This window comes from uncultured Roseovarius sp. (genome assembly GCF_947489715.1).
GTDB lineage: Bacteria > Pseudomonadota > Alphaproteobacteria > Rhodobacterales > Rhodobacteraceae > Roseovarius.
On the sequence record NZ_CANLER010000011.1, the window covers coordinates 56,890 to 113,498 of the forward strand.

Genomic DNA, 56,609 nt, shown 5'->3' on the forward strand with positions numbered 1-56,609 from the left:
GCCAAGTTCCGACATGAACTTTTCCGGGCCAATTGATTTGACCAGCCGGATCATGTTTTCAACCGAGACGAACGGTACGTATGCATGTTCAGAAAATTTGAGTTCCATCGTTGTGATCCATTATGAAGATTGAGGCTTGTCTTGATTTGCCGATTGCCATGTTCGTTGTGCTCTGTGATCCAGAACAAACATCGACACACCGGCCGCGAGAATGGTGATGATGCCGAGCTGCGCGATCAGGTCGGTCCATTGACCCCACAGCACAAACATCCAAATCGCCGCAAACACCAGGAAGGAGTATTCGCAGACTGAGACGAAGTCGGGCTCCCCCAGGCGGTAAGCTTGGGCAATGACCGAAACGGCCACGGTCGCTCCGACTGCCTGGCCAAAGGTCAGGAGTAAAAACCGACCGGTTAGGCACTCCCAGCCGCGATTGTAGAACTGTTGATTTTCCACGGGCACAGGGAAGGCCGAAAAGTAGATGAGCAGCACCAGACTGGTGACGCCCATGAAACCGAAAACGCCAAATGCTAGTGCAGGCGCGCTTTCTTCTTGGCAGTAGTAGTTGGTAACCAGCGCACCTAAGCCATAGAGCGCACCCGCAACGAGAGGAAGCAGCGACAAAGCGGTAAGATTGCTGAAGTCCGGCTGAAGCAGCATCAGAACTCCGACGAAACCCGCAAACATCGCCAATATACGGCGTTTCCCTATGCGTTTCCCTAAAAGCAAAACTGAAAAGAGCATTACCCAAATCGGTGCGCTAAAAAGGCCTGCCCCAGCCTGTGCGACGGGTAAGAATCCTAGTGTAGCAAAGTAAACTAGCAGTCCGCCAGAAACCGTTGCGCTACGCAGCAGTAGTTTTCCGGGATGTTTCGGTTTGATTGAAACCCCGAGAAACAGCGCCAATGTCGCAACCATCGGCAAGGCAAATGCTGCGCGTACAACTTGAAACTGCCAAAGTCCGGCCTCTTCGGAAACAGGTGCCACGAAGTTGTCCGAAAAGCTCAGAACGGCCGAGGCGAAAAGCGCAAGACCTGCAGCGAATAGGTTTTTGTTTCTTGGCATATTGCTACCTTGGGCTCATGCAGCAATCGCGGAGCGAAAGTTTAACACTGCGAATTTCACAGTCATTCTCCAGGAACGGCATCCGCTTGCGACGCCTCATCGTCCCTCTGCAGAGGCTTAATCGTCCATCCCATATAACCAAAAATTACGGTCACAATTGGAGACAGCCAGCAGAAAAAGTTGAATGGCAGATAGAGGATTGTCGGCACGCCCAGAGTGGCAAACTGATAGGCGCCACCCGCATTCCAGGGCACCAGATTGGCGGTAACTGTTGCGGAATCCTCAACCGCTCGACTGAGGTTTTCAGGGGCCAAACCGCGTTCGCGATATGCCGGGGCAAAGCTGCGGGCACCCATGACGATGGCCATGTATTGGTCGCACAGTACAATGTTAGCCATGATTGACGTCAGAACCGTAGAGAGGATCAGTGAACCTGTAGATTTGGCGTAGGACAGGATCTTTTCGGCTACAACTTTTAGTTGGTTGGTTCGCTCCATAACGCCGCCAAACATCATCCCGGCAAAGATCAGCGCAATGGTGTACATCATCGAATTGAGTCCACCACGAGAAAGTAACTTGTCCACGTCTTCCACGCCGGTGCTTGATTCGAAACCCCACATTGCAACCGACGCGATGCTTTCATAGTTGGCACCTTGCATGCCGACGGCACATATCACACCAGCAATTGCCCCCAGCGTGATGCCCGGGATCGCAGGGATTTTTTTGTAGGACACAAACATTACGACGAAGATTGGCAATAGCAAAACAGCGTTCAGCGTGAACTCGGTTTCCAGGGTGTTCAAGATCAGATCGATTCGCTCAAGATTGCCTTCGTTGGCGCTGTACTTCAGACCCAGAAAGATTTCGATGATCATGGTCAAACCGAATGAAACACTGGTGGTGTAGGACATATGTCTGATGTGGGTGAAGACATCAGTGCCGGCCATTGCTGGCGCCATGTTTGTCGTGTCTGAAAGCGGCGACATTTTATCGCCGAAATATGCTCCGGAGAGGACCGCGCCAGCAACGATAGGCAATGGAAACCCCAGCCCGGCGCCGATTCCCATGAGTGCTACGCCAACCGTGCCAGTTGTGCCCCAGCTTGTGCCTGTGGCCAATGAAGTGAGCGCACAAATGATAAGCGTCGACGGCAGGAAGACAGCTGGCGAGATGGTCTTGAGACCATAGTAGATTAGCGTCGGAACGACACCCCCCAAGATCCAGACACCGATGAGAATCCCTACAACAATCAGAATGATTGTTGCTGGAATCGCGGCAGTAATACCACGCACCATTCCATTTTGAATATTGGTCCAGGTAAAACCACAACGCAGCGCTACCAGACTGGCGACCACAACACCCAGCAGCATCGGAATGTGTGCGTCTAGGCCGTAAATAACGATTGACAAGCAAACACCCGTCACCAGCGAAAACAGAGAAATTATTGCTTCCCACAAATGAGGTTTGCGGGCGTGAGCCGGGATTGTTGTCTTCATTTTGTCTCTCGTCTTTTGCGCTGCGCGGAGTAAGAAATCGAACCCTCTCCGATGGTTTCATTTGGGTATCGGTTTTGACCGACAAATTCGGCTCAAACTTTGTCAGCCGAGGAGTTAGGCCGCTTTTTGGTCTTTGAACTCATCCATTGCCTGAAGAGATTCCTCGAGAGTTCGCACTCCTCCTGCCTGGAGGTATTCCATCTGCTTCAAAGCGGCCTCGTGAGCTTCGGTACTAGATGCTGCCACGCAGTCTTCAATCGTGCGGCAGAAATAGTCGCCCTGGTGCCCGTCTGCGAATGTATAATGAACACAAACGTTCGTCAGACCACCGACCAGCAGCAGTGTGTTGACGTTGAGTCCTTTCAGTAGAATTTCGAGATCTGTACCGTAGAAAGCTGAATAGCGGCGCTTTTGAATCAGGTAATCATCATTCCGAAAACCCATCTGGTCCTTGGCAATATCGGTGTTGGGATTGCTGTCTAGGCAATGCACATCTTCGTCGCCGTCCAACTCCCGCCCAAAATCAATCAGATTGGCACGGTGAATTTCCTGGATGAAAATAACGGGGATGTCGCATTCGCGTGCTTTATCAATTGCAATCCGCGCCTTCAGCAACCGATCCGCATGGCCAGGCATGTGATCGATACTGCGCGCATCGTCATCTCTGCCAATGAAGATGCCTGCTTGAATATCGATCACGATAAGCGCTGCGTTGCCTTCGATGAGCTTACGTTTATTTTGGTTTGGGTTGGCCACGGCTATTCTCCATTTGACGGGCTGATTTGATGTGTTTGAACTGCGGCGAGCGATTGAGTCAGGTTTCTTATCTAGGCGAGCAGCGGAAATGTGATCGCTGAATACGCATGGATGCAATGGCGCCTACTGCAATGGTCGACGCACACTCTTTCTTCCCTCAAATCCCCTCTATTCCACACGTGTTCTTTTGATAGGCCTTTTTAAAGAAGCTTAAATTGCGAGGTGGAATAGCGATATTAGATTAAACTTTCTCTCACCGAAGCTAAAACCTACGGTGGTCAGAGGCTCAGTTGCTGAGGTGTTTGAAGGCATTTCAACCTGGTCGAGGCGTGAATCATCGTCAATAACGCATGGAGTATCAGTTACTGTATCGGCACATCCATGGAACGACCAGCCTTCGTGATTTCTAACAGCGCGTTCGCAACATCAGTTTTCGAATCATGGCAATGCAAGAACGAAACGAACTTTAAACGCTGTTCCTCTTGCATAAGGTTGTGCAGGATGACACCAAAGGCCTCTTGTTGTTCAGATATTCACCGCTGCAACACTTTCCAACAGCCAACTTAAGAATGTGTCGGCTGACGGTTTCCTGGAATTTTTCTGAGGGGTTGCAACTGAATACCAAACGCAGCGTATCTGGCGTTCATCCAACTGCACCAGGGCACCCGATCCAATTTCCTTTGCGCACAGAATATCATCGGCGAGAATGACACCTTCCCCGTCCACAGCAGCATCTATCGCCAATGACAGGTCCGAATAGACCCGTCCCTGATCCCATTGCTTACTTTCAGGTTCGTGCGCCGTGTACCATTGATGCCAGATTTCCTTCCCATTGTCGTGGACTAGTGGTGCTTCTTCCCAGTTCACGTCGCCCTCTGGCGTGTAAAGCAAATCTCGGACCGACTGAGTGCAGGCAGGATACCCATCTATTGGAAACAATTTGCTGCGCTTAACCCCGGCAGAAGGTAATCGTGTTTCGAAATGAATAATCATGTCCGCGTGGCCTGTGCCCAGTTGCGGCGGCTGCCATGCCGGTCGCAATTCGATATCGATTTTCGGGAATTCCTCGCAGAATTCCGTGATCCGCTTTCTGAGCCAAAGTGAAGCCAGTGCCGGTTCTGCGCTGACAACTAATGTGCCCTTCTGAGTAGTACGCAGCAGGTCGCTACAAGCGTCTTTAATTGTCTGAAATCCGCCTGAAACTCGAGGTAACAATGCGCGGCCATCTTCACTGAGCTCAATCCGGTTACCGGAGCGGACAAACAGGTCGGTCCCAAACCAGGCTTCGAGGTTCTTTACATGCTGACTGACTACGGAATGGCTGACGTTCAATTCCGCGGCGGCCTTGGAAATGCTTTGGTGGCGTGCGGCGACTTCGAAGGCACGAAGGGCGTTCAAGTGGCGAAGAGAGGTCGTCATTTGGCCAGCGTAGCGAAAACCGTTACTGAGAGCCAGTTTTTCCTGTTTTCCTAAATTTCATTGCCTCGCTACCGTTTTGGCTACCTTGGAATACCAACAGGATCGACTGGAAGCCGCATGGCCGCAACAAACACAGACACCGACGCCGATCTTTCCCTCGAAGTGCGCGATCTCCATAAGTCCTACGGGGCTCTGGAAGTATTGAAAGGTGTTTCGCTGCGGGCCCGTGAAGGTGATGTCATCTCGATGGTGGGGTCTTCTGGTTCTGGGAAAAGTACCTTCTTGAGGTGCATAAACTTGCTCGAGACACCGAACTCGGGAAAAATTACGGTGCACGGCGAAGATATCAAGATGGCGACGGATCGCCATGGATCCTTCAGGCCGACTGACGCCAAACAAGTCGAGCGTATACGCGCCCGCCTGGCCATGGTTTTCCAGTCGTTCAACCTGTGGTCCCACATGACCGTTCTGGAGAACGTCATTGCTGGGCCCATCCATGTGCTGAAGCAGTCGCGTGCTGAAGCCATCGAGAAAGCCAAGGACGTACTGCACCATGTCGGTATGTATGAGCGCCGTGAATACTACCCGTCCCATATCTCAGGTGGTCAGCAACAACGCGCTGCGATTGCCCGCGCCTTGGCGATGGAACCTGAAGTCATGCTATTTGATGAGCCTACCTCAGCTCTTGACCCGGAATTGGTCGGCGAAGTTCTGAAGGTCATCCGCTCGCTTGCTGAAGAGGGACGGACCATGGTTGTCGTAACTCACGAAATGGCCTTTGCCCGCGACGTTTCTTCAAACGTGATCTTCCTGCACCAAGGGCTCATCGAAGAGCAGGGCGATCCCAAACAGATATTCAACAATCCAGAATCGGCACGGTTCAGAGAATTCCTATCAAACACCCGAGACTGATAGCTGCCGATACCTGACCAGCATACTTACTAGATCCAAATCAACCAACTAGGGAGAAGTTGACATGAACCTCAAGAAATCAATCCTCGTATCCGTCGTAGGGGCAATGGCGCTTTTAGGCGGACAAGCCGCAGTCGCAGAAGAACTTCGCATCGGTGTGGAAGGGGCTTACCCTCCGTTCTCAAAAAAGGAAGCTGACGGAACGCTTTCAGGGTTTGACATCGACATCGCGCTTGCGCTGTGCGCTCAGCTGGAACGCGAATGTGAGTTGGTCGAACAGGAATGGGATGGCATGATCCCTGCCCTGATTGGCAAGAAATACGACGCCATCGTTGCGTCTATGTCGATCACCGAAGACCGCAAGAAACAGGTGGATTTCTCTGAGAAATATTACCAGACACCGTCCCGCTTCGTTGCCAAGGAAGGTGCCGAGTTTGAACTGACGGCGGAAGGCACCAAGGACGTCAAGATTGGCGTTTTGCGCGGCACCACACTGCAATGCCACGTCGAGAAAGTGTATCCTGACGCCGATTTGCGGCTCTACAACACGCAAGAGGACGTGTTTGCCGATCTCGTGGCCGGACGGCTGGACATGCAGCTGAACAACACGCTTCAAGCAATCGACGGCTTTCTCAACACCCCCCAAGGCGAGGGTTTCGCATTCCTTGGTCAAAACGTGGATGATCCCGAATGCCTGGGTGAAGGCACAGGCATCGCGGTGCGCAAGGGCGATCCGCTGGCAGGCGAACTGAGTGCCGCCATTGAAGCGATCCGCGCCGATGGCACCTACCAGGCGATCAACGACAAGTATTTCGACGTCGACATCTACGGGGAATGAACTCGTGAGCGGCAGGGAGATCAATTGTTTCCCTGTCGACTCCCATTGAGTATGACGGACGAAAGACATGGACATTATTTTCGAATACAGGCAGATCCTGATCGAAGGCACGATTGTCACGATCAGCTTGGCCATTCTTTCTTTGCTCTTGTCGGTGACCCTGGGGCTGTTTGGCGCATTCGCTAAGCTTTCACCGTCGAGAGGCATCCGACGGATGGGCAATGTCTATACAACCTTTGTACGCAGCGTGCCCGACCTTGTGCTGATGATGCTGATCTTTTTCGGCGGTCAGGCGCTGATCACTCAGCTAGGCGGTGTGACCGGCCTGTGGGGCTATGTCGAGATAAACCAGTTTCTCGCGGGTGTCCTAACGCTGGGTTTCATCTTCGGCGCTTACATGTCGGAAACATTTCGTGGCGCGATACTGGCGATCCCGCGCGGTCAGATCGAGGCGGCGATGGCGGTCGGCATGAAACCCGGACAGATATTCCGGATCGTGACCTGGCCTCAGATGGTGCGCTTTGCGCTGCCGAGCTTCACAAACAACTGGCTGGTTCTGGTGAAATCCACCGCGCTGGTATCGGTGATCGGATTGCATGACCTGGTCTGGAACGCATTCTCGGCCGGCCGCTCTACCCACAAGGTTTTCACGTTTATGCTTGCTGTGCTGGTGATCTACCTGATCATCACAGGCGTCTCTGACCTTATCCTGCGGTGGATCGACCGCAAGTATTCTGCCGGTGTGAGGAGGGCCTGACGTCATGGAAAACGAACGCAGCTTCCTCGAATACCTTCAACATGTCAGCGAGAATGTCTCGCCGATAAACTTCGTCCTGATCTATGACAATATCGGACGCTTCTTCGAAGGTGCCCTGGTAACGCTGCAACTGACTTTCCTCGCGCTTCTGGTGGGTGGCCTGATCGCCGTGCCACTGGCCATCGCGCGGGCGTATCGCAAACCTTATCTCAGTCCGGCCATTCGGCTTTACACCTACGTCTTCTGCGGCACGCCCCTATTGGTGCAAGTCTATCTTTTCTACTTCGGCCTTGGCCAGTTCGAGGCGGTGCGGGAGAGCTTTCTCTGGGACCCGATCCTCAGCAGCCCCTGGTGGTGTGTGATGATCGCTTTCACATTGAACACCGCAGCCTATACGACCGAATTCCTGCGCGGGGCTATCGAGACCACACCACACGGCGAAGTCGAAGCAGCCAAGGCTTGTGGCATGTCACCGACTACCCGGATGCGACTGGTTGTGCTGCCCAATGCGTTTCGCCGCGCCCTGCCGGCCTATTCGAACGAAGTGATCTTCACATTGCACGGCTCTGTCATCGCCAGCACGGTCACCCTACAGGACTTGTTGGGTGTGGGGCGCTGGCTGAATGGCCGCTATTACCTCGCTTATGAAGGTTTCCTGACTGCCATGGTGTTCTACATGGCCATCGTCTTCCTGATCTCGATCGCCTTCAAGATGGCAGAAAAACGCTTCCTGCGGCATTTGCGGCCGAGGGAAGGGTCCAATCTGGCTAAGGCGCAGGCGGCATTGTGACCAACACTTTGCTCACCATGATTGTCCATCGTATCTTTCACCAGTTCTTTCTGCCGAAACGCAATACACCGGCCAACGCCACCTCAAGGCACCTGACACTCCCGATAGCAATGTTGCATCGGCGGTACTTTATTGTCGGAAAACAGTCCTTGCATCAGCGTTGGCCGCCCGCGCCGAACCTGGTGGTTTCCGCAGATCAGAGGCCGACGATGATGAGACAACCGGCTCGGGATATGCAGCGGTGAACCATCGGCGAAACCAACGCGCGCAACGGACGATGGTTCGTGATAAATTACCTTGGGTGGAGTATTTTCCGATATGTTGGTGTGCCGATTGGACCAATTGGATGCGTCGACCATTACAAAAGAATTGAAGCAGGTCAGGAATTCGAAAGTTCGTGCTAACGCTTTAGAAGTGCCTTGGTCCGAACTTCAAAGATACACTAAGTACCCATTTAACCATGGTATGGTTTTTATCGCGACTTCGACCATCGGATGAACCTTCTTGGCCAGGCTGAAACCTAAACTTACGGTGAACGATAATGTTTAGTTCGTTGAGACATCTGAACGCACTTCGAGCCTTTGAAGCCGCGGCCCGCAATCGCAGTATCGCAAAGGCCGCAGACGAATTGCACGTCAGCCATAGCGTTGTCAGCCAGCATGTCAGAAATCTCGAAGAGTGGTTGAATGTAGAGCTTTTCGAACGGCACAGCAATCGAATCGAATTGAGCGAAGAGGGCAAACACTTTGAACCGCAGGTTGCTTACGGGCTGCAGATACTCAGCGATGCCTGCGACAATTTGCTGAATCTGACCCAGACAGGCACAATCAACATCAGCGCAGAGCCTGCGATCTCATCCCGCTGGCTGCGCAAGAAAGTCACAGAATTTTGTGGTCAACACCCCAATATCGAGTGCAACCTCAGATCAGAATGGCGCCCGCCTGACATAGATGAAGAGCTTGTCGACGTCATTATTCATTTTGAAGAACGGTTGTTGCGCACGCGAACTGACCACGCTCGCTTGTTCCCGATCGATGGGTTTCCCGCCTGTTCTCCTGAGCTTCAAACTGAATCAGGGTTTCTCCCGGAATGCGGAAGCATCAGTGATTTACCGTTGCTCCATGACAATGGCCGGCACATTTGGCAACACTGGTTTTCCGAACATGTCGATGGCAACGAACAGTGGAAACACGGAAAAGTGTATTCAGACCTTTCGCTGGCAATCGATGCTGCTGTCGATGGTGAAGGTGTATTCCTAGCGGATGAAATAATCTGCGCAAAAGAACTGTCCCTGGGCCAGCTTAGGAAAATTGATGATCGAACAACACGTTGCACTTGGTATCTTATTGCGATCAATGAGAATTCTCATGCTAACTCTGCTGTCACAGTTTTCAAAAACTGGATCGTTGCCGAAGCAAAAAAAGAGTATCGCGATTAGTTGTGACCTCACCCTATAGATTTGCAGTCAATGTGGCGGCTGCCTGTACGGCATACAGGGTGTATTTGAGGGGGCGGCTTAGTTCCCGATTGCTTGGAAATTTTTCTCGCTACAGCTATCTGAAAATCAGAAACGCAAAAAACTCCGCTGAGCGAAAGATATTCCCGTTCTCACATTTTTGCCGCCTGTGAAACAATTCCCTCCAACCAAACAACACTAGTAGATTGGTGCTCAAAACCTAAAGAATGTGAAGTCACCTCGATGGTTTCATGAAAAAAAGCAAGATTGGCGAATAAAATCGGGGCAATACGCACCAGCTATGCGCGTATGAATTTACGCGTGATCCGTCACTCATTGCAGGAATCGTAAGTTGGGAAAAGTGCAATGGAAGCAGATAAAACATTGGAACAAACTGATGGGCGGAGTTTCTCCGTCTGGCTGAAAATGATTTTGGGGTCAGGGATAGGGTTTTGCTTTTTCATGTTGCCGTTTAATTGGGATGGTGAGCTGACAATTCCAATTGCATTGCTCCAAAAGACGATCAGCACACCAGTCGAAGGATGGCTGCCGTTGATCGTCGTTCTACTGATGATTCTGTCCGCTATTGTATCGGTGGTTGCGACAGCTTCGAAAGGCGCGGGGCTAAATACCTACTTCAAAGAAATCTTCGTTACGTCAACTATTTCGGTGCTGATGCGTGTCGCAGCTGCGGTTTTGGCCGTTTGTGCCTATTGGAAATTCGGGCATGAGTGGATCTGGAACGAGTACACCGGCGAAATTATCATTATCTACCTGATGCCTTCGCTGCTGGTGATCTTCTTGCTCGCAACGACATTACTGCCGCTGCTACTGGATTTTGGTGGCGTTGAGTTCATTGGCGTCTACCTTCAGCCCCTGTTCAAGAGACTCTTCCGCTTGCCTGGGCGTGCATCGGTCCTAACCGCCACATCGTGGATTGGATCCGGCACCAACGGGATTATTGCGGCTGATATGGACTATAAAAAAGGCCTATACACCGCCCGTGAAGTTAGCATTCTGTGCCTTGGTTTTGGCACCATTTCCATGCCAGCCGTCTTCATCTATTCAACAACTATTGGCGGTGTCGAAGTGGGTACTTTCCTGTATTTCTTCTTCACGCTTTTCATTGTCGGTGTCGCCTCGACGATGGTAATCGCCCGGGTTCCTCCGCTTTCGTTGAAATCCGATGAATTCTACCAAGGCAAGAGAGACCCAATTCTTGATGAACCCGTAGATGAAGGTAAAACCAAGTTCCAAAGAGCTGCTGATATTGCTTACAGAAAAGCGGAAAATGCGCCGGGACTCGGTACCATCATCAAAAATGGTGCTCTTACCACGTTCGAACTTTACATGACGGTATTTCCGCTCATCGTTCTGATTGGTATTCTGGCCCTCATCGCCACCGAATTCACGCCAATCTTCAAACTAATTGCAGTGCCGATAGCACCTCTGCTATCTGCAATCGGCCTTCCAGAAGCTCAAGCCGCAGCACCTGCATTTCTTGTCGGGTTTGCGGATCTTCTTCTGCCATTCCTGGCGGCGGAGGGCATCGAATCTCAACTGACAAAGTTTGTCATCTGTATTACAGGAACCGTCACCGTAATCTGCATGAGCGAAACCGGTGCGATTCTCTTGAAATCCGCAGTTCCGGTCAACTTCGTAGATCTCCTTGCGGTCTTTCTTCTCAAAACAATTGTGTCTGTGCCAATCGCGCTCACCATGGGTCGATTGTATGGATTGACGTAACCTCCCTGACCGCCTGATTGGCTTACATCAGTCGCCAAATTTGGCGGACCCTGCACCTACCGTGTTTGACACACACGGTAGGTTTTTTTTAAACGGAGAAACCAACCATGACCGGGCAATTTAAGCACTTTGGCCATGAGGTCTGCCTGACGCATTAGATTACAATCAGGGCATCTTCGTTTGTCTGGTTCGAAATCGACTTTCCTGCGAGCCGGTTCCAGCTTTCTCAAAGCAACGCGGCCATTGGTGATTGGGGGACGATAGTACGCATGGTTCCGTCCCCTGCCCTTCTGGATCATGTGCAACAAATGTACAGAAACTTAGAACCGGACATTCGTTTCTTAAATAAACAAATCGCGCTTTGAGCCCCAACTTTACCAATCTACACTGCGGATGAATAGCAGCATTCTTTATCACTTCGGAAGGAGTGTCCGGCGACGATCAAGCCGTCTTCCTAGCTTAAGGGCAGAGGTCGCGTTCAGTTTGACTTTGAAGCAGCGCTATTCAAACGGGAAGCTGACCAGACGCTCGGCCTCTGTTTCGGTCACCAAGACCTGGGTTTCCAGCTTGATGCATTCCGAGCTGTCACTTGGCAGTTAAATGCAAGAATGCGGGTGTTTCGACCCAAATTAGCAGTTAAACGTGAGACTCGTGGATCAGAAAGACATACTAATACCATACCTTAAGTCTTCTCAGGGAGAGTGGGTATTCTCAAATTAAATGCCAAAACCCAAAGCTCATTCTCAAATTAACTGCCAATTCTCATATTTAAGTGTCCGGCTATCTATTTGAAAACATTTTTCTTTGAGTCTCAAGATTAAGTGCCAAGTCACAATGGCGTCCGCTCGGGCAAGCCCACTTACTTGCATGGGGGCTTCAATAGCGTTTTCAAGCAGGTCATATGCGGCCAAAGATTGAAGCCCTGGAACACCATGCAAATTTTGGACCGAATGAAACCGGATTTCCCAAACTCTGCCCCCTTGTTGATCAGCCAATAGCAACAGCTGGCTGCTGCACTTCGATTGTCTGAAGTCGAGTTTGGTGAATTCTAATTTAGCGGCTTCAAAGCCGGGATATTGCCCCCAAGGAGGCCCTAGACGCAATAACCTCATGGCATGGTCGTCTTTAGGCTAAGTGATACTGTCCAGGATCATCAGGAAAGCGTCATTTTGCTCCACCGTGCCGATAGAGACACGGACCCATCCCAGATACGGTTCCTCAAACCAGCCTTTGGTCAGGACGCCTTTCCTTCTGAGCCGCTCTGCGAATGCGTCACCGTTTTCTCCACAGTCAAAGAACAGGAAATTGGTTTGCGACGGGGCAACGGTATAGCCGCGAGTGGAAAGCGCATGTCGCAAACGGGCGCGCTCTGAGACAATCTTGGCCACGGCCATCTCAAGATGTTCCGTATCAGCAAGGGCGGCCTCAGCGGCAGCGATGGCCGCCCCATTCACCGCAAATGGCGAACGGGCCTTCATCAACGACCCGCTGATGGAGCAATAGGAGCATATGGCGTACCCGATACGCGCCCCTGCCAGCCCATAAGCCTTGGAGAATGTCCGCAACGAAATCCAAGGTAGCTCCGTCTTACCCAGTTTCGCTACCGCATCGAAGCGGTGCGAGGGGTCAATGAAATCAACATAAGCCTCGTCAAAAACGAACAGCGTCTCGGGCGTCAAAGCCGAAACAATCCTGTCAAAGTCTTGCTCTGAAATCGCAGGCCCCGCCGGATTATTGGGGGAGGCGAACATCAGCACTTTCGGCCTTTTTGAAAGCGCCTCGAGGACACCATCAATCGGGAAAGACCAGTCGTTCTTGTACTGGATTTTCTGCGCATCCGCGCCGCACGACTGGGCGCCGGTTTCATGCGGACCAAAGCTTGGGCAGGTGGTGACAACCTGCTCGCCGCGGCTCAGCACTGTTGTGTAGATAAGCGCAATTAGGTCTTCGGATCCATTGCCCGTGACAATCTGATCGGCCTCCATCTTGAATTTACCGGCTATTGCTGCACGAAGCGTGCTGGTACCTGCGTCAGGGTAAGACGCCAAATTTGACGTGCTGCCTCGCGCCGCTTCAATGGCGCGGGGGCTGGGCCCATACGGGTTCTCATTGCTGTCAAGTTTCGCAAGGCAAGGGACTCCGTAGACCTCTTGGAACCGGTCAATGGCGATCCCAGCATTATAGGCCGGCTGCTCAACAATCTCCTTTCGAAACATTCTTTCAAAGTTCGTCATAAATTTTGTGTCTCCAAACTGGCCGCAACAGGTAACCGGCGCTCGCCATCCGTTATAGGTGTCATATCTTGTAAGCGAAGCTTGGTGCGGCGTCCGCCTTAGGATTGAACACTAGTTGGTACGCGGTAAAAGTGTCTTTCCAAATTTGGCAAAGTTCACATTGCACGATCGAAATTTACTGCCCACCTTTTGGCATCTGATGATGGCGCAACGCTTCGTATCGCGGATGAATATGTGACCTCTGATCGAACACTTTATTGCGTCATTCCGTGAGGCTATGCAAATGTATCGGGCCAAATCCTATGACGTCACTGCTGGCCATCCAAAGCTGCTACGCAAGGATTGGCGAAGCGCATCGGGCTTAGAGCAAGCCCTTTCTAGCGAGTCGCGTTCTGGTTTTTTGAAAACGGTGGACCTGAAGGTCAGGCCATGGCGGACAAAACTAAACGCCGGCAACCTCTTTTTCGTACCTGATATGAGTACCAGCGTGTTTTCACACTATTTTCAGTAGGACACTGGGCATTGAGAGTTAGCCTCTGAGTAAGCGTCTCTACAAACAATGCGGTGAAATTCCAAGTAGATGCTTTGGATTCAGAAAAAATCATATACATTTCGGTATGTTAGAGACACCCAACTTCAACAGAGACCCATTCCAAAAACGCATGGCGGCCTTGTCAAATCTGCGCTTCTCATACCAACAAAGGTCTCATACATGCGGATCAAGAAAACAACTTAACCCTTGGGAACAACAACATGTCCAACAACTTGAAAATCGTCGCTGAAGCTTCCGTCCTGATCGCCCTGACAGTCGCCGTTGTCGCAATTAACATCACCATGATGGTAGCCTAAACTCAAAACCAACCCGCACAGCTCCTGACCAGTTGTGTTAAGTTGGCTGCAAACCTAGATACTAAAAACCGCGCGGAGAGTTTCCGTGCGGTTTTTCTTTGTCCGGGTTTGGAGAAAGCTGCTGCGAAATCGCGATCAATAGTTTGCCTTCTCTCCCGGTGTAGGAGTTGCTCCAAACCTATCTTTCAGCTAAAACTCCTCGCGCGTAATCACCGCTACGGTGGGCTAACATCCTCCTGACAGGCGAATACAAGTAGCCTAAGAGTTGACGAGTGGAACAGCAGACATTCGCTGCACCATCAATAGACTGGTTTAAAGCGGACCTTTTGGACTTTCGCTACGCACACACCATTGTCCGGTGCAACGACCCGTTCAAAAAAAGACGTTTTCAATAAGATGTATCAGCGCGGGAAGCAGAGGCGGAGACAGAGACACAAAGCTGTTTTGCCGACTGGTTGACATAGTCGATCTAGGTTATTAGTTATCATGATAACTATAGAGGAGATATCCAATGACAAATACGCTTTTCGTTTTTGCCGAAATCAAACCGAAGCCAGAACATTTCAACGATGCCCAGCAAGCGATCATCGGAATTCTGGACCAAACGCGCGCTGAAAGCGGCTGCCGTTCGTTCAAGCTGTTCGAGGCACCTGATCAGGATAGGTTGTATCTTTTCGAGGAATGGCAGGATCAGGATGCGCTGGACCAGCATCATGCCCAACCCTACACAGCCGCGGTTTTCAAATCATACGAAGAATGGTTGGCCGAACAACCCCGTATCCTGCCGTTGCATGGCCTGAAGTAGTATGTTCTTTCTGAGGGAATTACCTACAAGAATGATGATCGACGGTTACGTTTCGCAGACGGGTGTAGGTGACGTAGATACCGTTGCGCGAGCACTCTCGATGATGCGAGAGGCGAGCCAACTGGAGCGCCTGCTAGATGCCTACTTTAGTAGCCATAACCTTTCACAGTTGAAATTCCATATTCTCATTGTGATCGACCGCGAGCCGGACAAAGACAGTCTTCGTCAAAGCGAAATCAATCAACGCTTGGATGTTTCCAAGCCGGTCCTGCACCGGACCGTGACTTCGCTTCTGAAAAGCGGATTGCTCGTGTGTCGTGACGATCCCGAGGATTCACGCGCTCACCGTCTGGCCTTGACCGACGAAGGCAAGACAATGCTCGCAGCTATCCTACCTGGATACTTTAAAACCATTTCTGGTTTTATGAGAGAACAGCCATGACGCGGTTTCTGCCCGCCTTCTTCGCATGGATCGTCGTCTATGTCGTTGTTACCGCCACCTTAATGGGAATTCAGGCGGCAGGGTTAAATGTACCGCTGCCGATGCAGACATTTCTTCTCACAGCCTTTCTAGTGCCAGCTATGATGTTTGTTCTTGGGCCATTCGCATCAACACTCGCGCAAACCGTGATACGAAAGGTTGAAGGTAGATCACCAAACCCATAGTGAATCTTCCAGCAAATCGGGTCTATGGAAATGCCGGAAAATCCCCCACTTTTCGCTGCCCAAAACCCCTTTCAAGACCAAAGCAGTTGCTGAAAGTTTTTGGCTCCCTCGTTATATCGAACATTCATGCAACCCGCAGCATTCGGCGGTATGGGGCTCACTACCCGGTTTCGCCGCTCTTGGCATGAATGGCGGTTGCCAAAATGCGAGCGGCGGGGTGCCGGATCAAGCGGTGAAAAGTCAAGAGATTGGCCGTTTTGGTGAACAGCCGATCTCACGACGCCGTGGCCGGGCTGCGTGCTGCGCAGGCATTCGGCGGCTGAGAACCCAATTTGACCGATGCAGCATTGCGCACAAATGACCGCTATACAGTCGCTTTGCTCGTAGACTGAGTTTTTAGGAAGAGTGCCAGCACACCAGCGCCAATAGCGAGCCAAACTGAGCCGGTCCAAACAAGATCGTAGGTCTGAGTCGCAGTAAACAGATAGCCACCGGCAAACGCGCCCATGGCACCGCCAATCGCATGTCCAGCAGAGATCAGGCCCATCGCGAGACCCATCATCTTGATGCCGACATGGCTTGCCACCAAGCTGGCCGTGACAGGAACGGTTGAATAATCGACTGCCCCGAACAGAATTGCGAACAGGAATAGCATTTCGATAGATGCCCCCGGAAGACTGCCAAGCAGAATGAATGTCAAAGCCCGCAACATGTAGATTGACGCCAACAGCATTGGACGATTGACCCGATCTGTCAGCCAGCCCGCAGCGATCATGCCGATCAGGTTCACAAGTGACAGCAGACCGTAGGCAGTCGCACTTGGGATCGGAGGAAAACCGCAGAACGCCGCAAACGGGAGCAAATGCGTTTCGATCACACCGGTTGTGGTGAACCCGCAAATCAGAAAACTCCAAAACAGCAAATGGAATGCTGGCTGTCGGACGATTACGGCAAGGTCTTCGATCATAGAGGTGGAGAGCTCGTCAGCGCTGCATTCCTTTTTTGGCGGGTTATCCGCCCTCATACTCATACAGGGGATTAGTGCGAGGCTGGCGAGAGACAAAGCACCAAAACTCCACCGCCAGCTCGCAAAAGCCAGCAACGCCGCAATCAGTGGGACAATCAGGAACTGACCGCCGGTCGCGCCAGATGTGCCGATGCCGGTTGCCAGACCTTGGTTTTCGGAAAAATTTCGGGTGACAGCAGTGGCCACCACATGTGTGGCGACGATGCCAAAACCAACTGCGCTGAAGCCTGCAAAGCCGATGACGAACATCAGCTTGCCATTCATCAACGCGACAATGGTGCATCCTACCCCAAGAAGTCCCATGCCGAGGTTAAGTGTAAACTGCGATCCACGCCTGTCCACGAGCCGCCCTGCGAAGGGCGCGACGACGGCCATGACAACGAGAGCGGCGGCTCCCACGCCTGAGATGTAGCTGCTGGTCCAGCCAAACTCCGTTTGCCAGACAGGCATGATAAGCCCAAGTGCGGCACGGCTGGAAAAGGCCAGCGATAGCGCCAGAAATCCAAATACAACAATGGTCCAGTTTTGGCGTGAAGGATGGGTCCGTTGTTCTGACATTAAGCATCTCCTTGATGTCTAGATGCCGTCAAGTCTGCGCCTTTGGCGAACGATATACTGGCCAGATGACTTTAGCTGGTCTAAAGTCAAATATGGCTGTTCGTATCCAAGACCTTTATACTTTTCACGTCGTTGCGCGAACTGGCGCGATGCAAGACGCAGCACATGAACTTGGTGTCACGCCCGGTGCGATCAGCCAACGTATTCGGGCGGTCGAAGAGCGGCATGGTTTGCGTCTGTTTGACCGCAGCAAGCACGGGATCACGCTGACAGCAGCAGGGCTGGCACTGCAATCTGATGTGGGTGCTGCGTTCTCCAAGATCGAAGCCGCGCACCATGAGCATTTCGCCACGAACCGCGATACTGTGCGGATCAGCGCCTCGGCAACATTCGCGCAATCCATGCTTGTCTCTAGTGTAGGTAGGTTCTCACAAAAGTATCCCAAGTTCAGGGTTTCCGTTGAAACCGCTGATCGACTGGTCGATCTCAAATCTGAACCGATTGACCTTGCCATTCGCCATGGTCTTGGCAAGTATCCCGGCCTTCGTGCTGAATGGCTTTGTGCGCCTGAGTTGGTCTTAGTCGCAAGCCCTACCTTGCTGGAAAAGCATGGCTCACTGACGCGGCCCGCAGATTGTTTATGCTATCGTCTGTTGCCGGACGCGACCGGAAAGGACTGGTCGATATGGTTCGAGGCACAGGAAGTCGATGCCACAAACGCACGCTATGGGCCGCACTATGGAAATGACCTTCTAACTGTCAAAGCAGTGACCGAAGGACAAGGTTTGGCTTTGCTCAATGATCTTTATGTCAAAGACGGTTTAGCTTCAGGTGAGTTGGTGCGCGCTTTGGAGACGGTGTGGCCAACAAAATTTGCCTACTACGCCGTGGCTCTTCCCGAGGCATTCGAAAAACCTTCTGTTCGATCTTTCGTGACTTGGTTGAAAGATGATCTGATCTGAAGCTACAGAAGCCGTCATTGGTGTATCAGTAGCGAATTCACCCTTTGTCCGGCATCCGGTGCATCTGCCGCTTCAAAATTGCTGCGCTATCCACGAAAGACCGAAGTCTCCGCTGCACCGCGGACAGGCCTTCATTGCTCGTGCAGAAAACTTGGCGCTGCGAACGCGCGCAGCGAGAGAATCCGAGGTCAGATGAGGGCTCTCTCCAGACCTTCTCCGCACCGCAGGATATGCCAAAACTCAACCGTTTCTGTCACCGGCGGAATCGACCGTTTTTGGCGCGTAGGTTCTGGCAGGGGGTTTATGTCCTGACTGCAGTCATCCAGGAATTATACGGCGAAAGCGGACAAACAGCCGATCTTGCGGGGTACTACGGAGAGCTAGAGCCAACGCTAATTGGCCGGGCTACCAAAGTGAACGCCTGCCAGATGGTGTTGCGATCTCAACTTCGTATCGAAAAGCTTCCCCAACCTTTATCTCTGGTGGTCGGTCAATCGTCAAACCATCATAGATGGCTCTGATTTCTTCGGGCTCCGGGTGCTCAAGACTGAAGGACGTCAGACGCGCTCCAAAGTCGGGGATGTCCGACATCCGTGTTGGATCGCTGCGGTGGTCAATCAAAGATGGAAGAATACCGCCCAAGGGCAGATAACCATCGACCGGGATGGCAAAGGCAAATTTTGGCTCGTTGAAAGGTAGGTTAACAACTTCTCCGAACTGAGGTCTCTGACGTATGAAGCTCTCAATGTTGACGATTGCGGCGACCCATCCGCGCAGCCGACGACCCCGCTCCCAATCTGAACGAACTTGTCTCGGATCATCGACGCCAAACCAACGCGACCGTCCAGGGTTAACACCACTTGGATCGAGCGCAACGATCTTCAGATAGACGTTCTTACCTAGCTGAAGGCGATGATTATGGGTTCCCATGTAATCGTGTCGTGTACCGAAGGGGACCTCGATCCCGAGACAATCGCGGACGTGCTCAACGCCCTCAGTCAACGTCGGTGCAATAACTGTAAGATGATCGAGAGTTAGCATGGTCACGCAGTATCATGAGATTGGATCGCCTGGAAAGCTGACACCCAAACATCGGAACCGAGGAGTTACTTCCTCCGCACACTGAAGCTACGACGGCTTTCCACAAAGACTGTTCAGCGGACAAAACTGCTGTTTGCATTCGGTGGAAGACTGTCCGCTTTCCATCAGCTTTTCTAAACTTTCAGTCCGTCCCAATTACCTAAGGTTTGTTGTCGCGATGAACCGTTTGGCAAGGAGGTCATCTCTTGGAAAGACGGTTCCGGGTTGCCGCATGCCAGAAATTACCTAGTAATCTAAAAATCCATACTTTCGACGAAGTGGACGACCTATGAGCTTTTTTGATTATGCGGCGCGTACGAATTCTGCTGAAGCGCGAAGTGCCTTGCAAGAAGAAATAGAATACGCACAGTCACTGAATGGTCATGTACGACAACACGACTGGTGGGCGATAAGCGACCGCGCGGTCGCAGATCAATACGCTGTCGTGCACGATGAAGACACGGTTCAGTATTTGATTGACGCAAGCATTGATACCCGTCACGTCGCGATTTTCCATTCTCCCCTCTCTCATCTTGACCCCTATGAACTCAAACGGATTTTGAAGGCCGCGCCTGTTGATGGGTCAACAATCTTGGCCGCGTATCTCATAGCATTCGCGAATGTTCTGGAAGGCCACTATTCCAAGGCCTGCAAGCTCGTTAATTATCATCCGTTCATTCAGGACGGACAGGTGCGTTTTTCAGACTTCGACTGCGGGGACGAAGAGTTCATGAATCTTCTCGCATCGCTTTGGGAAAAATCGAAACGCGAGATCGCTTTCGATGCTGGCCGCAAGCAGATCCTGTACAAAGCGCTTGAAGACGATCTCACTGCGAACGACCTCAAACCTGGGTGGTTTATACCATCAGATGCCTTTTTGCCATTCGGGGGGCGACAGGCACAGACGGATGAAATTGTCTACGATCTACAAGTGTATCGGATACCCTCCAACGCACTCAAAACAAGCGTTGGACTAGGTGCGAAAATTGCAAACCTGTTCAAAGCGACCAAAAGCTGAATTTCATCCGAGCCGCAGCATTCGACACTTTGGGCTCACAGCTGCCATTGGCAGCTCAGCGGGACAAAACTGACATCTTGGTCCTTTGTTCGAATGTCCGCTTTCATAGCGCTGACAACTCTAGCCATTACGAGATCACATGTGCTGCCTCGCTTAGAAGTTCAAGCTGATATCTCTGTGGATTGCGTTGCAGCGCGCGACGTAAAGCGCCTGAGAACGCGTCAGCTTGGGCAAGCTCCGCAATCCGATGGTTCCGGACAGCTGGTCGTGTAAATGGCTCATCGGCTCGGCCAGTTCGGACTGCGCGCGGGACCGCCACTCCAAATCTGCCGTATAGGTGGAAACGGCCACTGCAACCTTCCTCGCAGTCTCCGTCATGTTGGGTGTCGTTTGTTTAATAGCGCGGCGTGCCGCACTCAGCTGACTGGCGAGCGCCTCCGAACCGCTGACGAGTCGGACCTCTCGCAATGTATCCTCGATCCGGCGCAATGCGGTCTCCTCCGGCAAGGACGGCAACTCGGCCTCCAGCGCCCGAAGGCCAGCCTGAAGCGCGACATAACGCTTGCCATCTTTGATCACTGCAAGCGCGGCGCTCAGACCATCGAACGTCAGGTCCACATTGCGCCGATAGACTTGCCGGGCGCTTTGTTCTTGGCGGGCATAGTCAGAAAATTCCGCCTCGCGCGCGGCCCAGTCGGATGGCACGCCTGTCTGCAAGGCCTGGATATTGGCATCAATCTCATAGATTTCTGCCTCTGCGTCGGCAATGACCTTCTGATCGCCGCGTGCGCGTTGCTTTTGGGTTGTGGCCTCTTGCCTGCGATCCTCCAGCATGCGGATGTCACGTTGGATGCTGCGCACATGGCTATGAATTGGGCGGTACTCCTGGGCCGCAACTGCCATTGCGGTCTCGGCAGCCTTGATATCGTCCATGAGTTCAAAACTCATTTCCGACATATCGAACGTATCGTTGATCTGATCCACAAGCGTTTGAGGCAGGTATCGTATATCCAGTCTCCGGGCCGAGACAATGGCCCCCCGAAGATCATCGCCCTCAGAGGCAAACAACTCTGAAACATAGGTCTCAAGGCAATGCTGCAGTCTGGGATTGCGGGGGGGCGGAGCTGTTTCGGACAACAACGATACGCGATTTGGCAGATAGTTCACCAATTGCGGATAGGTGCCCACAATCGCCAGCCCGCCCAGTTGCAGCGCGATGAAGGGGATCACGCCCTTGTACATGTCAATCGTTTTGACAACGGCAGGTGCGACGCCCCGCAGGTAGAACAGTGCAAAGCCGAAAGGTGGTGTCAGGAAAGAGGTCTGAATGTTCAAGCCGATCATGACCCCCAGCCAGACCGCCGTGATATTGGCGCTGGGGTCGGCCAAGAGGATGGGCGCGACAATCGGCACCACGACCACGGCAATCTCGATATAATCCAGGAAGAACCCCAAAACGAAGATTACCAGCATGACGATGGCGAATTTCGTCCAGAACCCGCCGGGCAGGCCTTCGAGGAAGTGTTTTACTAGGTCTTCGCCGCCAAACGCTCGGAACGCCGCCGTCAGCATTGCAGCCCCAAGCAAGATGATGAAAACCAACGAGGTTGTTTTTGCCGTTTCCAGCATCACTTCGGACAGCGTGTTCTCGATCCTATAGGTCCGCCAACCGCTCCAGACCAAGGAAAGGATAAGCAGCCCGGTGGCCGCCGCGCCGATATAGATGCCGCGCTGGTCCTCTTGGGTCTGGATATTCTTGATGTTCATGTCAAAGGTAATCAGTGCATAAGCGGCCATTAGCAGAGCGATGATCGCCAGGATGGCCGGAATATAGGCGTTACGTTCTCCAGATTTCAGCCGGTACCCCGCCATAATGATGGCCCCTGCCGCCCCGATGGCGCCTGCCTGATTGACTGTGGCAATGCCACCGATGATCGAGCCGAGCACAAAGAAGATCAGGGCCAGGGGCGAAACCAGCGTCAGCAGCAGCTTGCCGATATAGCGGGCAGTCACCTCTGCATCAAACGGGACGGTCGGCGCGGTTTCGGGCCGCAGCAGGGCACGGATGAGGATGTAAGCCATATAGAGCCCGACAAGCAGCAGCCCTGGAATGAACGCGCCCAAAAACATCTCGCCGGCACTGGTTGAGGTCACGTCAAAGGCCGAGGGCATTGACAGCTCTCCGGTCACGTCTTTGTGCAACGCTTTGCGCGCGGAGGACGCCTGATCGCTGGCGCTGGCCAGTTGGTCAGCAAGGATGATCAGGACAATGGAGGGCGGGATGATCTGGCCCAACGTACCGGAGGCCGCGATCGTCCCCGTCGCCAGGGGTTTGGAATAGTTGTTCCGCAACATGGCAGGCAGCGAAATCATCCCCATCGCGACCACCGTCGCCCCCAGGATGCCCGTGGTTGCCGCCAGCAGAGCGCCAACAAACACAACCGAAATTCCCAATCCTCCCGGCACCGGACCAAAGAGCTGTGCCATAGCCACCAGCAGATCTTCGGCGATCTTCGAGCGTTGCAGCATAATGCCCATAAAGATGAACAATGGGATGGCAATCAGCGTGTCTCGCTCGACCTCCCAATAGATGCCGCGCAAATTGGTTACTCCGGCGGTCAACCATTCAGACAACCCGCCAGAGTGAAAGAACGCATCGGCATCTCCAGCAAAAAGCAGACCCGACAGCGCGGCAAGGGCAATGGTGAGGATGGCCGAACCGGGAAGCGCAAAGGCAACCGGATAGCCCGACCCCAGAGCGGCGGCCATGAGAAACACAAGCAGAGCAAGAAAGAAAAGTTCCATGGCGTTGCTTTCAATGGCCGGAGGGGTGCGTGTCGCGTTTTCCAGGCTCGCCGCGCAGATCGGCAACCGCCTCGAAGAAAAAGCTGACAAACTGTATCAGCATGGTGATCGCAAAAACGCCGATAAAGGCCGCCATCTGATACTTGATGAACATGCCGGCGGACCCAGTTTGCGAAATCTCGAAATTCATGACCGGGCTGTTGATGATAGAGCGGTTATGCGCGAACCCGATGACAACGATCGTCCAGCATGTCGTCATCCCCAGAAGAATGGTTCCGATGGCGTTGACGGCCCCTTTGCGCCGGTCGGTGAAGCCCGCGTAGAAGACATCAACACGGACATGTCCGTTTTCAAAAAGGGTGTATGCCGAGGCAAACAGGAACAGTGCGGCATACCAGTACCGCACCAAATCGCCCATCAGAGCCTGCTCATAGGAAAACAGAAAGCGCGAGATCACGATCAGCAATTCCGCCACGACGATCAGAAGCGCAAGCCAGACGAAACCGACCCCTCGGGTTAAAAGAGCCGCGATAAAGCCTAATGCCAGCAGTGGCAAATGCACCGTCATGCCAACAAATCGGGCCCGGCCCAAAGACCCCGCCAGCGCGTCTGAAAAAAAGACTGGCAGCAGTATTTCAACGCGCAGAAAGGCGATCGTGGCATCGGCCAACCCGACGAAAAAGACACCCAAGAAAAGGGCGCGAATGAGATAGACGTTGAAACGGTGTATGCTTATCGCATCGTGCCGCAGCGCGCGATCTTTGGACACGCCCACCCATATAAGGGCCAAAGCAGGGGTTACCCCCAGGATGGCAAGGGACGTCAGTGCCGGTTTGCCGGTGGAAAACTGTGCGCCGAAATCGGGCCAGCCAAAACCGACAACAAGGGCATTATGCACCATAAAGCCAGCCAGACCGAACAGCATTGTCCAGCCGAACCAGCGCACCAGTCGGGAAGATCGCATATCATCAATCTGAGATCGCTCTGGTTGCGCCCTGTTTTGCGCGTGCATGATCATTCCTCCGGCCTGCCCATAGGTGAGCGGAGCCAGACATCTTCCGGCTCCGCTTTGGTGCGGTGGCGCAAGACCTAGGACAGGCCCAGAACCCGGTTACGTTGCTGTGAAAACTCGATCTCGGCCCCTGCGCGATAGGTGCCGATTTCGCGCAATGCGGTCTGATAGGCATCGTTAATCTTGGCTGCCATCGGTGAATGGGCGCGGGTTTCCTCGAACACCTCGGCGGCCGCGTCGCCGAAAGCGTCCCAGACATCTTCGTTATAGGATCGAAGCTGCACACCATGTTCATTGACCAGCCGACCCAGATACTCGCCATTCTTAGCGATCGCTTCTTCCACGGCGGCGGCGTTTTCTTCAAGGCACGCCGCCTCAATCACCGCGCGTTCCCAATCGCTCAGCGCATCCCACCAGGTCTTGTTGACACCAAAGGCCAGGCCGCTGCCGGGCTCGTGCATGCCGCCAGTATAGTAGTATTTGGCGGCTTCGTAGAACTTCATGAAATAGTCGTTGTAAGGGCCAACCCATTCTGTCGCTTCGATAGAACCTGAGACGAGGTTTTCGTAGATTTGCCCCCCCGGCAGAGATACGGTGGACACCCCGAGTTTGGACATTACCGTCCCGCCCAGGCCGGGGATGCGCATCTTGAGCCCTTTGAAATCCTCGGGGGACTGGATTTCCTTGTTGAACCATCCGCCCGCTTGCGCGCCAGTGCCACCACAGGCGATCTTTTTGAGCCCGAATTCGCCCGAAAGCTCGTCCCACAGTTCCTGCCCGCCGCCGAACTTGATCCAGGCGTTCCACTCAGGCGTCGTCATGCCAAATGGCACCGCCGTAAAGTAGTTGAAGCCCGCGTGTTTGCCGCTCCAATAGTAATCCGCACCAATGTAGGCTTGGGAATTACCGCCCGCGACTTCGTCAAAGACGTCAAACGCGCCGACGCGTTCGCCCGCGGCGAAGTAGGTCACCTGCAAACGACCTTCGGACAGTTGGGTGATACGTTCGGCCAGCCGTTGAGCTGACAGGCCGAGGCCCGGAAAATCGCGTGGCCAGGTGGACACAATCGCCATGTCCTTTACACCCTGCGCCACGGCGGGTGCCGCCAGTGTCGCGGCACCGGTGCCCGCTGCGGCCAGACCCGCTGATTTTAGAAACTTACGTCGATGCATTGTCCTCTCCCTCTCAAGATCATGTAAAGCGGGCATAGGTCCCGCATGTCTGGCCCAAAGATTGGCGGCGCAAGCCCTGCAGCACCTTCCCGATGGGCGTGACGTCACCTAAGTCTGTGGGTGGATATGGGTCAAATAGACAACGCCTATGAGTGGCATAGACAGACGAATGTAATTTGAAATCAGAGCGTTAGAATATTTCACTATTCTCCGGGGTAGTGGCAGGCGGCCCCACCGTCAGACGCATCGGGGTCCTGCACTGGCGTGTCTTGACAGATGGCAGCAGCACGCGGGCAGCGTGGGGCAAAAGCGCACCCGCTCCACTGTGAAAATGGGTCGGCGGGGGCATCGCCCAAGCGTAAATCCGGCAAGCCGCCAGAGGCATCGGGGGTCAGCATCGCGCCCAACAGCGAATTCGTATAGGGGTGCTGTGGTGTTTCGAACAGCGCGGTCGTGGTTGCCTCTTCGACCTTGCGACCAAGATACATGACGGCAATCCGGTCGGCCAGATGTTCGACCACTGACAGATCATGGCTGACGAAGATCATGGTCAGGTTGAAATCCCGCCTCAGTTCCAGCAACAGGTTGATCACCTGCGCCTGCACCGAAACATCCAGAGCGGATGTCGGTTCGTCACAGATCAAAACCCGCGGGCGCAGCACAAGCGCGCGGGCGATCGAGACACGCTGGCGTTGACCGCCAGACAACTCTCCGGGATAGGCATCGGCCAAACGGGTTGGCAGGCCGACGCGCTCGAGCATCTCGTCCACACGGCTGTCAATCTGGGTCCCTCCATGCAGGCGCAGCGGCTGGGCCACCAGATCACGGATGCGGCGCACCGGGTTGAGCGATGCATTTGGGTTCTGAAAGACAGGCTGGATCAGCCGCACCCTTTCGGCGACGGGAATCTGCGCGATGGGACGTCCTTCAATACGCACTTCACCTGCATCCGGCGTGCTGAGCCCCAGGATCATGTTCAGCGCCGTGCTTTTGCCGCAACCGGATTCACCGACCAGCCCGAGGGTTTCGCCTTCGCTCAGTTTGATAGACAGCTTGTCGACCGCCACAAGTGTCTCGGTCGGTTTGAACATACCGCGTCGCAGCCTGAACGCCTTGACGATATTGTCGACCTCAATAATCGGAGCGGTCATGCGCCATCTTCCTCGTCTGAAAGCCAGCATTCATAGCTATGCCTATTGCCCGTGCCGATGGTTCTTGATGGCAGGGGGTCCTGCCCGCATGGGACGAGTGCCTGCGCGCACCGGTCGCGGAAGGCGCAGCCTACCATATCGCCGATCAGCCCTGGCACCGTACCGGGGATCGAAGGTAACGGTTCGCCTCTTGGCGTGACACCGGGGTTCGGAATCGCCTTCATCAGATTCCGGGTGTAGGGATGCGCGGGATGGCGGAGCAACTCAGCGCGCGGCGTGCGTTCGATGATCCGGCCTGCATACATCACAGCCACATCTGTGGCGACGGCCGCGACCACGCCCAGATCATGGGTGATCAGCAATAGGCCGAGACCCATCTCATCCTGCAAGTCTTTCAACAGGCTGAGAATCTGCGCCTGAATTGTAACATCCAGAGCAGTCGTGGGCTCGTCCGCGATCAACAGGCTGGGACGGCACATCAGCGCCTGGGCAATCATGATCCGCTGCCGCTGGCCGCCTGAAAACTCATGAGGATAGAGCGATAACCGAGAGGCCGCGCGGGCAATCCCCACGCGGTCCAGCAGATCAATGGCGCGTTCGTCCGCCGCGCTGCGCGACAGACGTTCGTGCAGCATCACTGCCTCGGTTAACTGCCTTCCAATTGTCAGCGTCGGATTCAGCGCAGCCGTCGGGTCCTGAAAGATCATCGCCATACGGGTGCCCCGCAGCTTGCGCAGGGCGGAGTTCGGATTGTGACTGAGGTCGGTTCCACAAATCGCGAACCCATCGTGTTTCTGGATGGCATAGCGCGGTAAAAGCCCCATGATCGCGGTTGCAGTCAGCGACTTGCCGCATCCGCTTTCTCCGACCAGGCACAACGTGTCGCCGGGGGTGACACGCAGGTCCACGCCCCTGACGGCGTTCAACAGGCCTGCCTCTGTCGGTATTGAAACGCGCAGATTGCGGATATCAAGCAAGGGTTCGGTCATTTGCGTTTCGGCCCTGTGATGTCACGCATCCCATCCCCGAACAGATTGACCGCAAGCACCAGCAGGCACAGCAGGCTGCCCGGCAGGGCGATCAGCCATGGATCAAATAGGATGTTGTCGCGCCCCTCGGCGATCATCAACCCCCAGGACGGCGTGGGCGGTCGCACACCCAGACCCAGGAAGGACAGTGCCGCCTCCAGCAGAATGACATTGGCCACCTCCAATGTGACCACCACCAGAATTGTGCTGCGCATGTTTGGGAGGATTTCCAGAAACAGAATGCGCGGGGTGCTGGCGCCGATCGCCCGAAGTCCGACGATGAATTCCTGACTGCGCAGGCTTTGTGTGGCCGCCCGGGTGACAACCGCGAACTGATCCCACAACAGCAGACCCATGACAATGATCAAAGTGCGCAGGGAGGCGCCCCCGACAGCCACCGCAGCAAGGGCAACAAGGACAATGGGCAGTGACAGGCGCGTGGCGATGATGAAACTGATAAACATATCGACACGGCCCCCAAAATAGCCAGCAAGCAAGCCCAACGTCACACCAATGGCGCCAGCCACCATGATCACTCCCAGGCCCACACCCAGCGACACCTGCGCCCCAAAAATCAGGCGGGACAAGTAATCCCGGCCCAGATGATCAGTGCCCAGAAGATGTTCGGAAACCGATCGGTCATGCCAGAATGGCGGTAAGAGGCGGCGTGTGAGGTCTTGCGCAAACGGATCATGCGGGGCCAGAAGCGGCGCAAGCATCGCCATCAGCACAAAGAGGATAAGGACACCCCCACCAATCGATACCCCGGAATTCGTCAGAATGCGGCGCAGAACGGGGTTTGAAGGGGCTTTGGCCGATCGAGCTGTCATATCGAGCCTCCCCGCAGACGTGGGTCGAGCATCGCATTCACGATGTCGGCCAGCGTCGTGAGCGCAACATAGAGCAATGAGAGCAACAGGATAATTGCCTGCACCACCGGCAGATCGCTGCGCAGAAGCGATTCCCAGGCCAAACGGCCCATGCCGTTCAGGGCAAAGACGCTTTCAATGACGATGGATCCGGACAAGAGCAACCCCAGTTGAACGGCCGCCAGTGACACCAGCGGCAGAACCGCATTGCGCAACGCATGTCCCCAGATCACCCGATGCGCCGGCAAACCTTTGGCATAGGCGGCGCGTACATAATCCGAGGCCAGCACATCGATCATGCCAGAGCGGGTGATCCGCATCATGGCGGGCAGCGCATAATAGCTGAGCACGATGACCGGCAAAATATAGCCCTGCCATTCCTCTGTGCCGGAAATAGGCACCCATCCATACCAGGCACCAAAGACGACAATCGCCATCAGACCCAACCAGAAGCTGGGTATCGCCTGCCCGGTGACAGCGAGGATCAGCGCAAGCCGGTCGATCAGCCCGTTGGGGCGCATGGCAGCGGCGATCCCCAGCGGCACCGCCACGATCAGGGCCACCGCAAAGGCGACAAACCCAAGCGTCAGGGTGACACCGATCCGGTTTCCGATGATTTCCGACACGGGGATATTGAAATAGATCGACTGCCCGAAATCGCCGTGCAGCGCCGACCAAACCCAATCGGCATATTGCACAAGGATCGGTCGGTCAAAACCGTAGGCCACGCGGATCGCCGCGGCATCCTCTGCCCGTCCGCCAGACCCGGCGATAGCAATCGCCGGATCGCCGGAGAGGAACATCAGCGCAAAACTGATGGCCGACACCGCAAGGCAGACAAAAAATGCGATCAGCAGACGTTTGAGAATGAATAAGGTCATGACGTCCAGACACAAAAAAGCGGGTGGACCACACTATGGCCCACCCAGTCAGGGAGATAGTCTTACTTCCAATCGGCCTGCCACCAGCGGGCAAATTCATCCGGATGTGGCGTGAAGGACAGATCGGGAGAAAGGCCATAATTGACGTTGAAATTATACATCGGCATCCAATAAGCCTGTTCAGTGATCCGCTCAACCGCCTTGGCATAAAGCGCCTCACGCTCAGCGCGATCCGAAGAGGTGTCGGCCACCTTCAACCATTCGGCGAGTTCCGGGTCCTGCACCAGATCATCAGCACCACCGCCAAAGAAGTTCGACAGGATAAAGACGACATCCCCAATCCCATAGCTGCCCCAGTTCGAGAAGAAGGCAGGAATTTCCTTGTTACGCCATTTGCCAATTCCTGCGGAATACTGCTGTTCATTCAGGTTCAGCGTGACACCGACATTGGCCAGATCAGCGGCGACGGCCTCGGCCGTTGGGCGCGGCATGGCGGCAAAGACCATCTCCAATTCGAACCCATCCGCATAGCCGGCATCGGCTAGAAGCGCCTTCGCCTTTTCGGGGTCGAACTCATACTGCGTCACATCCTGCATGCACCCGAATTGCGCCGGGTTGCAGGGTGTGTTCAGTACCTTTGAAGCCCCGCCAGCAAACGCATCGACAATCGCACCCCGATTGGTGGCATGGATCAGCGCCTGACGCACCTTGGGATCGGCAACCGGGCTGTCGCCATTCAGAGCCTCAGGCGCAAACCCGACATAGCCAATGCGCATGATCGGCGCACTGATAATCTGAACCCGGCTTTCCAGCTTGGCGGCCTGATCCGGCGGAATACGCCATATCCAATCCAGATCACCAGCCATCAACTCGGCGTATTGTGTGTTCATTTCCGGGATCGAGCGCACGACAATCGTGTCAATGCCTGCCCCGCTTTTCGGGCTGCCCTCATAATGATCTTCGAAACGTTCCAGCACGTAACGCACGCCGGGCTCTTGCTCGACCAGACGATAGGGCCCAGTGCCAATAGGTGTGCGTGTCATTCCCTCGGAGCCGTTTTCCGCGAAGAACTCATGAGGATAGATCGGCAGCGCATCGGCCAACATTTCAACCGCGCCAGCGAAAGGTTTGGACATGTTGATGCGCACCTTGTCATCGGTCAGTTTTTCGACGCTTTCGATCCAGTCGACCGAGATCGAGTAACGGGTGCCATAGTCCGGATTGATAACCGTGGTCAGCGTGGTCACGACATCATCGGCCGTAAATGCAGCTCCATTGTGAAAGGTCACACCCGATCGCAAGGTAAATTCCATCGTCAGGGGACCGGTGAATTCCCAGCTTTCGGCCAAGGCAGGCAGGATTTCTCCGGTGTCGAGGTTTTTGTAAAGCAACCCGTCATAGATATGCCGTGCGAGGATCAGACCTTCGCGACCGGCGATCTTATAGGTGTCGAGCGGTTCTGGTTCGGCGGCGAAGGCGACATTGAGCGTGTTGTCATCCTTGCCAGCCAGGGCAGGCTGGGCAAGGCCAAGCGATGCAGCCATCGCCAAAGCCAATGCTGATTTGAGTAATCCCTGCTTCATTTGGGTCTCCCATGTTGATCTAGTTTATGGTTCAGAGACGGCACTTGGCCGTGACATTATATTCTCGAAAGGATGAGATTATGAATGCCATCGGTCAAATAGAGCTGGCCTATGCGTGTCATAGGTCAGTCGTAGGCGGGTCTGTCAGCTGGCTGCGATGGCTATGACCTCGACGCTATAGTCTGGCGTGGCCAGTCTGGCCTCACCGCAGGCGCGGACAGCGGGCGCTGCGGGGTCAATCCAAGCATCGTAAACCGCATTCATTGCGTCAAAGTCGGACATGTCTGCCAGCCAAATGATCACTTGTAGCAGTTTCGATTTGTCAGACCCGACACTGTGTAACAAGCGGTCGACTTGTGCTAGACACTCTTGCGTCTGCGTGGTGATATCTGCACCGGCAGAGCCGACCTGCCCGGCCAGATAGACGGTGTCGCCGTGCACGACGACTTGGCTCATGCGGGTGCCGCGTTCGTAATAGGTGATGCTCATCGGTAGTCTCCATGTCTTGTTCTATGCGCTCACAGCAGTAGCGATCAGATATGGATGACGCTAGGTTCGAAACATGTATTCAATCATAACTATTGGCTATGTTTGAAAGAAGTGAGTCAGTATAAAAAGAACATTGATGTCCTATTTATAAATTGGGAGACCTGATACAATGGGGCTTGAGGATCTGAACTGGAACTTGCTGCGCACGTTCTATGTGATCGCGCAGGAACGCAGCATCACCGGTGCATCAAAGCGGCTTGGCATTTCGCAACCCTCGGTCAGCAGTGCACTACAGAAATTGGAGACGCAGTTGGATTGCCAACTGGTATTTCGCGACAGCCGCCATTTCGAACTGACCTTGCGCGGCGACAAGGTGTATACCGAATGCAGAGAGATGTTCCAGGGGGCCGACCGGATCGCCCGGCTGGCTGCGGACAAGTTGGACGAAGAACAGGGCGAGGTACGGTTCCAGATCATATCGAACCTCGTCTCACCGATGATTGATGAACTGATGCGCCTTTATCATCAACGCTACCCTTCGGTTCGATTTCATGTGGAAGTGCGCAACAGCCACGAGATTGTGCGCAACATCTCGAAGCGGCATATCGGACTGGGCTTTTGCCTGCTGACCCGCCCGGTGCTGAACCTCGATTCCCTGCGGCTCTTTCGTGAAGAATTCTGCATCTTCTGCGGTGCCGAGCATCCTCTGTTTGGCCAACCGAACATCACCGAGCGTGAGTTGCGGCAAGAACCTTTCATCTCATTCACCTGTGCCACCGAGGGGATGGGGCTGGAACCAATGGCTGTGCTGAAAGCCAGCGCCAATCTAGGCCGCCGCATCTCGGGAACTAGTTCGAACCTGCGCGAGGTCAAGCGCATGATTGTGGCCGGGTTGGGCATTGGAATCCTGCCGCCGGATTCGGTGCAGCAGGACATCGACCAGGGCGTGCTGTGGCCGCTGCGGCTGACGGATCGCCCGATCGGGGCGGATGTGTTCCTGGTCCATGCGCCGATGGCAGAGCTGTCCGCCGCCGAGCGGCGTTTCGTCGAGGCCGCCGAGGAGTTGGTGCCGCTGTATCAGGAGGTCGAGTGACGCGCTGCCAACTCAGCAGCGGCCAGATCTTCCAATGACATTCCTGCAGATTTGAAAAGGGTTATGTCGGCATCGGAGCTGCGGCCCGGGTGACGGCCCTGACACAGTTCTGCCAGATCGGCCTCAACTTGCATCAGATCAATCAGCCCCGCCTTTGCCGGCTGTGCCAGATCGCCGGATCGTGCGGCGCTTTCATGATTGTCGACAAACAGCCGGGCCCGGCTGACCGCCTCGTCATCGCTTTCGCGCATGTCTTCACGGAACGACCCAACCAGATCCAGATGCGTGCCGGGCTGTAGCCAACGTCCTTCGATCAGCGGTTTGGTCGACGCCGTTGCAGCCGAGATCACGCAGGCCGACGCGCAGGCTGCGTCCAACGTGTCTGTCGCCCTCGCAGGCAAGCCGGCATCGCAGAGGTCTTGGGCGACATGGGTGGCGCTGTCTCTATTGCGCCCCCAGATTGCAATCTCGCTATAATCACGCTGGCGGGCATGGGCCATTGCAAGACTGCGAGAGAGCTGACCCGTCCCTACAATCAGTAACCTCGCAGCATCCTTGCGTGCCAAATAGTCTGCCGCCAAAGCCGAAGCCGCGGCTGTTCTGCGGGCAGTCAACACATCACCGTCCATAACGGCCCGCATCTGACCTGTTGCGCCGTCAAACAACATATAGCCTGCGTTGATCGTCGGGCGGCCATGCTGAGCGTTCTCGGGAAAAAACGTCACCACTTTGACCCCGATGGATTGCCCGGGCACCCAGGCGAGCATGATCAGAAGGGACGCCTCGCTGCCATCAGGTTGTGGCATCGACAGAACCTGGCGCGGCGGTGCCTCGACCGCATTGCGGATGAACCAATTGCGTAACTCGGCGATCAGCGCGTCCCAGTCCAGCGCAGTTTCAAGCTGGGCATGATCCAACAGATCAGTCACGGTCGGCCCTCTCCACAACAGCATGCAGAAGGATGTTCAGGCCCGCCTCAAAATCAGAGGGCTCGCAATGTTCTTCGTTGTTATGGGTGATACCATTCTTGCAGGGGGCAAAGATCATGGCTGTCGGGCAATGGGTGGCCAGAAAATAGGCATCATGCCCGGCCTGAGATTGAATATCGCGCCAGTTCACATCCAGCCGCATGGCGTGTCGACGCAGGCTGTCGATCAACTCGGCGTCGAAAATATCGCCGCCCCATTCCCATTCATCCTCGATCCGGGCCGTGCAGCCCGCCATGGCAGCAGTTTGATCCAGACAGCGGCGCATCTTTTCGGCCATCACGCGGGTGGTGATGGGATCGGGGTGACGCACGTCGCAAACCGCCTCGGCCACATCCGACAGGATACCCGGCTTGTTGGGCCAGGCGGTCAATCGCGCGCCCGTGGCCTTGCCGTCATGCACGGCGTAGTCCCAGCCGATATCATCCACGGCCGTCAACCACCGGGCCCCGGCCACCAAAGCGTTATGGCGTAAATCCATTGGCGTCGGACCGGTATGCGCCGTCTTGCCCGCAAAAGATGCCCGCAGGCCCCGCACCGGATAACCGCCAGTAACGATCCCAACATCTCGGCCCTCGGTATCCAGGATCGGACCCTGTTCGATATGAAGCTCGAAATAGGCGTCGATCTCACCCGCCTTGCAGGGGCGCTCACCCTTGTATCCGATCCGCTCCAACTCATCCCCGAACCGTGCACCATCGTCACTGATCAGATCGTGCACCCAATCACGGTCATATGTGCCGACAAAACAGCCCGAGGCGACCATAGGCGGCGAAAACCGCGCGCCTTCTTCGTTGGTCCAATCCACCACCACCAGCGGGCGGCGTGTGACATGGCCCGCATCATTCAGGGTGCGTATTACCTCAAGCCCGGCGAGCACACCGGCAATGCCATCATAGCGCCCGCCATTGATCTGTGTGTCCAGATGGCTGCCGATCAAGATCGGAGGCAGGCCATTGTCCTGCCCGTCGCGCTGCCCGAAGATCGAACCGCATTCATCCACCTCAACGCTCAGACCGGCCTCTTTGCACCAGGTTACGAAAAGATCGCGCATCTCGCGATCCGTATCGCTGAGTGTCAGACGGGACAGCCCGCCTGGACGCCCGGTGCCGATGCATGCTGACGCCTCAATTGTGGACCAGAAGCGATTAAGATCGGCGCGCGTGTCGAGAGAGTAAGACATTGGATTTCCTTCTTTATTATTGGCCCTAATGGTCATTGCATGAGGTCATTGAGGCCAGTGACCAACCCCGGCACGAGGATCATCAGGATAAGCACAGCCACCATCACGCCAAGGAACGGAATCAGATGGCCAAAGGCCCGCGACATCGGGATACCCGCCACGCGGCAGGCTGCCATCAGGTCAATGCCAAGCGGCGGCGTATTGGCCCCGATGGCCAGATTGACCGTGAGCAGGATGCCAAAATAGACCGGATCAATGCCGTAGTGACCAAGAATGGGTAGAAAGACCGGCGCGAGGATCAGGATGATGGCGATGGATTCCATGAATGTGCCCAACACCAGCAAAACCGCCATCATCAGCAGCAGGGCCACGATACGGCTGTCCGTGGTCTGAGTGATGCCAGCGACAGCCAGTTGCGGCACCCGTTCAGCGGCCAGAATCCAGCCAAAGACCGATGCAGCGGCAATGACCAGCAGGATTGCACCGGTGGTTTCAGTGGTGTCGCGCAAAAGCCTGAAGATCGTCCGCAGGTTCAGACTACGATAGACGAACACCCCAACAAAAAGCGCGTAGGCCACACCGATGCCCGCCGCCTCGGTCGGGGTGAAGATACCGCTGCGGATGCCACCGACGATGATGACCGGGGCCAACAGGGCAAGCGCCGCATCCTTGGCCGCCGCAGCCAACCGGGCGCGATCGAAGGGCTCTCCTCCGCTCCAACCAAAGCGCCGGGATTGAACCCAGGCCACCAGCATCAGCCCAAGGCCCAGCAACAGGCCCGGCACGATACCCCCAACAAACAACTGACCGACGGAACTGTTAGTGACCGTGCCATAGACAATCAGCACAATGGAGGGCGGAATGACAGTGCCCAGCGACCCCGCGCAGCCCAGTGCCGCAGCACTGAACCCGGGATCATAGCCGCGCTCGCGCATGGCGGGTAGCATCATAGTGCCAATGGCAACGACGTCAGCCACGCCGGATCCCGAAAGCGATCCAAAAAGCATGCAGGCGATGATCATCACAATCGCCATGCCGCCAGTGCGTTGGCCCACCAAGGCCGCACAGAGCGCGATGATACGCGGGGCCAACCCGCCATGGACCATCAAAAGCCCCGCCAACAAAAACAGAGGGATCGCCAGCAGCGTAAAACTGTCAATCCCGGCCACCGCCCGCTGCGCCACGACGATCATCGGCGCCGTGTCGGCAATTAGCAGGTAAACGACCGAGGACAGCCCAAGGGCCACGGCAATCGGCGCATCGATCAGCAAAAGCAGGACAAAGGCGACAAGCAGAAAGACCAGTGCAAGGCTCATTTGCGCCACCCCCCCAAAGCCAGAACCAGCAGCGACATCGCGCAGCTGACCGGCACCGAAAGATAGAACAGGCCCACCGGCAGGCTGAGCGCGGTGGTGGTATGCGACCAGGTGATGTCAGCCAGCCGTGCGCCATTGATGCCCAACACCACAAGGAACACAGCAGTCGCGACGGCAGAGAGCCCCTGCACCACCTGCCGTGGGCGCGGGGCGGTTATCAGCAAATCAGTCAGCCCGGCGCGAAAATGCCCGCCCCGCCAGAACGCCGAGATGGCACCGATAAAGGTCAGCCACACCAGCAGCAGGCGTGGCAATTCTTCGGCCCAAGGCGGCGTTTGACCCAACAGGTAGCGCGAGGCAACGACATAAACGACGATGCTAGAAAATCCGGCCACCAATGCCGCCCCCAGCCAGCGAACCGCCGTATCGACCCCCGCCCCCAGGCGTGTATGCCGCCCGGTCTCATCCATTGGCGAACCCGCCATCGGGGCCACGGCACAACATGCACTCATCACAGTAGACAGCCACCACGACCCATTCGTCCGACAGCACTTCGACCTCATGTTTCAGCCCAGGCGGCAACCGCAATGCCGTGCCCTCGGTCATTTCGAATTCTTCGCCCCCGGCGCGCAACACCGCTCGCCCTTTCAGCGTCAGAGTCACCTCATCGCGCGGATGGCTGTGGGGTTGCGAGCGAGCCCCTTTGCGCCCCGTGGTTACAGTGAGTTTCAGAAACCCTTCACCGCGTTCGGCAGGCGAAAACAAAACTTTCTGGCTGAAATCGTAGAGTTGCAGCGGTTCGACCGATGCAACTTGCTTCACCTCAGGGCGCGGGGGCGTCATTTGCGATAGCCATCCAGAATGCCCAGCAATTCGGGGCCGAACACCTCAGCTTGCGCGCTCCAGACAGGTTCCACCGCCGTGACAAAGGCGGCCTTGTCCACGTCGTTGAAATGCATGCCCTTGTCCTGCAGCGCCTCAACCAAATCGGCTTCGGCTTGCGCCGCCATCGCGCGCTGTTCTTCGGCCCAGTGTTGAGCAGCCTGGCGAATGACGGCCTGATCCTCAGGCGAAATCTGGTCCCAGGTGGATTTCGCCACCGTCAGGCTGGCTGCGCCAAAGATATGCTGGCTGAGCGAAACATACTTCTGCACTTCGAAGAACGATGCCGCATCGATGATCGACAGGGGATTCTCCTGTGCATCAAACAACCCCTGTTGCAGGGCCGAATAAAGCTCGCCAAAGGACAGGGGTGCCGGTTCGGCCCCAAGACCTTCGAACGTGGCCAACCGGACCTTGTCCGGGGTCACGCGGATTTTCAGCCCGGCCAGGTCGGCGGGCGTTTCAATTGGGCGTTCATTGTTGGTAATGTTGCGGAACCCGGTTTCCCACCAAGACAGTACCACCAGCCCATTGGGCTCAAGCAGGGCTTCCAGAGCATCCCCCAGATCGGCATCCAGCGCGGTAAAGGCCTGCTCCCGCGAGGTCCAGGCATAGGGCATTTCGATGATGCCCATCTTAGGCTCGATATATTGGAACGAGCCGCTGCCGATCACCCCGGCCTGAACCGATCCGAACTGCATCCCCTCAATCACGTCTTTCTCGCTGCCAAGTTGGCCCGAGGCAAAAACCTCGACCGTCACCCTGCCTTCGGTTCCGGTAGAAACCTCGTCAGCAAAGCCGATTGCGGCCACGTGCCAGCTATGCGCCTCGGGCAAAACATGGCCCAGGCGGAGGGTTGTTTCGGCCGACGCCATTGTGGCGAAAATCGACACAACAGCCGCGCCCAAACTGAGGGATTTGGATAGGAAAGACATGACGAAATCTCCGATTGATTGAATCTGTGAAGATTGAAACGTCTTGTTGGAAGCGGCGCAAATAGGCAGGGTCTATGGATGCCAGAGGGGATGGCCATGCTATCGCAAAGCAGCTTTCGGTAGACTACTATTTTTGGAGTTTTTCATTGGTCTACGACACGACGCTCGTGACATCTTTGTCGTTTTAGACGCCACATAAATGGCACAGAAGCACTGTTTTTGAACTGATGGAAGCAACCATTCATCCGATGTGCAGCATATTGCTCCTTAGGGCTCCTTTCCTTGTTCGCCGCTTGGGGAACGAACCGCTGCTAATCCGATCGAGGTTTGCAGAAACAAGTCGCCAACTCAGGCGATCGACCCCCTACTGCCTTGGATGTGCAGTTCTTTTTTGATCGGAAGAACGAGAGTTTTTCCAGATGCCATAGAGACTGATGAAGACCCAGAAGATCTCGATCAGGAAGGCTGATAGATTGAATTTGAAATACAGCGAAAACAGGATCAATGCCGCACCGATAAAATTCAGTGCTGAATACCAGACCTGATCACTGCGCACTTTGCCTAGCTGCAAAAGCATGTAGGTCGTGACGATTGTAGCTGCCCCTATCGAGCCAAGGATATCTGGCGTAGTAAGACTGTCAATTGTGGCCAATTTGATGCCCCTTCCGTTTTGAGCTATTGTTGTTTGAGCTCATGGTTGCTTGTTGCGCCAATCCTTTGGCCCGAGCCGCACCTGTTGTTGGGCGGTGCATTTTACGGCTGCTCACTCACTTTCTAACCCTTGGCCCTGGCCAGGGAGAGAAGGTCAACCAGAGCCAACAAGGGTCTTGATCGGTGTTTTTCGCGACGCATTGTCAGCAGGAATTTCCCGGTTCTGATTGTATTCGGGGCGTCGACCTCTGCCAGCAGCGCGCGGTCAATCCAAGGGCGCGCAGCGTGGTCAGGCAGGTAGCCGAAATATTTATGGGTACGCAGCAAGAGAATAAGGCCTTCCATATGCCGCGACGACGCGCCACTTTTGAACGCATCAGGGGGTTCAAGCCCTTCGATTTCATCCACATAGTCTCGGCTGACATATCGATGCCGTGACAGATCCTTAATACTCCAAGTGCCCTCTGAGAGCGGGTTTTCAACAGAGCAATAAAGTCGATGTTCCTCATCAAACAAAGGTTGATATTCTAGACTGTCAATTCGATGCGGGAAGAGGCCAATGGCCCCATGCAAACGGCCATCCAAGACCCGGGTTTCCAGCTCTAAAGCACCGGCGGTGTAGACCGACAACTCTACATCCGGCGCAATATCTTGCAATTCCGCCAGCGACTGGATGATCCGCTGATCGGGGTGGGTCACGCTGTTTTCAAGAATGCCTATCGCCAATTTGCCTGAGATTTCTGCTTTCTTGGTCGCCAGATTGGTCGAAAAATTCTCCATTGCTTTGAACAAAACCGAGATTTCCATGAACAGGCTTTGGCCGTCATCAGTCAGGCTGAACCCCGCATGGCCACGGTTGCACAACCGCATTCCAACGCGAGTTTCAAGTTGCGATACGGATGTGCTCAGACTGGATTGGCTAATATTGAGGCTTACCTGGGCCTGTTGAAACCCACCAGCGCGGGCAAGCTCGTAGAAGACACGAAACAGTTTGATGTCTTTGTCCTGAACCCAACTTCTGACCATGTTCTCTTCCTAAATCCGCCGCAACCCGTTCGGCACCGCATCAGACATGCTGGCAACATAGATCACTCGACACATTGAAAAATCTCAAAACCGCAAAGTTGACTTTGCGAATTCGGAATACGGTCGGGCACGGCCAAACAGTTAAGGTGCACAAACAATAAGCATTGGAGGGGACTGTGAAAACATCAATACCTGAGGGCGCAAGGGCGCCAGAATTTTGGGAGGCGATGGTATCGCTTCTGTCATTGGTCGCAGGCATCTCGATCTCGATTGTGGTTTATGGTCTTGATCCGCATATCCCAATGCTCTTGGGCGTCGTTGTCGCCTCGCTTGTCGCGATGCGCTGTGGCTTTAGCTGGCAAAACATCCAGAATGGCATGGTGCGCGGCATTACAAACGCATTGCCTGCTACCATTATCCTGATCGTCGTCGGCATCTTGATCGGCGTCTGGATTTTGGCCGGTGTGGTGCCGACCCTGATCTATTATGGACTGTCCTTCATTTCGACATCCGTGTTCTTGCCCGCAACCCTTTTGATTTGCGCTGTGACATCACTCGCGACTGGGACGAGCTGGGGAACAACGGGGACCATTGGCGTGGCTTTGATGGGCGTAGGTGCTGGGTTGGGATTTCCGCTGCCACTGGTGGCAGGTGCTGTCATTTCGGGTGCTTACTTTGGTGACAAGATGTCGCCGCTCTCCGATACGACAAATATGGCCCCTGCCCTCGCAGGTACCGACCTGTTCACCCATATCCGGCACATGTCCTATACGACTGGCGTTTCCTTTGGCATTACTTTGGTCATAGAGATCGTGCTGGGACTGCAATATGGGGGTGGTGAAGGAGATTTGGAACGCATCGCAACGATGCTGAAAATCCTAGACGAAAACTTCACAATTAACGTCGTCATGTTGATACCGCCACTGGTTGTGCTTGCCGTCTCCTACAAAAAGATGCCGGCCATTCCGGGTATCACGTTGGGAGTGATTTCGGCTGCGATCATAGCGATCGGTTTGCAGGGTGCGAATTATGACGCTTTGGCCAATGTCGCATTCGGTGGCTACGCCGCTGAAACCGGCAACGCTGATGTTGACGATTTGCTGTCGCGCGGCGGCATGGAGTCAATGATGTACACCATCTCACTCGTGATCGTCGCCATGATGTTTGGCGGAGTAATGGAGCGCACCAACCAGCTCAAAGCATTGGCCGACAAGATTCTCTCTATGGTGAAATCGGATGGGGGCTTGATCGGAGCAACGGCCTTAACCGGAATCGGGGCAAACATGGTGCTTTGCGATCAATACATGGCAATTGTCATGGGCGCGCGCACCTATTCGGCAGCATATCGCGAACGTGGCCTTGCGCCTGAGAACCTGTCCCGAGCTGTCGAGGACTCAGCGACAGTGACAGCAAACCTTATACCATGGAACTCTGGGGGCGCTTATCAGGCGGCAACCCTTGGCGTCATGACACTGGCATACCTGCCCTTCGCATTCTTCTGTTGGCTGTCACCCATTGTGACAATTCTGTTTGGATACATGGGTTGGACCATCCGACGGATTGATCCAGAAGAGGCAAAAGCTACAGCAGCGGCTCCCGCCGAATAGCCGCAGAAGAAGAGCAACCCTACCGGGGCTTCTGATTAGATAGACCTTGCGCCTATGCTCGGTGATCAGAAGCCCCATTTCATGACACACAATGCCGGAGAACCTATTATGTCAGGCGAAAAGAACCTGGATGTATTGCTGTCTTCTATGACAGGCACATTGGTTGATGACGTCTTCGTCTTCGTGACCCTTAAGGACAAGCCACTGCCCGCAAACATAAGGCCTCGGCTCATGTTCGAAGAGGAAGAAGGGACTACATATATTCTACGCAAGCAGGATGCCGAGGCTGAAAGCATCGCTTATGATTTCCCTAGCCGGATGATTACCTTGAACATCCACTCCTCGCTTGAGGCGGTGGGGTTCATGGCGCGGATCGCCACGGAGCTTGCCAAAGAGAATATGGGGGTAAACCCTGTCGCCGCTTTCTTTCACGACCACATCTTTATTCCTGATGGAAGAGAACAAGATGCGTTGCGGGTATTGAGCGAAATCTCTGCCGCAGCCGCACAGGATTAAAAGAAAAAGCGACGTTCTGTCTGCCAGGGAGATCACAGAGAGAACGTCGCCAATGCGCCGCGCGCGACCGCTAGTTTGACGAGTCGGGCAGCATTGATGGGTACGCATAGTCGGTTGCAGGATTGTAGGTCTCTTTGATGGTGCGCGGAGACGTCCACCGGATGAGGTTCCACATACTACCTGCTTTGTCGTTCGTACCACTTGCGCGACCACCGCCAAACGGTTGCTGGCCAACAACCGCTCCTGTCGGCTTGTCATTTACATAGAAATTTCCTGCCGAGTGGGTAAGTCGCTCTGTCAGATAGCAAATGACAGTGCGATCTGTCGCGAAGATTGCACCCGTCAGACCGTAGGCCGTTGCCGTGTCACAAGCCTCCAGAGCTGCCTCCAATTCCGCGTCCTCATACCGGTAAATCGTCAGGACCGGGCCAAATATTTCCTCGCTCATGAGCTTTGAGTGCGGAGTTTTGGCCACGACGACAGTTGGTTGCACAAAGTACCCTTTGGTGTCATCGTAGGTGCCGCCCGCTAGGATCTCGTGATCGTCAGAGTCAGCGGCGAAGTCGATGTAGCTTTTGATGTTGGCAAAGGAGCTATCATCAATCACCGCAGACATGAAATTGGTAAAATCAGTCACTGATCCGATTTTGATGGTGGCAACCTGCGCCTTCAGCTTGCTCACAACCTCATCCCAGATGCTTGCCGGGATATAGGCCCTGCTGGCGGCTGAGCATTTTTGGCCCTGATACTCAAACCCGCCGCGCACCATACTGGTGACCAATGCGTCGATATTGGCCGACGCATGGGCAAAGATGTAATCCTTGCCGCCAGTCTCCCCAACGATCCGAGGATAGTTGCGGTAGTTGGAGATGTTATTGCTGATATTGCGCCACAGGATCTGGAACACACGTGTGCTGCCGGTAAAGTGAAGTCCGGCAAAGTCAGGATGGGTAAGCAGAGCTTCACTGACTGGTTCGGGAATATCCGAAGGGATCATGTTGATGACCCCCGCAGGCAGGCCTGCCTCTTCAAAGATATCCATCAACATATGCGCACTGTAGACCGCGCGCTCGGATGGTTTCCAGATCACCGTATTGCCCATGATAGCGGGCGCGACACACAGGTTCCCTGCAATGGCAGTGAAGTTGAATGGGGTTAAGGCGAAGATGAACCCTTCCAAGGCGCGATACTCTGATCTGTTCTGACAGCCGGGCCCGGACAGTGGTTGGTTGGCATAAATGTCGCGCGCAAACTGGACGTTGAACCGCAGAAAGTCGATCAATTCACATGCGGAGTCGATTTCCGCCTGATGGGCGGTTTTCCCCTGCCCCAGCATCGTCGCCGCATTCAACCTGGCCCGCCACGGACCCGCAATCAAATCAGCCACTTTCAAGAAAACACGCGCACGGTCCTCCAGCGGCATTCTGCTCCAAACCGGATGTGCTTTGCCTGCCGCGTCAATGGCGGCCTTGGCGTGTTCTGCATCTGCACAGTGAAACCGGCCCAGTACATGTGCGTGGTCATGCGGCATGACGCAGTCAAATTGCCGCGCCGCACGTATCCGGTTTGCGCCAATGCGAAGGGGGATATCCACCTCGATCTGCTGAAGCGCCTTTAGCTCTTGCTGCAAGGCCGCCCGCTCGGGACTGCCCGGTCGGTATTCCAATATCGGTTCGTTCACTAAGGCCATGTTATTCCCCTTGCTCATTCGGTGCCGTAAGGATTGAAGCGCTCAAAGCGCGTTTGCTCAATCTTCGAATAGCGAGGGCGTTCAGTAAATTTCGATCCAAAGATGTGAACTTTACAAAACTTGAAAGCCTTGGGGGGGTGGCCGGGCACCGGTCCATTCAGTCGAGTGAACCCTGGCGACGGGACCGCATCTTGGATTTGAGGAAATCTACGAAGACGCGGGATTTGGATGGCACATAGGCGCGCTGTGGCAGCACCGCGTAGATCGGGTTGGATCTTGCGTCCTGCCACTCCGCGCCAAGCGCAGGCTCCAAAGCACCGGACTCAAAATGGCCCTCAACCAGCATTTCAGGCACAAAGCAAAGGCCCATGCCCCCGATTGCAGCCTCAACAATGGCATCGGTGCTGTTGCACAAAAGCTTGCCGGAAACAGGCACCTCGACGGTTTTTGCGCCTTTGCGGAAGACCCATCTATTGCCCTCGGTGGGCCGTTTGAACGCCAGACAGGCATGGGTGTTTATCTCCTGCGGAGATGTCAGCCGGTCGCGCTGCGCGAGATAGCCGGGGCTTGCGCAAAGCACGGAGACGCTTTCGGCCAGCTTGGTGATCGTCAAGGTTGAATCAGACAGATCACCGAAACGGATCGCCACGTCAAAGCCAAGGTTGACAATGTCTTCCACACTTTCGGTCAGGGACAAATCAATCCTGATGTCGGGGAAGTTCCGGGTAAATTCGCCAAGCATGGGCGCGATATAACGGCTGCCAATCGCCACCGGGGCCGTCACACGCAAAAGGCCCTTTGGCTGGCGAGAGCTGTTTTGAACAGCGCTTTGCGCATCATCCAATGCGATAATGATCTGTTGTGCGCGTTCAAAATATATCGCGCCAGCCTCGGTCAGTTTCAGACTTCTGGTGGAGCGTTGGATCAGTCGGGTTGAAAGTCGCTCTTCCAGTTTGGTGATCAGCCGCGAGCATGAAGATTGCGGCACGCCCAGCCGCGCGCCCCCTTTGGAGAAGCTGTTTTCCCGGATCACGCTCATGAAGAGTCTCAGGGCCAGTTCGGTGTCCATTATTAATGCCTAGTTTGGATAATTCCTATTCACACTACTTACCTTATTCAATTTTAGGGATAATGGTACAAATGAATGAACGCAACCCTGAGCGGCAGCATTCAGCGGAAAGGTAATACAATGGCACTGACGGATCTGAATCTCTACACGGCGTGGTATTGTCCCTATGCGCAGCGCACCTGGGCTTTTATCGAGCATCTTGGACTGCCCTATCGCAACGTCGACGTCGACCCATATGTGAAATGCCCCGACTGGATGAAGATCTCACGCGGTCAGGGAACGGTGCCGGTGGTTCAGGTCAGCCGGGATGGTGATACAGGTCTATCCGTGCCGGGCTCCATCGAAAGCATGGAATACCTGGCCAACCTAAAACCAGAGGCTGAAGCATTTTCGTCAGACCCTCTAAAACGTGCCGACCAAAAGTACTGGCTGGGGTATATCGACCGCAAAATAACGCCGAGCTACTACAGTGTTCTGACCAAAGCTGCGGGCTCTACTGAAGCGGATGATGCCCGGCAAGACCTTGAAACAGCGCTTTTGAAACTTGTCGAAGGGGTGCCGCTGGAGCACTGGTTTTCCGGCGGCAACCAACCGGGAATACTTGATTTCGCACTGGCGCCCTTTGCGTTGCGCATGGCCCTGCTGTTTCCGCATTTCCGCGACTATGCGTTGCCCGAGACCACCGCCCCCTGGCAAGCCTATGCCGATTGGGCCCGTCGCGTGACTGCCCTGCCCGCCTTCGTCGCGTCCGCCCCGGATCAGAACACCTACCGGGACCGGTTGATCAGCTATTATCAGTCCTACGCTGCCGGACAGGGCCATCAGGACGCTTAAATTCTCCATACGAAACAGGCGGCCAAGGGCGACCTCAACCCAACAAAAGGAAAATCTGATGTCCGTTCTGAACATTGTTTTCACAACGATCAAAGATGACGAAAAACTTCACGCCTACATCAAGGCGGCAGGCCCGCTGATGAAGGAAAATGGCGGGGAGGTGTTGCTCCGAGGTAAATACCTGAGCTCACTGTTTGGTGACACCAAAAACGGCCATCTTGCGGCTGTGTTCCGATTTCCAGACATGAATGCGGCCGAGAACTTCTACAACTGTGATGCCTACCGAGAACTGATTCCGCTGCGCGATGCAGGTGGCGATATCAGCTTCGATTTTTATGAAGAATAGCTGTACTTACAGGACTGCAACGCAGAAAAAGGACGCGACGCATGGAAAAGCTTAGTGGGTCATGCCGCTGCGGTGCACTCTCTTATTCCGGCGAGACCGAAATCAAGCGGATCATCAATTGCCACTGCACCGACTGCCAGCAGATCACCGGGTCTATCCACGGCACGCTGGTGTTTGTGGACGAGGACGACATTGCCCTGAGGGGAGTTCCAAAGCGCTATGTCCATGTAGCGGAAAGTGGGTCCAGATTGACGAAGCTGTTTTGTGACACCTGCGGCTCTCAGGTATTCGCCAAGAACTCTTCCCGTCCTGGCATTCTAGCAATCCGGGCTGGCAGTCTGGAGCAACGACATCTGATCCAACCGGCGATGAATATCTTTTGCGATAGCGCGGTCCCTAGTACGCCGCTTGATCCGGATGTTGTCGCTTTCCCACGGCAGCCGAGCTGACTTTGGTCGACTGGGGCGGCAGTTATCGCCCTACCGTAGTTGAAGTGGCATTCGGAGCGCTGATTCCCATGTCGAGTTGCCGTTTTGATGTGACAATGATGAAGCTACCTATCCTGCCATTTGTTCCAATCAGCGCGAAAAAACACGATTCTAAAATATGATTCAGCGATCTGAGCGTTATTTAAAATAATTAAATCATCAACTTAAGTCACCATGGACCCCGTCAATGAGCACGGAGTTCCAATATCTTAAACAATGTCATCGCAAAATGGAGTGTGAGCCAGAACACAAACAGTATTCAGTCGCGATGGAATAATTTTGACACGATAAGCCAAGAACCGTTTGCAAGGAGTAGATGAAAATCATTCACAAAAGACTTCCCATAGAGATTTTCCTCCACTAGGCGCGCGCAAGCAGTACGACCGACTATGGAGACATGCGATATCTCTGCCTCGTATCCTTCGCCGTGTTCGTTTGCCTCTAGGAGATCAAAGAATGGCTGCGGTGATCCGATAAGCGGGGTTGACCCGCGATATCCTGACATAACGGCTTTGGGATGAAAAATTGCGCTCAGCCGTGAAACATCGCGATCCTGAGTGCCTAGTACATATTCGCCTATAACAGCCTTCACTGCAGCAATATCGTCCGCTCGATTCATTCTACCTCCACTTCAAAGCTCCAAATAAACACAGAGAAATTGAGCTCAAAGCAAAAACCTATGAGCAGCCCTATCTGACGGGTCTAATTTGATTGTTAGTGCATGATTGGCCTGGGTTCCATTGGTTTGTTGGCTTCCGGAGCCGGAGGGCGGTATGTGATTGGTGATTCCGCCTTCATCGGAGACACGATGTTTATGCCAGATTTCGGGACAGCGCGTGCAGATTTCCCCGGGGGTTCTGCGACCCAACTGTACAATTCGATCCAACGCATTCTAGCGCTACCTGACGAGACACGCCTCTTTCTGTGCCATGACTACAAAGCACCTGGCCGCAACGAGTTCTGTTGGCAGTCCACCGTACGCGAACAGAAAGCTAACAACCTTCATGTCGGTGGGGGGAACAGTCGTTATTCACCGCCAGGATACGGAACCAGCGGGAAGCACTGAACGTGTCAGACAGGAAGTCTAACGACCATTACTCATCAGGCCATACCGCCTTTGGCATCCGCTCTCCATTTGCAAGGCACCAACGACTTGCTTGGTAACATGACACTATTCGCAAACCCACTCACAAACTAACATAGCGCGGACAGAGCTAGCATGCGCGGCTAGTAAGTCGGATGACTTCTGTTCGCATCTTATCGGGGATGCGATTCCAAAAACCTGCCGGGCCGGGATTGGCAATCCTCAAGCCCAGCCTCGCCGAAAGGCAGGTTAATAGGACCGGCGAGCCATGGTCCCGTTGGTTTCAAGAAACATCCCGCCGGTCCAAATCAATTTCAACCTGTCGCCATCACCTTTAGGCGCCCGCTTATGGGAATTCCGTTTTTAACCGTCATTGCGTTCGGGCTGAAATTTAGTGCAGCGTCGGCAACTTCTTCGAGTGCCTCGGCGCTGGCATCGCAATCAACCTCTATTTCGTAGTCGAGACCTTGCATTTTGACCTCGGCATCTTCTCGCAGATTCAGGAAACCAGCCAAATCCAATCCGCCGCTCATACGAATTTTCAGTGAACGCAGATCGATCCCCTTTACGCTAGCATTCACAACGAAGCCAACCATGATGCACGCTCCAACACCAGACATGAGGTACTCCTGTGGTGTCGGGCCACTACTTTCTCCAAGCAATTGCGGAGGTTCGTCGACGGTCCATTTGAAATTACGGGGGATGCTTTCTTGACCTACTATAATACCTGTTGCCTGTGCTTCTATTTTCACACCCTGATGCCAGGTCAAATCCACTCCGTAGGTTGCGATGCCCGCTGACGGTGTTTCGCTTATTGCGTCTCGCGCCGCGCCCAATCCCTCAAGGTCAATCCCGTTCCTCATGTATTTCTCCAAATTTGCGTTTTCGCTCGGTCCGAATCAAAAGACCGCAAACAGATATTTCCATTGTACGGAACGAATGTCCATTGAATGAAACTTTGAAAATGATTGAAATTGCTCTTGATAAGTGCCTGCTGTTAGAAAGTGGAGAAAGTTTTGCATCTAAGAAACACATCTCGAAGGATTTCGATGGATCAACAGAGCAAGAGTCAAAGCGTGCTGGAGAAGTTCTCGAGGCTGTTAGACGTGTTTTCTAATCCCCCTTTTAGGTTTTCCTATTCAAATGTCGTCGAATTGGTCAGCATGCCCAAGTCAACTGTACACCGCATGTTGAATCAGATGGTCGATCTGGAGTTTCTGGAACGTGATGAAGAGCGTCGGGAATATATCCTTGGCCCCAAATTGGGAAAACTTCTTCATTACAACTTGCCGCGATCAGACTTAATCCAGGTATTCAAACCTGTTCTTCTTCAAATGGCTCAAGATGTCGGTGAGACGGCATTTGCAGCGCGTTTGCGCGGCAATCAGGTTGAGTTGTTTTGCGTTCAGTCACCTGAAACGGATGGCATGTCTTATGTTCATCCAGGCAAAGGTCCTAGACCAGCTCATGCATGTTCCTCAGCTAAGGCGATTATTGCGTTTCAAGACGAGACTTTTATCGACTCTGTGCTGAATGAACCACTACATGCATTCAATTCCAAAACGGTCACGGACCCAATCAAACTGAAATCGGAATTGGCGAATGTCCGAGAAACTGGGTTTGCATATTGCCGAGAGGAAATCGAATTTTCTGTTTCATCGATTTCGTGCCCAATCTCTTTGCCAGGCGCCGGAGTGTTATATGCAATTGGCACAATCTCGTTGACACATCGAAGAAATCCACAGATGCAATCAATGCTTGAAGACGAATTGTTATTGGCCGGTAACAAACTTTCAACTCTGTTGGGAAGTGTGATAGTAGAGGGATCAGTTAACATATCCAATTTGAGCAGCTAATAATGTTTGGCCGACTAGTTTGACTAAATACCGGACACAAAGGCATCGGCGACAAGATCCGCGAAGTCGCTTGGATCGCGCACGGCGGAGATTTCATCTGCGGTAACGACCGCAGTCGCCCAGTTGTTGGCGATCGCCTGGTAAATTGATTGCCGTTCAGCCATAGAGCGGCGGTACGCAAACCGTAGGAATGCATTAGGATCGACCTGATCTGCGTTGCAGGCATTTTCCTCCATAAAATCAACCCAGCATTTGCTTGTGAAGCCTGGACGGTATGCCATTGGCTTTGGTGCAATTTCGAACCGCCGGATCAGTTCTTGAGTGTGACTCTCGTCGCCCTTTATCCAAATGATCGCAGTTCGTGCTGCCAGATGACAAAGGATTGGGTCCTTGAAATCAGAAGGATGCACCCATTCGCAAATGGATCCACCTGTGTCACAAATAAAATTCTGATACCCGTATATTCTTTTGGCGCGTTCAATGAAATAACCGGTATCCAACAATGCGTTTATCTCTGCGTTCCGAAATTGCTCTTGCCTGACAACGTAGCTCTCAAAGGGCAAGCCCCCCTTTGAGACAGCGCCTGGCTTTCCAAGATAAGTAGAAACCGGTGCAAGATTATCGAAAGAAATATTCGATCCGATATAGATGGAATCTGACCTCAACAATTCTTGAAGAAACGGAACCTTCATCGCTTCCATCATGGCATTGTTGACAATTTGCTCGCCAAGGTAACGGGTGCCGATGCGGTAATCGATAGAATAATGAAACCAATCACCTGCGGCCCGCAGCATGTTGGATATATGTGTTTTTCCAAGCCCCGACATACCGTAGAAGAGAACGTTTCGAGCGGCTGTCTCGCGCCAGTCTTTTGGCGTGGGATATAAAAGGGGTCTTGCTCGTGCCATTTTATCCGTCTCGGGTAGAAACAACGTTCAACTTGGTCAGGATCGCGGCTTTGACAGCTCCAATATCATTTTCCATTCGTATCAGTTCCTCACGCGCGTCTTCAGCGATCTCTCGACCAGCCGGTGGAGCCGGAACGAGACCGATAGCAGATTGGACAGCATCGGGAAATTTTGCCGGATGAGCTGTCGATAGGGTAACCATTGGAACATCTGAATTGGCATTTTGCTTCGCAACAAAGGTTGCGACGGCGGTATGGGGATCACTGATATATCCTGCATCTGTGTACAGTCTCAATATTTCAGCTAGGGTTTCAGTTTGGGTTGCACGGCCAGCTTCAAAGTCCTCCGAAATAGCTTCCGCAACAGAGGCAGGTAGATCGTAGCTACTTGATTGCTTCAGACTATCCATCAATCCGCGCACAATCGCTGGCTCCCTGTCAGATGCCTCAAACAGTAACCTTTCAAAATTCGAGGAAATCTGAATGTCCATCGATGGGGTGATCGTAGCGACTACTTTCTTTAGACTGTGCTGACCCGTCCTCAAAGTGCGTTCAAGAATATCATTCTCATTGGTGGCAATTACGAGTTGATCAATTGGCAAACCCATCTTCTTGGCCACGAAACCTGCGTAAATGTCACCGAAATTCCCAGTCGGGACGGTGAAACTGACTTTGCTCGCGGGTGCTCCAAGAGCCAAAGCTGAGGTGAAATAATAGACGACTTGTGCCATGACCCTGCCCCAGTTTATTGAATTCACGGCGGAAAGTTGTACCGTTTCGCAAAACTGATCATCTGCGAACATGGCTTTGACCATTGACTGGCAGTCGTCGAAATTACCATCGATGGCGATAGCATGACAATTTTCGGCGCCAAGAGTGGTCATTTGACGCCGCTGAAAGTCTGAAACGCGGCCGTCAGGAAACATGAAAAACGTCTGAATTTCTTTGCAAGCCTGGAAGGCAGACATCGCTGCACCGCCAGTGTCACCAGACGTCGCACCAACAATCGTTAACTGCTCACCCCGCTCTTCCAATACATAGTCCATCAGGCGCGCCAATACCTGCATAGCCACATCTTTAAAGGCGAGCGTCGGACCGTGGAAAAGTTCCAGGAGCCAATCATTTGGGCCCGTTTGCACAAGCGGCGTGACAGCCGGGTGCCGGAACGTACTGTAAGCATCAGTAATCATCGACCGAAGAGCATCGCTATCGATTTCTCCGCCTACGAAAGGTTCGAAGATTTGTAGCGCAACATCAACATAGGGTTTACCGCGAAGCTGAGCGATTTCCTCCTGTGTGAAGACAGGCCATTGACTGGGAACATAAAGCCCCCCATCGCTAGCAAGTCCGACCAACAACGCATCCTTGAAGGACAATTCGGGAGCATGCCCACGTGTAGAAACATATTTCATCGAGTTATCCTTCCCAATCGAGCACAACTTTGCCCGACGAACCAGACTTCATGGTTTCAAAGCCTTTGTGGAATTCGTCGACATGGAACCGGTGAGTGATGACTCGACTGACATCCAACCCGTTCTGCAGCATCGAAATCATCTTGTACCAAGTTTCGAACATTTCTCGTCCGTAGACGCCTTTAATCATGATCGCCTTGAATACAATGCGGCTCCAGTCGACGGGCGACTTACCAGGTGGAATCCCTAAGAGCGCTACTTTGCCGCCCATCACCATCGCTTCAACCATCTGGTCTAGCGCTGCTTGACTGCCCGACATTTCCAGTCCGACGTCAAACCCTTCTTTCATACCAAGTTCCTTAATCACATCGTGAAGATCTTCTTTCGTCACATCCACGGTACGGGCGTCCGGCACCACATGCTCTGCAAGTTTGAGGCGATCCGCATTGATGTCTGTAATCACAATCCTACGTGCTCCCGCGAAACGGGCGACGGCAGCGGCCATAATTCCAATTGGGCCCGCTCCGGTGATCAACACGTCTTCACATAGCAAATCAAAACTAAGCGCCGTGTGCACTGCATTTCCGAGTGGATCCAAAATCGCACCAATTTCATCGGGGATGTTGTTAGGTAAGGGGACGACATTGAACGAAGGTAGCTTCAGGTATTCTCCGAACGCGCCCTGAACGTTTACACCTACGCCACGTGTTCCCGGATCAAGGTGAAAGTTACCCGCCCGCGATTGCCGGCTTTGCGTGCCAATCAAGTGACCCTCACCGGAGCAGCGTTGACCGATCTGCAAGCCAGTTACTTCCTTTCCAATCTCCACAATTTCACCCGCGAATTCGTGCCCAGTGATCAACGGAACAGGCACCGTGGCTTCCGCCCACGCATCCCAGTTCCAGATGTGGATATCCGTACCGCAAATTCCCGTCTTTTTAACCCGGATCAATACTTCGTTAGGCGAGATTTCGGGCACGGGAGCCTGTACCATATGCAAGCCCTGTTCCGGTCTGGACTTCTCAAGCGCTTTCATTGTGTTGGGTAGAGTCATGATATTACGCCCAATTCCCTGCCCACTTTGGCGAAAGCCGCTAAAGCTCGATCAAGCTCTTTCCTATTCAGCGCAGCATTCATCTGAGTGCGAATCCGCGCCTGCCCCCGGGGAACTACCGGGAAGAAGAAACCGGAGACATACACCCCCTCTTCGAACAGGCGTGCCGCCATATTTTGCGCAAGAGTTGCTTCTCCAAGCATGATCGGAACAATTGGGTGTTCGCCCTCGAGAAGGCTAAACCCAAGCTTCACCAACCCTTTTCGCCAGTATCTTGTGTTCTCGAACAATTGTTCGCGCAATTGTTCTCCATCCTGAACCAGCCGGATCGCTTCTATCCCCGCAGCGACAATGCTTGGCGGAAGCGAGTTTGAAAACAGATACGGTCGTGCGCGTTGCCGCAACAGATCAATTACCGGTTGGGGACCGGCAATATAACCACCAACCGCGCCACCAAGTGCCTTTCCAAGTGTGCCTGTTAGGATATCGACATCCACCCCAAAGTGATCTGGCGTTCCCGCACCACGCGAACCCATGAAACCCGTTGCGTGACAGTCATCCACCATGACAACAGCGCCGTAAGTTCGAGCGACTCGTGTGATCCCAGGCAGGTTTGCTAGGTATCCGTCCATTGAGAAGACACCATCGGTTGCGACCATAATGTGTCGGGCACCTGAGTTACGCGCCTCTTTTAGCTTGGCTTCGAGGTCTGCCATATCGTTATTGGCATATCGATACCGCCTCGCTTTGCATAAGCGAATGCCATCAATTATCGATGCATGGTTCAGACTGTCCGAAACGATCGCATCTTCAGGTCCTAAAAGTGGCTCGAACAACCCACCATTAGCATCAAAACAGGCTGCGAAGAGGATCGCATCGTCCTTGTCAAGGAACGACGCCAAACGCTGCTCCAAATCACGATGGATGTCTTGCGTACCACAGATGAACCGAACCGACGCCATACCGAAGCCTTTTGGTTCCATCGCATTTTTCGCGGCAGCGATCAGGTCGGGGTGATTAGCTAATCCGAGGTAGTTATTGGCACAAAGGTTGATGACCGTGCGTTCGCCAACATTGATCTCACCGCCTTGAGGGGAAGTGATCTTGCGTTCTCGCTTCATCAAGCCTTCTGCTTCGATTTCTTTAAGAGTTGAGGCGATATCGCATAGAAAAGCGTCAGACATGGTGTATCTCCATTAACCGCGGTCGAGTGAGAATTTGAAATCGAGATTGTTGTTCGGTGCAGCGCGGCCGAAACTCGGTTTCGATCAAGACAAGTTTTGGTCCATTGCCAAAATTAAGCGGGGTCATGCGCGCGTCCTGTCTCCGCTTGGGTCATAGGGAGACATTTCAATTACTCTTGCGGCGTGCGGCTCGCCCGGGACATCAATGGCAAATTTGGTGCCAATATCTGACTGCCCGACATCCGCTAGCGCCATCGTCAGACTCTTTTGCAGCCGATATCCGTAACCACCCGTCGTCGCCATTCCAGTTATGGCCTCATTAAATCCAACCGGCACAATCCCCATCACATCCGCATTTTCAGATTCGATCTCGACAATGCTGAGCACTCGATCCGGCGCAGCTGCGCTTTGAGCCGCTGCCTTGCCAATGAAATCGCCCCTGCCCACATTTTGACCGCTCGTCTCTTCAATTTCCTTATAAAGGTTGAAGGTATAGGCCTGCAGCGCTTCAATATTGGTGTCGGTATTCAGCGAGAAGTACCCGGTTGCGGCATTCCTACTTGACCCTGCCGTCAATTCTGAGCGCTCAACAAGTGCGACGTCTGTCCACCTAAACTTAGCAAGGTGATACGAAACTGATACGCCAACGGCGTTACCGCCAATCACAACTGCCTGGTAAGAGCCCTTCAATGATTCTTCCTCAAAATAGTTTCGATGCAAGGAAGCAAAAAAGTACACTATTGTCTAGTAAAATTAAATGCGTAGATTCAGCATGGCATTAACAGTTTTCAACCTAAGGAAATTGAAAAATATTCCGAGTAAATCGAGTTGGAAACTGACCAAACGAAAAGCGATGAGTCCCTCCCTCTGCCTTATTTCATTCGCCGCTCCAATTGAATTTGCCTTGGCACTGTTGAATGGTTGAAGTAACCGTCGATCCGAGTTCTTCACTTAAGAACATACTCAGGTAAGCTTTCTGGTAATTCCGGAAAACGTTGACCTCATTCGGTTGCCATTTTGGTCAAATCTGCGATTTTACGACCGATTGATCTAGACGCGCCTGGCGCCACCTTTTTCAATACGGCTACGTACGCTCATTATCGCCTGCATTTCGTCGTCTGTCGGCACCTGTCCCGACAGGCAAAACATGTAATTCTTAGCTCTTGAAAAACGTTCTTCTAACGTCTCTCTGGCCATGGTGGTCTCATAACCAATCTGAGTGTAATAGAAGATTCGTGCTCGCACCTCAGATTCATCTGGCGAATAATCGTGGCGCTGAAACATAGCGCTGAGGGCATCGAGACGTGCTGAATCTGTGATTTCCACTGCTTTTCTGACGAGCTCGGACCTTCTCGCCCAATCTCTGACCGCAAAGTCAAGTGCAGTATCGAACCCCTCTTCGGCGAGCCAAATTCTGTTGATGTTGACGATTGCAAGGTTAATGGATCCCGCTTCCACAGCTGCCCCCTGAACAACAGCACGTGTGTTGGTTTTTTGCCAATAGTCCAACAGGCAATCCAAAAGCTCACGCCTATTCTTAAAGAACCAGTAAAAGCTAGAGCGCGTCGTTCCCAAGGCTTCTGCCAAATTCAGCACCTTGACGCTCTCTTCACCCTTGGCCACCAATATCTGCAGCGCAGTATCTATCCAGTCTTGCCGAGTAGTACGACCCTGACCACGCCCACGCTTTTCGCTTTTTTGCATATTTTCACAACAGAGGTTTGAATTCCTTCTGGTCCTTTTAGGTTCGCCAATCCAAAAACGCTAGTTTTCCATAGCAAGATTGGCCAGATCAACACAGATTTTCCGCCATACGAACAGATTCTGCATTTGAACAGTCAGTGTTCGAAGATTTTTTTGCGAGAGTTCATAGATTACGTACAGTTTTGTATAGACGATCTTATTTTTGATGTTAAGAATTTCTCTCGGTTGTGACCAATCAGATTCGATCAAACGCACAGCTTACGTGTGGCGGGTTCAAACGCTCCAACGGAAAGCCAATTTATGAAGGTGAGGAACTCAGGGAAAGCAATGTCCAATGACGCGGCAAAATTTCAAGGCAAAAACAGTTGCTGCAAAAGTGCGCGCCTGGCTGCCTCCAGCATGCAAACACCAATGCATAAAAGCCATCTGCTGGATGGGTTTTACGAATGTACATATTCACAATTTCCGCTCTGCGCACAACGGTGCCGGGCAGCTGCATGACGGTGAATCAAAATGTTTCAACGCTACTCTGCATTTTCCCTCTTCCAACAAGGGCTAAGAAGCCACAGGGGTTGGACCAGCGCCTGGCGCACGCCTTTGCCGAAGTCGACCTACGATGTGATTATCATCGGAGGCGGCGGACACGGTTTGGCTACCGCATATTACCTGGCACGAAACCATGGCATCACCAACGTCGCCGTGATCGAAAAAAATTGGTTGGGTGGAGGAAATACTGGCCGCAATACGACGGTTGTTCGTTCGAACTACTTTTATCCTGAAAGCGTAGATCTCTACGAACTTTCCGTAAAGCTTTATGAAAAGCTATCGCGGGACATAAATTTCAACGTAATGTTTTCTCAACGTGGCATGATTGTAACCGCGCATTCAGAACCCGAAATGGAAATGGCGGCCCGACAGGTCAATGCAATGCGTATCAACGGTACGGACGCGGAGTTGCTGGATGAAGCGCAGTTCCGCAAAAAAGTGCCGATTTTCAACTTCCGCCCTGACGCACGTTTTCCTGTTCACGGAGCAATTTTGCAAAAACGGGGGGGTACCGCCCGCCACGATGCTGTCGCCTGGGCGTATGCACGCGCGGCAGACTCGGCAGGTGTCGACATTATACAGAATTGTGAAGTCGAAGACTTTATTGTCGAAAACGGCAAATGTGTAGGCGTCAACACGAAGTTGGGTGAAATTCGAGCAGGTGCGGTAGGTGTCGCGGCTGCAGGGCATTCTTCTGACTTATTGCAAAAAGTTGACATCACGCTTCCTCTTAACTCTTACACGTTGCAGGCATTCGTTTCCGAGCCGCTAAAACCTGTCATTGATACGGTCGTATACTGTCCACTCACCGGCGCC

55 protein-coding genes and 1 pseudogene (2 of these 56 only partly in view) are annotated in these 56,609 nt (G+C 53.7%); 20 read left to right on the forward strand and 36 right to left on the reverse strand.

Annotated elements, in window-relative coordinates; translation table 11 throughout:
• From Q1B27_RS21255 to Q1B27_RS21275, 5 genes are all read right to left on the reverse strand, one after another.
• Positions 1 to 108, reverse strand: the 5' portion of a protein-coding gene (locus Q1B27_RS21255; protein ID WP_299850888.1) for an ornithine cyclodeaminase. 930 nt of this gene lie to the left of the window's left edge; the window shows 108 of its 1,038 coding nt (coding positions 1-108); its start codon is at positions 106 to 108; its stop codon lies off the left edge, out of view.
• 12 nt (positions 109 to 120) lie between these two features.
• Complete coding sequence (locus Q1B27_RS21260; RefSeq protein WP_299850891.1) at positions 121 to 1,065, reverse strand: DMT family transporter; 945 nt, start codon at positions 1,063 to 1,065, stop codon at positions 121 to 123.
• Between the two features lie 62 nt (positions 1,066 to 1,127).
• Positions 1,128 to 2,561: a Na+/H+ antiporter NhaC gene (nhaC, locus tag Q1B27_RS21265; RefSeq protein WP_299850893.1), complete on the reverse strand. Its 1,434-nt coding sequence runs from the start codon at positions 2,559 to 2,561 to the stop codon at positions 1,128 to 1,130.
• 114 nt (positions 2,562 to 2,675) lie between these two features.
• Positions 2,676 to 3,317, reverse strand: coding sequence for a cysteine hydrolase (locus Q1B27_RS21270; RefSeq protein ID WP_299850895.1), 642 nt, complete (start codon positions 3,315 to 3,317; stop codon positions 2,676 to 2,678).
• 525 nt (positions 3,318 to 3,842) lie between these two features.
• A complete protein-coding gene (locus tag Q1B27_RS21275; protein WP_299850897.1) occupies positions 3,843 to 4,736 on the reverse strand; it encodes a LysR family transcriptional regulator in 894 nt (297 codons plus the stop codon).
• Between the two features lie 117 nt (positions 4,737 to 4,853).
• Here Q1B27_RS21275 and Q1B27_RS21280 point away from each other — a divergent pair, with 117 nt between their 5' ends.
• From Q1B27_RS21280 to Q1B27_RS21305, 6 genes are all read left to right on the forward strand, one after another.
• Complete coding sequence (locus Q1B27_RS21280; protein ID WP_299850898.1) at positions 4,854 to 5,648, forward strand: ABC transporter ATP-binding protein; 795 nt, start codon at positions 4,854 to 4,856, stop codon at positions 5,646 to 5,648.
• Positions 5,649 to 5,712: 64 nt separating this feature from the next.
• Positions 5,713 to 6,486: a transporter substrate-binding domain-containing protein gene (locus Q1B27_RS21285; RefSeq protein WP_299850900.1), complete on the forward strand. Its 774-nt coding sequence runs from the start codon at positions 5,713 to 5,715 to the stop codon at positions 6,484 to 6,486.
• A 67-nt stretch (positions 6,487 to 6,553) separates the two neighbouring features.
• Positions 6,554 to 7,243 (forward strand): ABC transporter permease subunit, encoded by a 690-nt coding sequence (locus tag Q1B27_RS21290; protein WP_299850902.1) that lies wholly within the window; start codon positions 6,554 to 6,556, stop codon positions 7,241 to 7,243.
• Between the two features lie 4 nt (positions 7,244 to 7,247).
• Complete coding sequence (locus Q1B27_RS21295) at positions 7,248 to 8,033, forward strand: ABC transporter permease (protein WP_299850904.1); 786 nt, start codon at positions 7,248 to 7,250, stop codon at positions 8,031 to 8,033.
• A 541-nt stretch (positions 8,034 to 8,574) separates the two neighbouring features.
• Positions 8,575 to 9,471: a LysR family transcriptional regulator gene (locus Q1B27_RS21300; protein WP_299850906.1), complete on the forward strand. Its 897-nt coding sequence runs from the start codon at positions 8,575 to 8,577 to the stop codon at positions 9,469 to 9,471.
• Positions 9,472 to 9,855: 384 nt separating this feature from the next.
• Complete coding sequence (locus Q1B27_RS21305; RefSeq protein WP_299850908.1) at positions 9,856 to 11,235, forward strand: YjiH family protein; 1,380 nt, start codon at positions 9,856 to 9,858, stop codon at positions 11,233 to 11,235.
• 743 nt (positions 11,236 to 11,978) lie between these two features.
• Here Q1B27_RS21305 and Q1B27_RS21310 read toward each other — a convergent pair.
• The gene (locus tag Q1B27_RS21310; protein ID WP_299850910.1) at positions 11,979 to 12,347 is read right to left on the reverse strand and encodes a hypothetical protein; all 369 of its coding nucleotides are present in this window, start codon (positions 12,345 to 12,347) and stop codon (positions 11,979 to 11,981) included.
• A gap of 18 nt (positions 12,348 to 12,365) precedes the next feature.
• On the reverse strand, positions 12,366 to 13,469 hold the full coding sequence (locus Q1B27_RS21315; protein ID WP_367181378.1) for an aminotransferase class I/II-fold pyridoxal phosphate-dependent enzyme: 1,104 nt from the start codon (positions 13,467 to 13,469) through the stop codon (positions 12,366 to 12,368).
• A gap of 1,360 nt (positions 13,470 to 14,829) precedes the next feature.
• Between Q1B27_RS21315 and Q1B27_RS21320 the strand changes: the two genes are divergently transcribed.
• Genes Q1B27_RS21320 through Q1B27_RS21330 form a run of 3 tightly spaced genes read left to right on the forward strand, consistent with a single transcriptional unit; the run spans position 14,830 to position 15,789 of the window.
• Positions 14,830 to 15,123, forward strand: a complete 294-nt coding sequence (locus tag Q1B27_RS21320; protein WP_299850912.1) for a putative quinol monooxygenase — start codon at positions 14,830 to 14,832, stop codon at positions 15,121 to 15,123.
• A gap of 31 nt (positions 15,124 to 15,154) precedes the next feature.
• Positions 15,155 to 15,565 (forward strand): MarR family transcriptional regulator, encoded by a 411-nt coding sequence (locus Q1B27_RS21325; protein ID WP_299850914.1) that lies wholly within the window; start codon positions 15,155 to 15,157, stop codon positions 15,563 to 15,565.
• Entirely contained in the window at positions 15,562 to 15,789 is a 228-nt protein-coding gene (locus tag Q1B27_RS21330; protein WP_299850916.1) for a hypothetical protein, read from the forward strand. The genes Q1B27_RS21325 and Q1B27_RS21330 overlap by 4 nt, the downstream gene beginning before the upstream one ends.
• Positions 15,790 to 16,153: 364 nt before the next feature.
• Here Q1B27_RS21330 and Q1B27_RS21335 read toward each other — a convergent pair whose 3' ends face one another.
• The gene (locus Q1B27_RS21335) at positions 16,154 to 17,374 is read right to left on the reverse strand and encodes an MFS transporter (RefSeq protein WP_299850918.1); all 1,221 of its coding nucleotides are present in this window, start codon (positions 17,372 to 17,374) and stop codon (positions 16,154 to 16,156) included.
• A gap of 92 nt (positions 17,375 to 17,466) precedes the next feature.
• Between Q1B27_RS21335 and Q1B27_RS21340 the strand changes: the two genes are divergently transcribed.
• A complete protein-coding gene (locus Q1B27_RS21340) occupies positions 17,467 to 18,336 on the forward strand; it encodes a LysR substrate-binding domain-containing protein (RefSeq protein ID WP_299851151.1) in 870 nt (289 codons plus the stop codon).
• Positions 18,337 to 18,741: 405 nt separating this feature from the next.
• On the opposite strand, the gene Q1B27_RS21345 is transcribed toward Q1B27_RS21340, so the two are convergent.
• Positions 18,742 to 19,377, reverse strand: a complete 636-nt coding sequence (locus tag Q1B27_RS21345; protein ID WP_299851154.1) for a VOC family protein — start codon at positions 19,375 to 19,377, stop codon at positions 18,742 to 18,744.
• 328 nt (positions 19,378 to 19,705) lie between these two features.
• Between Q1B27_RS21345 and Q1B27_RS21350 the strand changes: the two genes are divergently transcribed.
• On the forward strand, positions 19,706 to 20,434 hold the full coding sequence (locus Q1B27_RS21350) for a hypothetical protein (RefSeq protein ID WP_299850920.1): 729 nt from the start codon (positions 19,706 to 19,708) through the stop codon (positions 20,432 to 20,434).
• A 153-nt stretch (positions 20,435 to 20,587) separates the two neighbouring features.
• On the opposite strand, the gene Q1B27_RS21355 is transcribed toward Q1B27_RS21350, so the two are convergent.
• The 9 genes from Q1B27_RS21355 to Q1B27_RS21395 form a co-directional block, all read right to left on the reverse strand.
• Positions 20,588 to 23,239, reverse strand: a complete 2,652-nt coding sequence (locus Q1B27_RS21355; RefSeq protein WP_299850922.1) for a TRAP transporter large permease subunit — start codon at positions 23,237 to 23,239, stop codon at positions 20,588 to 20,590.
• A gap of 10 nt (positions 23,240 to 23,249) precedes the next feature.
• On the reverse strand, positions 23,250 to 24,251 hold the full coding sequence (locus tag Q1B27_RS21360; RefSeq protein ID WP_299850925.1) for a TRAP transporter small permease subunit: 1,002 nt from the start codon (positions 24,249 to 24,251) through the stop codon (positions 23,250 to 23,252).
• 77 nt (positions 24,252 to 24,328) lie between these two features.
• Entirely contained in the window at positions 24,329 to 25,423 is a 1,095-nt protein-coding gene (locus Q1B27_RS21365; protein ID WP_299850927.1) for a TRAP transporter substrate-binding protein, read from the reverse strand.
• A 203-nt stretch (positions 25,424 to 25,626) separates the two neighbouring features.
• A complete protein-coding gene (locus tag Q1B27_RS21370; RefSeq protein WP_299850929.1) occupies positions 25,627 to 26,574 on the reverse strand; it encodes an oligopeptide/dipeptide ABC transporter ATP-binding protein in 948 nt (315 codons plus the stop codon).
• Complete coding sequence (locus Q1B27_RS21375; protein WP_299850931.1) at positions 26,571 to 27,563, reverse strand: ABC transporter ATP-binding protein; 993 nt, start codon at positions 27,561 to 27,563, stop codon at positions 26,571 to 26,573. The genes Q1B27_RS21370 and Q1B27_RS21375 overlap by 4 nt, the downstream gene beginning before the upstream one ends.
• Positions 27,560 to 28,432 (reverse strand): ABC transporter permease, encoded by an 873-nt coding sequence (locus Q1B27_RS21380; protein WP_299850933.1) that lies wholly within the window; start codon positions 28,430 to 28,432, stop codon positions 27,560 to 27,562. The genes Q1B27_RS21375 and Q1B27_RS21380 overlap by 4 nt, the downstream gene beginning before the upstream one ends.
• The gene (locus tag Q1B27_RS21385) at positions 28,429 to 29,352 is read right to left on the reverse strand and encodes an ABC transporter permease (protein WP_299850935.1); all 924 of its coding nucleotides are present in this window, start codon (positions 29,350 to 29,352) and stop codon (positions 28,429 to 28,431) included. Before Q1B27_RS21385 ends, Q1B27_RS21380 begins: the two co-directional genes overlap by 4 nt.
• 62 nt (positions 29,353 to 29,414) lie before the next feature.
• The gene (locus tag Q1B27_RS21390; protein WP_299850938.1) at positions 29,415 to 30,935 is read right to left on the reverse strand and encodes an ABC transporter substrate-binding protein; all 1,521 of its coding nucleotides are present in this window, start codon (positions 30,933 to 30,935) and stop codon (positions 29,415 to 29,417) included.
• 144 nt (positions 30,936 to 31,079) lie between these two features.
• Positions 31,080 to 31,424: a RidA family protein gene (locus Q1B27_RS21395; protein ID WP_299850940.1), complete on the reverse strand. Its 345-nt coding sequence runs from the start codon at positions 31,422 to 31,424 to the stop codon at positions 31,080 to 31,082.
• A 169-nt stretch (positions 31,425 to 31,593) separates the two neighbouring features.
• On the opposite strand from Q1B27_RS21395, the gene Q1B27_RS21400 reads away from it, so the two are divergent.
• A complete protein-coding gene (locus Q1B27_RS21400; RefSeq protein WP_299850942.1) occupies positions 31,594 to 32,517 on the forward strand; it encodes a LysR family transcriptional regulator in 924 nt (307 codons plus the stop codon).
• On the opposite strand, the gene Q1B27_RS21405 is transcribed toward Q1B27_RS21400, so the two are convergent.
• From Q1B27_RS21405 to Q1B27_RS21440, 8 genes are all read right to left on the reverse strand, one after another.
• Positions 32,502 to 33,446 carry an ornithine cyclodeaminase family protein gene (locus Q1B27_RS21405; protein ID WP_299850944.1) on the reverse strand — a complete coding sequence of 315 codons (945 nt, stop codon included), beginning with the start codon at positions 33,444 to 33,446 and terminating at the stop codon, positions 32,502 to 32,504. The two genes, Q1B27_RS21400 and Q1B27_RS21405, sit on opposite strands and share 16 nt — an antisense overlap.
• Positions 33,439 to 34,686: a Zn-dependent hydrolase gene (locus tag Q1B27_RS21410; protein ID WP_299850945.1), complete on the reverse strand. Its 1,248-nt coding sequence runs from the start codon at positions 34,684 to 34,686 to the stop codon at positions 33,439 to 33,441. The genes Q1B27_RS21405 and Q1B27_RS21410 overlap by 8 nt, the downstream gene beginning before the upstream one ends.
• A 32-nt stretch (positions 34,687 to 34,718) precedes the next feature.
• On the reverse strand, positions 34,719 to 36,002 hold the full coding sequence (locus tag Q1B27_RS21415; RefSeq protein WP_299850947.1) for a TRAP transporter large permease: 1,284 nt from the start codon (positions 36,000 to 36,002) through the stop codon (positions 34,719 to 34,721).
• Positions 35,999 to 36,472, reverse strand: coding sequence for a TRAP transporter small permease (locus Q1B27_RS21420; RefSeq protein ID WP_299850949.1), 474 nt, complete (start codon positions 36,470 to 36,472; stop codon positions 35,999 to 36,001). Before Q1B27_RS21420 ends, Q1B27_RS21415 begins: the two co-directional genes overlap by 4 nt.
• Positions 36,465 to 36,845, reverse strand: coding sequence for a cupin domain-containing protein (locus Q1B27_RS21425; RefSeq protein WP_299850951.1), 381 nt, complete (start codon positions 36,843 to 36,845; stop codon positions 36,465 to 36,467). Before Q1B27_RS21425 ends, Q1B27_RS21420 begins: the two co-directional genes overlap by 8 nt.
• A complete protein-coding gene (gene dctP, locus Q1B27_RS21430; protein WP_299850953.1) occupies positions 36,842 to 37,819 on the reverse strand; it encodes a TRAP transporter substrate-binding protein DctP in 978 nt (325 codons plus the stop codon). Before dctP ends, Q1B27_RS21425 begins: the two co-directional genes overlap by 4 nt.
• A 364-nt stretch (positions 37,820 to 38,183) precedes the next feature.
• The gene (locus Q1B27_RS21435; RefSeq protein WP_299850955.1) at positions 38,184 to 38,471 is read right to left on the reverse strand and encodes a hypothetical protein; all 288 of its coding nucleotides are present in this window, start codon (positions 38,469 to 38,471) and stop codon (positions 38,184 to 38,186) included.
• Between the two features lie 122 nt (positions 38,472 to 38,593).
• Positions 38,594 to 39,496: a LysR family transcriptional regulator gene (locus Q1B27_RS21440; protein WP_299850957.1), complete on the reverse strand. Its 903-nt coding sequence runs from the start codon at positions 39,494 to 39,496 to the stop codon at positions 38,594 to 38,596.
• A gap of 176 nt (positions 39,497 to 39,672) precedes the next feature.
• Between Q1B27_RS21440 and nhaC (Q1B27_RS21445) the strand changes: the two genes are divergently transcribed.
• Positions 39,673 to 41,103, forward strand: coding sequence for a Na+/H+ antiporter NhaC (gene nhaC / locus Q1B27_RS21445; RefSeq protein ID WP_299850959.1), 1,431 nt, complete (start codon positions 39,673 to 39,675; stop codon positions 41,101 to 41,103).
• Positions 41,104 to 41,184: 81 nt separating this feature from the next.
• Positions 41,185 to 41,619 (forward strand): ACT domain-containing protein, encoded by a 435-nt coding sequence (locus Q1B27_RS21450; RefSeq protein ID WP_299850961.1) that lies wholly within the window; start codon positions 41,185 to 41,187, stop codon positions 41,617 to 41,619.
• A gap of 70 nt (positions 41,620 to 41,689) precedes the next feature.
• Here the strand turns inward: Q1B27_RS21450 and pruA are convergent, their stop codons facing one another.
• Positions 41,690 to 43,309, reverse strand: a complete 1,620-nt coding sequence (pruA, locus tag Q1B27_RS21455) for an L-glutamate gamma-semialdehyde dehydrogenase (RefSeq protein ID WP_299850964.1) — start codon at positions 43,307 to 43,309, stop codon at positions 41,690 to 41,692.
• 157 nt (positions 43,310 to 43,466) lie between these two features.
• Positions 43,467 to 44,378: a LysR family transcriptional regulator gene (locus tag Q1B27_RS21460; RefSeq protein ID WP_299850967.1), complete on the reverse strand. Its 912-nt coding sequence runs from the start codon at positions 44,376 to 44,378 to the stop codon at positions 43,467 to 43,469.
• Between the two features lie 75 nt (positions 44,379 to 44,453).
• Between Q1B27_RS21460 and Q1B27_RS21465 the strand changes: the two genes are divergently transcribed.
• From Q1B27_RS21465 to Q1B27_RS21475, 3 genes are read left to right on the forward strand one after another with little or no spacing between them, the layout of a single operon-like run.
• Entirely contained in the window at positions 44,454 to 45,212 is a 759-nt protein-coding gene (locus Q1B27_RS21465) for a glutathione S-transferase family protein (RefSeq protein WP_299850970.1), read from the forward strand.
• 58 nt (positions 45,213 to 45,270) lie between these two features.
• Positions 45,271 to 45,558: a DUF1330 domain-containing protein gene (locus Q1B27_RS21470; RefSeq protein WP_299850973.1), complete on the forward strand. Its 288-nt coding sequence runs from the start codon at positions 45,271 to 45,273 to the stop codon at positions 45,556 to 45,558.
• A 41-nt stretch (positions 45,559 to 45,599) separates the two neighbouring features.
• Positions 45,600 to 46,007 carry a GFA family protein gene (locus Q1B27_RS21475; RefSeq protein ID WP_299850975.1) on the forward strand — a complete coding sequence of 136 codons (408 nt, stop codon included), beginning with the start codon at positions 45,600 to 45,602 and terminating at the stop codon, positions 46,005 to 46,007.
• Positions 46,008 to 46,305: 298 nt separating this feature from the next.
• Here the strand turns inward: Q1B27_RS21475 and Q1B27_RS21480 are convergent, their stop codons facing one another.
• Positions 46,306 to 46,665, reverse strand: a complete 360-nt coding sequence (locus Q1B27_RS21480) for a nuclear transport factor 2 family protein (protein ID WP_299850978.1) — start codon at positions 46,663 to 46,665, stop codon at positions 46,306 to 46,308.
• Between the two features lie 153 nt (positions 46,666 to 46,818).
• Between Q1B27_RS21480 and Q1B27_RS21485 the strand changes: the two are divergent.
• A pseudogene (locus Q1B27_RS21485) lies at positions 46,819 to 47,064 on the forward strand (MBL fold metallo-hydrolase); the annotation flags it as partial.
• Positions 47,065 to 47,444: 380 nt separating this feature from the next.
• Here Q1B27_RS21485 and Q1B27_RS21490 read toward each other — a convergent pair.
• A complete protein-coding gene (locus Q1B27_RS21490; protein ID WP_299850981.1) occupies positions 47,445 to 47,993 on the reverse strand; it encodes an OsmC family protein in 549 nt (182 codons plus the stop codon).
• 186 nt (positions 47,994 to 48,179) lie between these two features.
• Between Q1B27_RS21490 and Q1B27_RS21495 the strand changes: the two genes are divergently transcribed.
• Positions 48,180 to 48,986: an IclR family transcriptional regulator gene (locus Q1B27_RS21495; protein WP_299850984.1), complete on the forward strand. Its 807-nt coding sequence runs from the start codon at positions 48,180 to 48,182 to the stop codon at positions 48,984 to 48,986.
• 23 nt (positions 48,987 to 49,009) lie between these two features.
• Here Q1B27_RS21495 and Q1B27_RS21500 read toward each other — a convergent pair whose 3' ends face one another.
• The 6 genes from Q1B27_RS21500 to Q1B27_RS21525 all read right to left on the reverse strand — a co-directional run bounded on the left by Q1B27_RS21500 (position 49,010) and on the right by Q1B27_RS21525 (position 55,247).
• Positions 49,010 to 49,894 (reverse strand): ATPase, encoded by an 885-nt coding sequence (locus Q1B27_RS21500; RefSeq protein WP_299850987.1) that lies wholly within the window; start codon positions 49,892 to 49,894, stop codon positions 49,010 to 49,012.
• Position 49,895: 1 nt separating this feature from the next.
• The gene (thrC, locus tag Q1B27_RS21505; protein WP_299850990.1) at positions 49,896 to 51,305 is read right to left on the reverse strand and encodes a threonine synthase; all 1,410 of its coding nucleotides are present in this window, start codon (positions 51,303 to 51,305) and stop codon (positions 49,896 to 49,898) included.
• A gap of 4 nt (positions 51,306 to 51,309) precedes the next feature.
• Positions 51,310 to 52,341 (reverse strand): L-threonine 3-dehydrogenase, encoded by a 1,032-nt coding sequence (gene tdh / locus Q1B27_RS21510; protein ID WP_299851157.1) that lies wholly within the window; start codon positions 52,339 to 52,341, stop codon positions 51,310 to 51,312.
• Between the two features lie 14 nt (positions 52,342 to 52,355).
• Complete coding sequence (locus tag Q1B27_RS21515; RefSeq protein ID WP_299850993.1) at positions 52,356 to 53,543, reverse strand: glycine C-acetyltransferase; 1,188 nt, start codon at positions 53,541 to 53,543, stop codon at positions 52,356 to 52,358.
• A gap of 123 nt (positions 53,544 to 53,666) precedes the next feature.
• Positions 53,667 to 54,233 carry an FAD-dependent oxidoreductase gene (locus Q1B27_RS21520; protein ID WP_299850996.1) on the reverse strand — a complete coding sequence of 189 codons (567 nt, stop codon included), beginning with the start codon at positions 54,231 to 54,233 and terminating at the stop codon, positions 53,667 to 53,669.
• A gap of 360 nt (positions 54,234 to 54,593) precedes the next feature.
• On the reverse strand, positions 54,594 to 55,247 hold the full coding sequence (locus Q1B27_RS21525) for a TetR/AcrR family transcriptional regulator (RefSeq protein ID WP_299850999.1): 654 nt from the start codon (positions 55,245 to 55,247) through the stop codon (positions 54,594 to 54,596).
• A gap of 513 nt (positions 55,248 to 55,760) precedes the next feature.
• Between Q1B27_RS21525 and Q1B27_RS21530 the strand changes: the two genes are divergently transcribed.
• Positions 55,761 to 56,609, forward strand: the 5' portion of a protein-coding gene (locus Q1B27_RS21530) for a sarcosine oxidase subunit beta family protein (RefSeq protein WP_299851002.1). The gene runs 405 nt beyond the window's last position; 849 of the gene's 1,254 nt are visible here — the first part of the coding sequence; its start codon is at positions 55,761 to 55,763; the stop codon falls past the right edge of the window.

What these genes read in the sequence shown, in the direction of transcription:
- Q1B27_RS21260 (WP_299850891.1), bottom strand. Translation starts at nt 1,065, where the DNA reads ATGCCAAGAAACAAAAACCTATTCGCTGCAGGTCTTGCGCTTTTCGCC.
- nhaC (WP_299850893.1), bottom strand. Translation starts at nt 2,561, where the DNA reads ATGAAGACAACAATCCCGGCTCACGCCCGCAAACCTCATTTGTGGGAA.
- Q1B27_RS21275 (WP_299850897.1), bottom strand. Translation starts at nt 4,736, where the DNA reads ATGACGACCTCTCTTCGCCACTTGAACGCCCTTCGTGCCTTCGAAGTC.
- Q1B27_RS21280 (WP_299850898.1), top strand. Translation starts at nt 4,854, where the DNA reads ATGGCCGCAACAAACACAGACACCGACGCCGATCTTTCCCTCGAAGTG.
- Q1B27_RS21285 (WP_299850900.1), top strand. Translation starts at nt 5,713, where the DNA reads ATGAACCTCAAGAAATCAATCCTCGTATCCGTCGTAGGGGCAATGGCG.
- Q1B27_RS21290 (WP_299850902.1), top strand. Translation starts at nt 6,554, where the DNA reads ATGGACATTATTTTCGAATACAGGCAGATCCTGATCGAAGGCACGATT.
- Q1B27_RS21295 (WP_299850904.1), top strand. Translation starts at nt 7,248, where the DNA reads ATGGAAAACGAACGCAGCTTCCTCGAATACCTTCAACATGTCAGCGAG.
- Q1B27_RS21300 (WP_299850906.1), top strand. Translation starts at nt 8,575, where the DNA reads ATGTTTAGTTCGTTGAGACATCTGAACGCACTTCGAGCCTTTGAAGCC.
- Q1B27_RS21305 (WP_299850908.1), top strand. Translation starts at nt 9,856, where the DNA reads ATGGAAGCAGATAAAACATTGGAACAAACTGATGGGCGGAGTTTCTCC.
- Q1B27_RS21310 (WP_299850910.1), bottom strand. Translation starts at nt 12,347, where the DNA reads ATGAGGTTATTGCGTCTAGGGCCTCCTTGGGGGCAATATCCCGGCTTT.
- Q1B27_RS21315 (WP_367181378.1), bottom strand. Translation starts at nt 13,469, where the DNA reads ATGACGAACTTTGAAAGAATGTTTCGAAAGGAGATTGTTGAGCAGCCG.
- Q1B27_RS21320 (WP_299850912.1), top strand. Translation starts at nt 14,830, where the DNA reads ATGACAAATACGCTTTTCGTTTTTGCCGAAATCAAACCGAAGCCAGAA.
- Q1B27_RS21325 (WP_299850914.1), top strand. Translation starts at nt 15,155, where the DNA reads ATGATGATCGACGGTTACGTTTCGCAGACGGGTGTAGGTGACGTAGAT.
- Q1B27_RS21330 (WP_299850916.1), top strand. Translation starts at nt 15,562, where the DNA reads ATGACGCGGTTTCTGCCCGCCTTCTTCGCATGGATCGTCGTCTATGTC.
- Q1B27_RS21335 (WP_299850918.1), bottom strand. Translation starts at nt 17,374, where the DNA reads ATGTCAGAACAACGGACCCATCCTTCACGCCAAAACTGGACCATTGTT.
- Q1B27_RS21340 (WP_299851151.1), top strand. Translation starts at nt 17,467, where the DNA reads ATGGCTGTTCGTATCCAAGACCTTTATACTTTTCACGTCGTTGCGCGA.
- Q1B27_RS21345 (WP_299851154.1), bottom strand. Translation starts at nt 19,377, where the DNA reads ATGCTAACTCTCGATCATCTTACAGTTATTGCACCGACGTTGACTGAG.
- Q1B27_RS21350 (WP_299850920.1), top strand. Translation starts at nt 19,706, where the DNA reads ATGAGCTTTTTTGATTATGCGGCGCGTACGAATTCTGCTGAAGCGCGA.
- Q1B27_RS21355 (WP_299850922.1), bottom strand. Translation starts at nt 23,239, where the DNA reads ATGGAACTTTTCTTTCTTGCTCTGCTTGTGTTTCTCATGGCCGCCGCT.
- Q1B27_RS21360 (WP_299850925.1), bottom strand. Translation starts at nt 24,251, where the DNA reads ATGCACGCGCAAAACAGGGCGCAACCAGAGCGATCTCAGATTGATGAT.
- Q1B27_RS21365 (WP_299850927.1), bottom strand. Translation starts at nt 25,423, where the DNA reads ATGCATCGACGTAAGTTTCTAAAATCAGCGGGTCTGGCCGCAGCGGGC.
- Q1B27_RS21370 (WP_299850929.1), bottom strand. Translation starts at nt 26,574, where the DNA reads ATGACCGCTCCGATTATTGAGGTCGACAATATCGTCAAGGCGTTCAGG.
- Q1B27_RS21375 (WP_299850931.1), bottom strand. Translation starts at nt 27,563, where the DNA reads ATGACCGAACCCTTGCTTGATATCCGCAATCTGCGCGTTTCAATACCG.
- Q1B27_RS21380 (WP_299850933.1), bottom strand. Translation starts at nt 28,432, where the DNA reads ATGACAGCTCGATCGGCCAAAGCCCCTTCAAACCCCGTTCTGCGCCGC.
- Q1B27_RS21385 (WP_299850935.1), bottom strand. Translation starts at nt 29,352, where the DNA reads ATGACCTTATTCATTCTCAAACGTCTGCTGATCGCATTTTTTGTCTGC.
- Q1B27_RS21390 (WP_299850938.1), bottom strand. Translation starts at nt 30,935, where the DNA reads ATGAAGCAGGGATTACTCAAATCAGCATTGGCTTTGGCGATGGCTGCA.
- Q1B27_RS21395 (WP_299850940.1), bottom strand. Translation starts at nt 31,424, where the DNA reads ATGAGCATCACCTATTACGAACGCGGCACCCGCATGAGCCAAGTCGTC.
- Q1B27_RS21400 (WP_299850942.1), top strand. Translation starts at nt 31,594, where the DNA reads ATGGGGCTTGAGGATCTGAACTGGAACTTGCTGCGCACGTTCTATGTG.
- Q1B27_RS21410 (WP_299850945.1), bottom strand. Translation starts at nt 34,686, where the DNA reads ATGTCTTACTCTCTCGACACGCGCGCCGATCTTAATCGCTTCTGGTCC.
- Q1B27_RS21415 (WP_299850947.1), bottom strand. Translation starts at nt 36,002, where the DNA reads ATGAGCCTTGCACTGGTCTTTCTGCTTGTCGCCTTTGTCCTGCTTTTG.
- Q1B27_RS21420 (WP_299850949.1), bottom strand. Translation starts at nt 36,472, where the DNA reads ATGGATGAGACCGGGCGGCATACACGCCTGGGGGCGGGGGTCGATACG.
- Q1B27_RS21425 (WP_299850951.1), bottom strand. Translation starts at nt 36,845, where the DNA reads ATGACGCCCCCGCGCCCTGAGGTGAAGCAAGTTGCATCGGTCGAACCG.
- dctP (WP_299850953.1), bottom strand. Translation starts at nt 37,819, where the DNA reads ATGTCTTTCCTATCCAAATCCCTCAGTTTGGGCGCGGCTGTTGTGTCG.
- Q1B27_RS21440 (WP_299850957.1), bottom strand. Translation starts at nt 39,496, where the DNA reads ATGGTCAGAAGTTGGGTTCAGGACAAAGACATCAAACTGTTTCGTGTC.
- Q1B27_RS21450 (WP_299850961.1), top strand. Translation starts at nt 41,185, where the DNA reads ATGACACACAATGCCGGAGAACCTATTATGTCAGGCGAAAAGAACCTG.
- pruA (WP_299850964.1), bottom strand. Translation starts at nt 43,309, where the DNA reads ATGGCCTTAGTGAACGAACCGATATTGGAATACCGACCGGGCAGTCCC.
- Q1B27_RS21460 (WP_299850967.1), bottom strand. Translation starts at nt 44,378, where the DNA reads ATGGACACCGAACTGGCCCTGAGACTCTTCATGAGCGTGATCCGGGAA.
- Q1B27_RS21465 (WP_299850970.1), top strand. Translation starts at nt 44,454, where the DNA reads ATGAACGCAACCCTGAGCGGCAGCATTCAGCGGAAAGGTAATACAATG.
- Q1B27_RS21470 (WP_299850973.1), top strand. Translation starts at nt 45,271, where the DNA reads ATGTCCGTTCTGAACATTGTTTTCACAACGATCAAAGATGACGAAAAA.
- Q1B27_RS21475 (WP_299850975.1), top strand. Translation starts at nt 45,600, where the DNA reads ATGGAAAAGCTTAGTGGGTCATGCCGCTGCGGTGCACTCTCTTATTCC.
- Q1B27_RS21480 (WP_299850978.1), bottom strand. Translation starts at nt 46,665, where the DNA reads ATGAATCGAGCGGACGATATTGCTGCAGTGAAGGCTGTTATAGGCGAA.
- Q1B27_RS21490 (WP_299850981.1), bottom strand. Translation starts at nt 47,993, where the DNA reads ATGAGGAACGGGATTGACCTTGAGGGATTGGGCGCGGCGCGAGACGCA.
- Q1B27_RS21495 (WP_299850984.1), top strand. Translation starts at nt 48,180, where the DNA reads ATGGATCAACAGAGCAAGAGTCAAAGCGTGCTGGAGAAGTTCTCGAGG.
- Q1B27_RS21500 (WP_299850987.1), bottom strand. Translation starts at nt 49,894, where the DNA reads ATGGCACGAGCAAGACCCCTTTTATATCCCACGCCAAAAGACTGGCGC.
- thrC (WP_299850990.1), bottom strand. Translation starts at nt 51,305, where the DNA reads ATGAAATATGTTTCTACACGTGGGCATGCTCCCGAATTGTCCTTCAAG.
- tdh (WP_299851157.1), bottom strand. Translation starts at nt 52,341, where the DNA reads ATGAAAGCGCTTGAGAAGTCCAGACCGGAACAGGGCTTGCATATGGTA.
- Q1B27_RS21515 (WP_299850993.1), bottom strand. Translation starts at nt 53,543, where the DNA reads ATGTCTGACGCTTTTCTATGCGATATCGCCTCAACTCTTAAAGAAATC.
- Q1B27_RS21525 (WP_299850999.1), bottom strand. Translation starts at nt 55,247, where the DNA reads ATGCAAAAAAGCGAAAAGCGTGGGCGTGGTCAGGGTCGTACTACTCGG.